Below are 56,629 nucleotides of genomic sequence, written 5' to 3' on the forward strand. Positions count from 1 at the left end.
GCCGCCGCCACCGCCGCCGCGCCCGCGCCGGCCGCCGCGGCCGCCTTTTTCGCGGTTCTCGGCATTGCCGGTTGCCTGTGGATCGAGACCGTCCGAGCCGGTATCGCTTGCGGCGTCGTTCATGGCCGAATTCCTTGTCCCCAGTGACCGGGGCGGGTCGCCCCAACCGTTTTGATGAATCCGCTCTTGGGCGCAGTATTTGGGCGCATGCACGCCAGCGGCTGTCGTTTTCGCGACTTGGAACGGCTCAAACGCGGCGCAACGTGCGTGTCGGCCTCAGACCATGGGAGAGTCGCATTCCGATGGGCGCGCCATCGCGACATAGGCCAGCGTCCGGCGGCTAAATGGTTCGAAAATACCCGCGCAAGGCGTTATACCTTGGGTTCCGGTCCGCGCAGGCGGTTTGGACCACTTGATTCGAGACGGCAGAGGACAAGGTCGATCGGGCGACACGGCATGCCGCAGCGGGCCCGCAAGCGACAGGGGGAGAGATGAGCGAACGCGAGTACATGGAATACGATGTCGTGATCGTCGGCGCCGGCCCGGCCGGCCTGGCCGCCGCGATCCGGCTGCGTCAGCTTGGCGAGGAGAGCGGGCGGGAGATCAGCGTCTGCGTCCTCGAAAAGGGCTCGGAAGTCGGCGCCCACATCCTCTCCGGCGCGGTGCTGGAAACCCGCGCGCTGGACGAACTGATCCCCGACTGGAGCGACAAGGGCGCGCCGCTGAACGCGCCGGTCAGCGAGGAGAAGTTCCTGTTCCTGACCGAGAGCGGCAGCCGCTCCATGCCGATCTGGATGCTGCCCAAGCAGATGCACAACCACGGCAACCACGTCGTCTCGCTGGGCAACGTCTGCCGCTGGATGGCCGAGCAGGCCGAGGCCGCGGGCGTGGAGATCTACCCCGGATTCGCCGCCGCCGAGGTGCTGCTGGACGAGCAGGACCGCGTCTACGGCGTCGCCACCAACGACATGGGCGTGGCCGCCGACGGCTCGCACAAGCCCAGCTACACGCCGGGTATCGAACTGCGCGCCAAGTACACCATGTTCGCCGAGGGCTGCCGCGGCTCGCTCAGCCAGCAGCTCATGCAGACCTTCGGCCTGCGCGAGAACAGCGACCCGCAGACCTACGGCATCGGCATCAAGGAACTGTGGGAGGTCGATCCCGCCAAGCACAAGCTGGGCACGGTGATCCACACCGCCGGCTGGCCGATGGACAGCAACACCTGGGGTGGCTCGTTCATCTATCACCTGGAGAACAACCAGGTGTACGTGGGCTACGTCATCGGCCTGGACTACGAGAACCCGCACCTCTCGCCCTTCGACGAGTTCCAGCGGTTCAAGACCCACCCCGCCATCCGCCCGATGCTGGAGGGCGGCAAGCGCGTCAGCTATGGCGCCCGCGCGCTGAACGAGGGTGGCCTGCAGTCTATCCCCAAGCTGGTCTTCCCGGGCGGCATGCTGATCGGCTGCTCGGCGGGCTTCCTGAACGTGCCGAAGATCAAGGGCAGCCACAACGCCATGAAGACCGGCATGCTGGCCGCCGAAAGCGTGGCCGAGGCCCTGGCCGGCGGCGACGAGGGGCAGGGCACGCTGGAAAGCTATCCCGAAAAGTTCCGGCAAAGCTGGGTCCATGAAGAACTGCACCGTGCCCGCAATTTCCGCCCGGCGGCGGCGCGCTGGGGCATGCGCTTCGGCACCCTCTACGCCGGCTTCGACCTGAAGGTGCTGGGTGGCAAGGCGCCGTGGACGCTGCACCACAAGCACGCGGACAACGAGACGCTGAAGCCCAAGGACCAGATGCCGAAGATCGAGTATCCGAAGCCCGACGGCGTCGTCAGCTTCGACAAGCTGTCCAGCGTGTTCCTCGCCAACGTCGCCCACGACGAGGACCAGCCCTGCCACCTGAAGCTGCGCGACGACAGCGTGCCGGTGGAATACAACCTGGCCAATTTCGACGCGCCGGAACAGCGCTATTGCCCGGCCAGCGTGTACGAGATCGTGCGCGACAACGACGGCTCCAACCCGCGTCTGCAGATCAACTTCACCAACTGCGTCCACTGCAAGACCTGCGACATCAAGGACCCGAAGCAGAACATCCAGTGGACCACCCCGGAAGGCGGCGGCGGGCCGAACTATCCGAATATGTGAGGGTTGGGGCGGTCTGGGGTGACCGCCATGAGATGGCTGTTTGTTTCGCTCGTCTGGATCTTTTGCGCGGTCGGGCTGATCGGCTGCGCAGAGACGCCGCCGTTGCCGCCGGCCGATGGTGGCGCGCGAACCCATGCCGTACGCGTGATCGACAGGGGGTGGCATACGGCAATCGTGGTGCCGCGACCCGAGTTGGCCGCGACCGGCCTGCTGCCAGAGGCCGGTGACTTCCCCGATGCGGCGTTCATCGAGTTCGGCTGGGGCGACCGGGTTTACTACCCCGCGAAGACCACGACACTTGGCATGACGCTTTCGGCCGCATTCACGGCGACCCCTGCGGTGATGCACGTGGCCGGTCATTCCCGTGCACCCGACGAGGCGCATCCTGGCTCGGAGGTAATCCGTGTGGCGCTCACGGACAGCGGGTTCCGAGGTCTCGTCCGCGCCATCGCCGGGGAATTCCAACGTCCGGGCGGCGGCCGCGCAGTATCCGTTTCGCGCGGCCTGTTCCCGGACAGCCTATTCTACGATGCGCATGGCACGTTCCACCTGTTCAATACCTGCAACACCTGGACCGCGCGCATGCTGCGTGCCGGTGGCGTGGACCTCTCACCCGTCGGCGTCGTCACCGCCAATGACCTGATGACGCGCCTTCGGGCAGCTACGGGTTGAGCGTTTCTCCAGCAGTCGCTGTCGATGCAGGCCGCGACTTCCGCTCCGTGGTCGAGGCCATGGGAACCTGGCGCCAGCGCTGGGGGAGTCCGAGCCGTCGCCGGAGAACCTGGACGCCTCCCCGTTGGTGTGGGGCATGCGGCGCAAGCCATCGCATGCAGGCGCCTGCAGATGGTCGGCCAGCGCGCCCTTGAGAACGCCATCCAATCCGCCCTGGGGCTGAGCCCCTTTGCCGGCGTGGTCAAGCGGGTGGGGTAAGGCGCGAGCACGAACGCACTCCGCTACGCCCGTCGAGGGATGAGACGTTGCCGCTAAACCTCGCCGTCCTCGAGTTGCGTGGCGTATTCGTGGATACTTTCGCGTGGCACGCCCATCCAGGCGAGCGTGCGGTTGTCGAGGGCCTTGAGCGCGCGCACCGTGCGGGCGATACGCCGGCGGCGCTGGGCATCCGCCCAGATGCGGGCGAGGCGCCGTGCCTGGCGGTTCCACGGAAGGGTCTGGATGGTGCTGGCGATTGTGGCTGCGGTCATGGCGGCCTCCTTTTACGCTTGAGCACTCTTTGATGGACGCACCCGCCATCGCGTGCACCATGTTGCCGTTAGCGAGGAATATCGTGGTAGAACGGGCGCGCAACCAGCGAATTCCGCGCAAGAACACTTGAGCTAGGTTCATCTGTCAGCTAGCCTGTCCTTATGTCCGAAACCGGTCATCCGCTGCCGCCGTTCGCGGCCCTGCGCGCGTTTCACGCCGCCGCCGGCGCGGGGCGGCTGAAGGACGCGGCGAAGACGCTTGGCATCACGGAATCCGCGGTCAGCCATCAGATCCGCAACCTGGAGAATTTCGTCGGCGTCGCGCTGTTCGAGCGCCAAGGCCGGCAGCTAGGCCTGACTCCGTCGGGCGAGCGGTACTTTGCGGCTCTCGATCCGGCGATCCTGCAGATTCGCGAGGCGACTGCGGCGTTGATGGGGCCGGCGGACCGGGTGCGGGTAACTTTGACCCTGCCGCCATCGCTCGCGATTCTGTGGATGATCCCGAACCTGGGGGCTTTCGAGGCGGCGTGCCCGGGCATCGACCTGCAGCTCGTCACCACGGCACGGCTCTGCGACATGCGGCGCGAGCAGATCGACCTGGCCATCCGTCACGGCCACGGGGCCTGGAGTGGGCTGGAGAGCCGCTTTCTCGCGGCCGAGCGGGCCTTTCCAGTCTGCCGGCCGGGTTACCTGGACGCGGCGCTGCTTGCGGATCCGGACGCGGCGCTTGCGAATTCCCGCCTTATCGTCAACAGCGTGCATCCCGACGAGTGGACCGAGTGGGCGAAGGCCCACGGCCTGAAGCCGCCATCAATGGCCGGCGGGCTTTCGCTGACGGCGCTGGAGCACGTGCTGGAAGCGGCTGAAAGCGGCCTGGGCCTTGCCATCGGCCGCCGCCCTGCGGTCGACGCGCGCCTGCAGGCGGGCAACCTGATCGCTCCATTCGGCACGGCGGAAACGACGGGCGCCGGCTACTACCTGTGCTGGCCCGCCGACGTTCAGCCGACCGCCGCCGCGCGCCGCGTCATGCGCTCGCTGGAATCCCTTGCCGAGGACAAGGAAGGCGGAATCTAGAGCCTTTGGGCGATTCACGGAATTGCCCAAAGGCTCTAACTCGTTCATCTGACGCATTTTCGGGCGACGAAGCGGCTCCCACTTCGTCTGAAAATGCTCTAAGCCTCGGAAGCCTCGGCGTCGAGGACGCGGGCGCGGGGGAAGCGGGCGATCACCCGCGTGCCGTTGCCGGGCTCGCTCTCGATCTTGAAGGCCCCGCCGTGCAGCTCCACGAAACCACGGACGAGCGCGAGGCCAAGGCCGCTGCCCTCGTGCCGGCGGCCGAAATCGTCGTCGGACTGGTGGAAGGGCTCGATCACGCGCTCGATCTCCTCGGCCGGAATGCCCGGCCCATCATCCGTGACAGTCAGCACAAGCTCGCCATTTTCTACCTGGCAACGCACGTCGACGTGCCCGCCGCTTGGCGTGAACTTGACGGCATTGCCGATCAGGTTGAGGCATATTTGCCGGAACAGCCGTAAGTCGCCGTACAGCAGGGGCCGCGATTCCGGCTCCGATAATGTGAGTTCCACGCCCTTCGGCCCGGCGGAGCCTTCGAGCATGGTGACGCACGTCCGTGCGGCATCGCAGGGATCGAAGCGCTCCTCGCAGAGTTCGTAGCGGCCGGCCTCGATCCGCGCGACGTCGAGGACGTCGTGGATGATGGTGAGCAGGTGCTGGCCGCTCGTCAGGATGTTGTCGGCATAGTTGCGGTAGACCTTGTTGCCGAGGGGCCCGAGGGATTCGTCGCGCATCAATTCCGAGAAGCCGATGATCGCGTTCAGCGGTGTGCGCAGTTCGTGGCTCATGTTGGCCAGGAAGCGGGACTTCGCGCTGTTCGCGGCCATGGCGGCCTCGCGCGCCTCCTGCTCGCTTTCGGCCTTGCGCTGACTGCGGCGGATTTCCAGTAGAGAGAATGCGATCAGAAGCAACGCGGCGCCCAGAAGGCCCGCCTCGTGCAGCAGGTCCCGCTGCTCCAGTGCGTGCAGGCGATCCATGAGCGCCGCCCGCTGCTCGCCGGCGACGACGCCCAGCGTGATGTCATGCAGCGGTCCCTGGTAGGCGCCGAGGCGTTCGGCAATCAATTCGCGTGCGCGCGTGTCGCCGGGGCTCAGCCCGCGCACTACCGGCTCCACTGCCCGCAGGTCCTCCTGAAAGCGCCGCACCGTCTCGATCGCATCGTCGATCTCCGGTGCAGCCGCGGATTCCCGTCCGTTCAGGAACACGGGCGCCCGGCTCCACAACAGGTCAAAGCGCAGCATGACCTCGTCGTGGTCCGTTCCCGGCGCTTCGAAGACGAAGCGGTCGACGGTCGACAGGAACTTGCTCAGCTCGAGTTCAAGTTGGCTGGCGATCCAGTGGTTGGTGCGGGACAGATGGCTGAAGGTCTCGCGTTCGCGGCTGGTCCGCTCATGCTGCAGCAGCACCAGTGCGATCAGGGTAAGGCCGAAGATCAGGGTGGCGGCCACTCGGAAGCGCCAGCTTCCGTAAACGCGGCGCCATGTGAAACCAAGGCTATTGAACATGGAGGCGGCTCAGCTGCCAGACGGATTTGTAGTTATTGCGGTCGGGATGGCGGTTATCCCCGTCGGGGTTCGGGTAGATAATCCAGAGCGGTCCCTTCTCGCGCACCGTCATCGCCTCACCGTTGCGGCGGATTGCCAGCAGGACCGGATACATTTCCAGATCGGTGGCGGGGATCTCCGCCGCATAGTCGTTGAGCGCAATTGCGCGGATCACGTCGCCCTTTGCGCCGACACGCTCCAGTACATCGGCCAGCAGCGGACCCTCGAAGACCTGCGGGCCCTGCGTCCAGTCCGTATAGGTCTTCAGCCGGTGCTGCGGCAAGGCGTTCAGCATCGTACGGTCGAACGCGGCCGCTTCTTCCTGATTGGTCACGTCGATCCGGCCTGTAACCCGAAGCAGCACGCGTTCCGACGGTTGTGGAAGCTCCCCTGCTGCCTTGGCGATTGATGAGAACACAGCCCCGATTCCCGCCGCCGCCACGGCCTTTATGAATGCTCGTCTGAAAAGCATAACCCCCGCTATCGGTTTCGACCCCCGCAGCCGCAGATGGCATTAACCTTCCGTTTACGAAAGCCGAGCTTCTAGCACATAAAGGTGTGCAATGTCGTGACCGGTATCACTGCAGACCGGATTCTTTTGTGGAATCGGTGGTCGTCCCCTGCACGGCGGCCGTGTCGGCACAGGACTCTCGCCAAGCTGGACGGCAACCCGCTTGTCCGCATTGCGGCCGGCTTTTCGCTGGGATATCCGTTGCGGGGCGCATGTTGGCATGCGGCTACGCCGAGATTATCGAAGGGGCGTTTCGTGCCGTCACATCCCGGTTCCGAAAATCCAGGCGCCGAAACCGCCGCGGTCGTGGACCTGACCGCGGCCATCATTGCGGTGAGCAACGAGGAACCGAGGATACTCACCGTCGGGGAGGCGGGGCGGAACGGCGGCGATGGGCTGGATTCCCTCCCTTCCGGACCGCTCGAACCAGGTGACCGCACGCTGGAGGCGGGACTGCGCCGCTGGGTCGAGCGACAGACCGGCCAAACCCTCGGTTATGTGGAGCAGCTTTACACCTTTGGCGACCGCAACCGGGCGCTGACCGGGCCCGCCGGCCCGCGTGTACTGTCCATCGGCTATCTGGCGCTCGTGCGCGAGGCGCGTCCGGCCCAGGCAGAGGCGGCGTGGAAGGGCTGGTATCGCTATCTGCCCTGGGAGGATTGGCGTGATGGCCGGCCGGAAGTGCTGGACCGCCTCCAGCCGGCGTTAGTGGAGTGGGCCGGCCGCGCGCCCACGAAGGACGATATCAGGCTGCGGGAGAACCGGCTCGGCCTCACCTTCGGCCTGCATGGCGGGTCCTGGAACGATGAGCGGGTGCTGGAGCGTTACGAGTTGCTCTATGAAGCCGGACTCGTGCCGGAAGCGCATCGCGATGGCGCGGCGGCGCCGCCGGAATGCGCGGGGGCGGCAGTCGATACGGCAAATCCGATGACGGCCGATCACCGCCGTATTCTGGCTACGGCGATCGGACGGCTGCGCGGCAAGATCAAGTATCGCCCCGTCGTGTTCGAGCTGATGCCGCCGGCCTTCACCCTGCTCCAGCTTCAGCGCACGGTCGAGGCGCTGGCCGGGGTGCGCCTGCACAAGCCGAACTTCCGCCGGCTGGTCAAGCGCCAGGGTTTGGTTGAGGAAACGGGCGAGACGGCGCTGGAAACCGGCGGCCGCCCCGCGAGTCTGGTGCGCTTCCGCCAGGAGGTGACGCTGGAACGCCCGGCACCTGGTGTCCGTCTCCCGATTGTCCGGCGGACGGGGTAGGGATTGCCAGAGGCGTGCCGAGCGGCGCTTGACACCCTTATTCTCACTAGTAGTATATGGGGTGGCCGGGTCATCCGGCATTTTTTGAACCCTTATATACTCGAAGCGAGTATAAGGAGCTTTTTCATGCCTGCGAACCCAACGCCCGAGGCCGCGTGCGGACCGGAACCGCTTGCCTTCACGCCGGACGTGGAGGCGCGGACCGCGCATATCTATGAGCGGGTGCGCCACGTCGTGCCGCCCTTCGAGTGGCCTGTCCTGGCTCCGGACATCGATGCGATCAACCGGCTGAAGCGGGAGCGCAACGCCGTCGTGCTGGCGCACAACTACCAGACGCCGGGAATCTACCACGGCATCGCCGACGTCGTCGGGGATTCGCTGGCGCTGGCGCGGCGGGCGAGCGAGAGCGATGCCGACGTTATCGTGATGTGCGGTGTCCACTTCATGGCCGAGACCGCCAAGCTGCTCAATCCCGGGAAGACGGTCCTGATCCCGGACGCGGACGCGGGCTGCTCGCTGGCGTCATCCATCACGGCGGCCGATGTCCGGCTGCTGCGCGAACGCTATCCCGGTGCGCCCGTGGTCTCCTACGTCAACACCTCGGCCGAGGTGAAAGCGGAATCCGACATCTGCTGCACCTCGGGCAACGCCGTTGAGATTGTCGAATCCCTGGGGTGCGACAGGGTGATCTTCCTGCCGGACGAGTACTTGGCGAAGTGGGTGGCCGGGCAGACCGACGTGGAGATCGTCTCGTGGGCGGGCCACTGCGAGGTGCACGAGCGCTTCGCGGGCCGGGATATCCACGAGCTGCGGGATTCCTATCCCGGCCTCGTCGTGCTCGCCCATCCCGAATGCCCGCCCGACGTTCTGGCCGAAGCCGATTTCACCGGCTCGACCGCGGCGATGGCCGGGTATGTCGACCGCGAGAAGCCCCGGCGGGTCGTCATGGTGACCGAGTGCTCGATGAGCGACAATGTCGCCGCCGCGCATCCTGACGTCGAGTTCGTTCGCCCCTGCAACCTCTGTCCGCACATGAAGCGGATCACTTTGCCGAAGATCCGCCGCTTGCTCGAGCGGATGGAGCCGAGGGTGGAGATTGACGCCGGGGTGGCCGAGCGGGCGCGTGGCGCGGTGGAACGGATGCTGGCGGTCAAGTGAGGTGGGTGCGCTTCGCTTGAACGGCAACGGTGACCGCGTCGCCGTTATCGGGGCCGGGGTCGCTGGTTTGGTCACGGCGCTCTCGCTGTCGCCGATGCCTGTCGTCCTGATCACTTGCAGCCGCCTGCCCTCGGACGCCGCAACGGCATGGGCGCAAGGTGGTATCGCGGCGGCCATGGGCGAGGATGACGCGCCCGAGTTGCACGCCGCCGACACGCTGGCGGCGGGGGCCGGGATCAGCGAGCCGCATGTCGCCCGGATGGTCACGCGGGACGCCGCCGATGGTATCGCGGCGCTGGCGGCCTGGGGCGTGAGCTTCGACCGCGATATCGGGGGCGCGCTGGCGCTGGGCCTGGAAGGCGCGCATTCCCGCCGGCGCATCCTGCATGCTGGCGGCGACGGGTCGGGCGCGGCGATCCTGAGCGCGCTGCTTGCTGCCGCGCGCGCCAGCGCTTCCATCGACATCGTCGAGGGATTCCAGGCTACGGACATCGTTCTGCGGGACGGCCGCGCCGTCGGCCTCGCGGGCTCCAAGGCAGGGCGCTCGACAGTCCTGCCCGCGCGCGCCGTCGTTCTGGCAACGGGCGGGGTCGGCGGCCTCTACGCCGCCACCACGAACCCAAGGGGCGCGGTGGGCAGCGGCCTTGCCCTGGCGGCCCGCGCGGGCGCCGTGCTGCGCGATATCGAGTTCGTGCAATTCCATCCGACGGCCATGGCGCTCGGCGGCGACCCGATGCCGCTTGCCACGGAAGCGCTGCGCGGCGAAGGCGCGCAACTGATCGATGCCGGAGGAAACCGGATCATGGCCGAGGTTCCAGGTGGCGACCTGGCGCCAAGGGACATCGTCAGCAGGGCGGTGTGGGCGCGGATGGCGGCCGGCGAGACCGTGTACCTGGACGGACGCACGGCCATCGGCGCCGCGTTTTCTCGTCGCTTTCCCACGGTGACGCGGTACTGCCACGCCGCTGGCCTTGATCCAGCGACACAGCCGATTCCGGTGCGTCCGGCGGCCCATTACCACATGGGCGGCATCCGCGTGGATACGCGCGGGCGTAGCTCGGTCCCCGGCCTCTGGGCCTGCGGCGAGGTCGCGGCCACGGGGCTGCATGGCGCCAACCGGCTGGCCAGCAATTCGCTGCTGGAAGCGGTCGTCTATGGCCGGCGGGTGGCGGCGGATATTTGCGGTCAGACACTGCCGGTACGCCAGGACATTTCTGCCCGAGCACGCCCGACGCCTTCCGCCGAAGGCAGGGTAGACAGCGGACGGCTGGCGCGGATCCGAGCGCTGATGGACAGATGCGTGGGCGTCGTCCGCGACCATGATGGCTTGAGCACGGCCCGTCAGCGGCTCGTCCGGATGGCGCGCAACCCGGCCTTGACGGCGTTCGATGCCAACACGGCCCTGGTCGCCCTGGTCATCGCGGAAGCGGCGCTGCGGCGCCAGGAAAGCTGGGGCGGGCACTATCGCCGCGATTATCCCGACGCATCGCCGGCATGGCGCCGCCACGGCGATATCACGCTGGCCGAAATCGCAACGTTGGACGAAGCTGCCGAACTTGCTGGAGAACGTGGATGACAACGATCGTCGATCCCTTGCCGACCCTGCTGGTCGAGCCCGTCGTTCGTGCCGCACTTCGGGAAGACCTGGGGCGGGCGGGCGATATCACCTCGACCGCCGTGATTGGACGGGGCGCGAAGTGCAAGGCCGTGGTCGCCGCACGCGTGGCCGGTACTTTGGCCGGCACCGACGCGGCGGCGCTGGCTTTCCGTCTGCTCGATCCCGAAATCGCCATTGCGGTGGATCGGCCGGACGGCGCGACGGTCGAGCCCGGCGATATCGTGATGCGGATCGACGGGCCGGCCCGCAGCGTCCTCGCCGCGGAGCGCGTGGCGCTGAACCTTCTGTGCCATCTCTCCGGCGTGGCGACCAGCACGGCGACCCTGGCGTGCGCGGCGCGGCCGCACCGGGCGCGCATTACCTGCACGCGCAAGACCACGCCGAACCTGCGCGCGCTGGAGAAGCACGCCGTGCGGGCCGGCGGCGGAGTCAGCCACCGCTTCGGCCTCGACGACGGCGTGCTGATCAAGGACAACCACATCGCCATCGCCGGCGGTATCACCCGCGCGGTGCGCGATGCCCGCCGCGCCAGCGGCCACATGGTCCGGATCGAAGTGGAGGTCGACGACCTCGCGGGGCTGGAGGAAGCGCTGGCGGCCGGTGTGGACGCCGTATTGCTGGATAACATGCCGCCGGCAACGCTGCGCGAGGCCGTCGCTAGGATCGACGGGCGGGCGATTGCCGAGGCATCGGGGCGTATCACTGCCGAAACCGTCGCGGATGTCGCCGCAACCGGCGTCGACCTGATCTCGGCGGGCTGGATCACGCACAGCGCACCCGCCCTCGACCTGGGCCTCGACATCGAAAGCGCGCCTGCCAACCCTGTATTTTAGCGCGATAACTTCCCGGTGGCGCAAAACTGCTAGCTGCCGTCGCTGTCTCGAAAGCCGCTCTGAAAGCCCCGGACTTAGACACGACGGAAGGCTTTGAGGGTCTGGCAAACATATCGCGGCGCCATCGGGAGGCGGAGATGAGAGAACATGCACGCGTGGTCGTGATCGGCGGCGGGGTCGTCGGCGTCAGCACGCTGTATCACCTGGCGAAGAAGGGCTGGACGGACTGCGTCCTGGTCGAGCGGACCGAGCTGACGGCCGGTTCCACGTGGCATGCCGCGGGCCTGCTGCCGCTGTTCAACATGAGCTATTCGGTGGGCCAGCTCCATCAGTACTCCGTCGAGCTCTACAAGAACCTGGAGGAGGAGACCGGCCAGAACGTCTCCTTCCACGTCAACGGCAACCTGCGGCTTGCCGCCACGCGCGACCGGATGGACGAGTACCGCAACTACGCCTGTACGGCGGACACCATCGGCGTCCATTACGAGTTCCTGACGCCGTCGGAGGTGAAATCGCTGTGGCCGCTGGCCTACACCGACGACCTCGAAGGCGCGATCTTCCACCCCACGGACGGCCATATCGCGCCGGCGGACCTGACGATGGCGCTGGCCCGGGGTGCGCGCACGCGCGGGGCGGAGATCTACCAGCATACCCCCGTCACCGGCATCTCGCAGAAGCCCAACGGCGAGTGGGTGGTCCACACCGCCAAGGGCGACATCACCTGCGAGCACATTGTCCAGGCAACGGGCAACTACGCCCGCGAGACGGCGGCGATGGTGGGTCTCGACATCCCTTCGATCCCGGTCGAGCACCAGTACATCGTGACCGACACCGTACCCGAGCTGAAAGAGTACCGCGAGGCCGGCAACAAGGAGCTGCCGGTGCTGCGCGACAGCGACACCAGCTATTACCTGCGCGAGGAGCGCATGGGCTGGCTGCTCGGCCCCTACGAGAAGGGCGCGCCGGCGCGCTTTGCGGACGGTGTGCCAGAGAGCTTCGAGAAGGATCTGTTCCCGGGCGATCTGGACCGCCTGATGCCGCACATCGAGGCTTGCATCCACCGGGTGCCCAGCTTCGAGAGCGCCGGCATCAAGGACATCGTCAACGGTCCGATCGCCTATACGCCCGACGGCAGCCCGATGGTCGGCCCGGCGTTCAGCCTGCGCAACTACTGGCTGTCGGAAGGCCATTCCTTCGGCATTACCGCCGCCGGCGGCGCCGGCTGGCAGCTTGCCGAGTGGATCGTCGAGGGTGAGCCCTCGGTGGACATGAACGGCGTCGACCCGCGCCGCTTCGGCGCCTACGCCAACAAGAACTACGCCATCCGCAAGAACGAGGAGGCGTACGAGCACGTCTTCGTCATCCACTATCCCACCGAGGAGCGTCCCGCCGCCCGTCCGCAGAAGCGCAGCCCGATCTGGCCGCACCTGGACAAGGCGAATGCGGTCTGGGGCCAGCGCCACGGCTGGGAGCGCGCCAACTTCTTCGCGCCCAGCGTCGAGGCCCGCAAGGACCACTGGAGCTTCCGCCGCGCCGACTGGTTCGCCCAGGTGGGCGAGGAAGTCCGCGCCATGCGCGAGCGCGTGGGCATCATGGATCTGTCGCCCTTCTCCAAGTACGAGGTCGAGGGGCCCGGCGCGCAGGATTTCCTGGACGGCCTGATCGCCAACGTGCTGCCGAAGAAGGTGGGCCGCATCAACCTGACCCACGCGCTGATGCCCTCGGGCTCGGTGAACTGCGAGTTCACCATCACCCGTCTGGCCGAGGACCGCTTCTGGGTCATCGCCCCGCAGGCCGCGGACCGGCACCACTACGACTTCCTGCTGAAGAACCTGCCGGACGACCGCTCGGTGTCGCTGACGCACCTCACAGGGCGCTACGGCTGCCTGATGCTCGCCGGGCCCCATGCCCGCAAGGTGCTGGAGAAGCTGGCCGACGGCGACGTCTCCAAAGAGAACTTCAAGTGGCTCAGCATGAAGGAGATGGCCATCGGGCTTGCCAGCGACGTGCGCGCCATGCGCGTGAACTTCGTCGGCTCGCTTGGCTGGGAGCTGCACGTGCCGATGGAATACATGGCCACGCTCTACGAGCAGCTCTGGGACGCCGGCAAGGAGTTCGACATCGCCAACGTCGGCATGCGGGCCATGGACTCGATGCGCCTTGAGAAGTCGTACCGCATGTGGGCCACCGACCTGAACCAGGAGAACACCATCCTGGAGGCCAGCATGGATCGCTTCGTGCGGCTGAATAAGGGCAACTTCGTCGGTCGCGACGCGCTGGTAAGGCAGCAGCAGGAGGGCGTTCCCAACCGCTTCGTGACGCTGGAGATCGACGCCGAGGACGCCGATGCCTTCGGCAATGAGCCGGTGATGATCGACGGCGAGGTGGTGGGGCGCGCCACCGCCGGCGGCTTCGGCCACTACGTCCAGAAATCGCTGATGATGGGCTACGTGCGCACCGATGTCGCCAACGAGGGGCAAGAGGTGAAGGTCCGCCTGCTGGACCAGGAGCGTCCGGCCCGCATCATCCCGGAAAGCCCGTACGATCCGGAGAACGAAGCTTTGCGCGCATAAGTCGCGGACCTTCCGCCATCGGCGGTGTCGGGGCAGGCGAAACCGCCGGCCGGGCGCCGCCGATTCCGGTGGGTGCGTTGACACCCGCCGAGCCGGCTGCTAATCAGCGGCCCGCTTCTTCGACCGGCCCGAAGTGCCGCCGTTCAACCGAATGTTCGTGGGACAGCGATGAAGGTTCTGGTTCCCGTCAAGCGCGTGCTTGACCCCTACGTGAAGGTCCGCGTCAAGCAGGACAAGTCCGGCGTGGATCTGTCCAATGCCAAGATGGCCATGAATCCCTTCTGCGAGATTGCCGTCGAGCAGGCGGTCCGTTTGAAGGAGCAGGGTGTCGCCAGCGAGGTGGTCGTCGTTTCCGCCGGTCCGCAGCAGTCGCAGGAGACGCTGCGCACGGGTCTGGCGATGGGCGCGGATCGCGGAGTCCTGATCCCCACCGACGTGGCGCTGGAGCCGCTGGCGATTGCCAAGCTGCTGAAGGCCGTCGTGGACAAGGAGGATCCGGGCCTCGTACTGATGGGCAAGCAGGCCGTCGACGGCGACAACAACCAGACCGGTCAGATGTTGGCCGCGCTGCTGGGCTGGGCGCAGGGCACCTTTATCTCGAAGGTGGAACTGCAGGACGGCGCCGCGCAGGTAACACGTGAAATCGACGGCGGCCTCGAGACGCTGCAGGTGAAGCTGCCGGCGGTCCTGACCGTCGACCTGCGCCTGTGCGAGCCGCGCTACGCCTCGCTGCCGAATATCATGAAGGCGAAGAAGAAGCCGATCGACACCCACTCGCCGGAAGATCTCGGCGTGGACGTCACCCCGCGCCTGCAGGTCAGCCGCGTGGAGGAACCGCCGGCGCGCCAGGCCGGGATCAAGGTCGAAAGCGTGCAGGAACTCGTCAAGAAACTGCACGAAGAGGCCAAGGTTATTTAAACCGGCTTTGCCGATTCGGCTCTCGGGCGCGGTCGCGCTCGGTTGAACTGCCGGCCCGAGAAATCGCGCCCCGGTGCAGTATCGCAATTGCGGTTCCGTCCGGGGCGTTTTGCATGCCAGACCTCTGTGCGGGCTACATTCGTTTGCCATTGCCGTGACGCCTCCAGGATCCTGCGTATTTTGCGCCCCGTGGCCGTTTCCTCTATAAGGGCGAAGGGGGATTTCGACGCGAGGTAGGGAGACGTTGATGGGCGTCTTGACCCAGTGGCGGCGCCCGAGGGCAGGCTGCTTCGATATTCGTATTGGCGAATTGCCATGGTGCGGGCGCCTGACAGCTACGGCGGTTTCCTTCTCGCGTCCGGTGGGAACGTCCCGATGCCTCTGAGCGCGGTGTCGGTACGCTTTGCCGCCGTTCTTGCCCTGGCGCTCACGGTTTGGTCACTCCTCCCGCCTCCCGCGATGGCGCGCGACCCGCTGTGGTACGAATTGCCGTGGGATGCGCGCATGGGACTGAGCTGGTTCAAGGAACGCGCGGAACGCGGCGATGTCGAGGCCATGTACCGCATGGGCCTGCTCTACGAAACAAGCGTGAGCGGCACGCGCAGCCTGGAAAAAGCGTTCACGTGGTACCGCCGCGCGGCCGAGGCAGGGCACGCCCGCGCGCAATTCAAGCTGGGCACTTTCCATCAGACGGGTGCTATCGGAAAGGTGGACATGCTCGCCGCCGCCCGCTGGTACGCCGCCGCCGCCGAGCAGGGCGTGGCGAGGGCGGTGCATAACCTGGGCGTGCTGACCGAGCGCGGACTGGGCCGCCAAAAGGATCCGGCGCGCGCCGCGGCGCTGTATCGCCAGGCGGCACGTGCCGGCGTGGACGAGGCGTGGATGAGCCTGGGTCTGCTTTATGCCGCCGGCACGGGCGTGAAGCAGGACCTTGTGGAGGCCTACGCGCTCATCTCCCGCGCGGCTTCCGCCGGGGTGCCGGGGGCGGCAGGGTCGATCGAGCGGCTTGCGAAGCGGATGACCGAGCCACAGCAGGCCAGGGCGAGGACACGGGCAAAGGCGCTGGCCGCCGTGGAATAGCGGTTCCATTCGGAATCGTTCCCGATTTTCCACAGATTGAAATAGCAATCCCCAGGTTTATCCACAAATTCGAGATTTATCCCCAGGATCGATCAGATTTCCGGTCCCTCGAATGGATGCCGCCCGTCGCGGTCCTCGATCTCGATCACCCAGAGGTCCGGGTCGCGCTTGACGGCGCGGGCGATGTAGGCATCCGCTTCGGCTTCGCCGACATACTTGCCCTGCATAGCCGGAAGCCAGCCCAGCCGGCCGTCGATATCGCGGGCCTGCGTCAGGATGCGGCAGCCGTGCTCCAGCATGTTCAGCTTCAGTACCACCATGCCGCCGCCGGCGTCGCCACGGTGGGCCACCGTGGCGAAGATGCCCTCGGCGAAGCAGCGGCGCAGATGGGCACGCACCCAGAGGTCTGTTGGCAGTCGGTCGTCGCTCATGCGGCGCAACCTAACCGCTTTCGCCGCCCGGCGCGAGACGCGGGATGCATCGCTTCGCCTTGACGGCGCGCGCCGATGACGGGCAGATAGCCGGCACCGGGCCGTCCAGAGTGGCCGGGGAGCGAGGCAGTAAGGCGAGGGCGCGTATATGGCACACGGTACGATGCGGACATTCGGCTATCCCAACACCCTGGTTCGCGAGTACGATCACTGGACCGCCCAGCTTCGCCCCAAGCAGGCGACGCTGGGCGCCCTGGCGATGATCTGCAAGAGCGAGGTCACGGCCTTTTCCGATATCGGCGCCGAGGCTTTCGCTGAGATGCCGCGCGTGATCGGGGACATCGAGACGGTGCTCTCGCAACTGTTTGGCTACGAAAAGATCAACTATCTGATGCTGATGATGGTGGACCCCGAGGTGCATTTCCACGTGCTGCCGCGCTATGCCGCGACACAGACGTTCCAGGGAGTCTCCTTCGCCGATCCGGGTTGGCCCGGCCCGCCCGACTTGACGCACGCGGCGGAGGCCGGCGAGGTGGTGCAGGCGCGGCTGCTGGAGCGGCTTCGCGCTACCTGGCCAGGCTAGGCAAAGCGCCGGAGAGACACCCGAAGCGATGCGCACGCTGTCCCGCTATATCCTCCGCCGCGTCTTCTGGCCGTTCGCGTTTGGACTGCTGGTGGTTCTTCTGGCGCTCTCGCTGGAGCGGCTGCTGCGCATCGTGCAGACGATCACCGACCAGGGTGCGCCGATCAGCGATGCGCTGCGGATCCTGAGCTATCTGGTCCCGCACTACCTGGGGCTGGCCGTGCCCGCCGCGCTGTTCCTGGCGGTGCTCCTGGCAATGCGGCAGCTTTACACAAGCTCGGAGCTGGCGGCGATTCTGAGCGCGGGAATCCCCGTGCGCCGGCTGTTGAGGCCGATTCTGGGCTTCTCCCTGGTGTTGGCCGTGTTCATGCTGGTCAACGTCGGTTATCTGCAACCCCATTCCCGCTATGCCTATCGCGCGACGATGCACGAGATTACCGAGGCGACCCTGGCCTTCCGCCTGCAGCCCGGTGTCTTCCACCGCATCAATGACCGCCTTATCGTCCGCGCCGACGAGGTGTCGCGCGGCGGTCGGATCATGGAACGCTTCTTTACCGAGATCGAATCCCGCGGCGGTGCGCGCACGATCATCACCGCGCGCGAGGCGCGGGTGGTCAGCGAGCCGGCCGATGGTGCGCTGGTAATCCGCATGCACGACGGGACGGTGGTCCGCGAGGGGCTTGGCGAAACGGCGCAGTCCGTGCGCTTCGACGAGTACGCCTGGCAGCCGCCCGTGGACGGCTCAGCGCCCTACGGCCCACGCGGGCACGGCGAGCGGGAGTTCACGCTGGACGAACTGGCGCGGGGCGGGGCAGCCGAATTGCCCAACGACACGACCCCCGCCGAGGTGCGGGCGGAGATGCACGCGCGGCTGGTTGGGGTTGCGTCCCTGCCGGTGCTGGCCGTGCTGGCGGTGCCGCTGGCACTGTTCGGCGGCGGGCGCACCGGCCGCGCCTATGGGTTGATCCTGGGCATCGCGCTTCTGGTGCTTTACGAGAAGGTCGTCGGCTTCGCGGAGGCCTTCGCCTCGGACGGCGCGGTGCCGGTATGGCTTGCATTGTGGTCGCCGTTCGTATGCCTGCTGGCGCTGGCCTGGTTCCTTTTGCGCCATGCATCCGAAGGCGGCGGGCGGAGCCTGCGGGCGTGGCTGCGGCCCCGGCCGGCGGAGCGCCGGCCGGCCACTGGCGTTGCGGCGGAGTAAGATGCGGCGCGCGGTCCTCTCCCGATACGTCCTGCGCCTCTTTCTGGGGCGCGCCTTGCTGACGGTGGCGGGACTTTCGGCGATTCTGGTCGTCTTCGACGTGCTGGCGAACGCGGATCGCGTGGTCGGCGGCGGCCCGGGCGTGATGCTGCCGCTACTCACCTATGCGCTGCTGCGCCTGCCGTCGGTCGCCTCGCTCATCATCCCCCTCGGCGTGCTGCTGGCGGCGATGACGACCTTCGCCCAACTCGTCACCAGTTCCGAGGCGGTGGCGATGCGCGCCGCCGGTATCTCGGTCTATCGTCTGACCGGGGCGGCGATGCTGGGCGCGGCGCTGATTGCCGTGGCGCATTTCTGGCTGGCTAACGTCGTGGTGCCGGAGGCGGCGGGGCGCCTCCGCCTTTGGGAGGAGCGCGGCTTCCGTGGTCTGCCGCCGCTTTCCACGCCCCGGCGCGCGCCGACGTGGTTCGCGGTCGGCCACGCCCTCGTGCATGTCGGCCATTCCAGCCTGGACGGCCACTCGCTCTACGACGTCACGGTCGTGCGGCGCGACACGGATGGGCGGATGACCGACTTCTTCTCCGCCGCCTTCGGCAGCTATGAAGACGGCCTGTGGCTCTTCCGGCAGGTTGCCCGGCCCGGCTTGAACGGCCAGTCTCCTCAGGACTTGAGCGAGATGCGCGTGGCCCTGCCGGTAACGCCTCGGCGCTTCTCGGCGTTGTCGGGAAAGCCCGGCGAATTCAGCTTCGGCGAGCTATGGCGGCTGTCGAACAGCCCGGATGTGGCGGACAGGCCGGCGTATTTCTACAATTTCTGGCTGCAACGCAAGATCGCCCAGCCCCTCGGCTCGCTGGTGATGGTCCTGCTCGCCGCACCGCTGGCGTTGCAGCTTGCGCGGCGCAACCGCATGCTGCTGGCCGGTTTCGCGGCGGTGTTCGCCGGCTTCCTGTTCTTCGTTGCCGAGCGGCTGCTGCTGGCGCTGGGGGAGACAGGGTTACTGCCCGCCGCCGTGGCGGCCTGGATTCCGGCGGCGGTGTTCAGCATCCTGGCGGCCTGGGTACTGCTGAATCTGGAAGGATAGGGCCGGTTATCGGCGCATTGTGGGCGCGCAGGCTTGATTGCCGCCGCCGCGATCCCTAGACATACGGGCAAACCCGGCGCAAGCGGTGCGCGGGCGCGGAGAGGATGCGATGGCCGACCTCGGTATCTGGAAACGGGAGTACCGCCTCGACAAGATGTCGCTGGGCGAGCTATGGGTCGCCTTCTTCCTTTATCCGGCGATCCAGGTCTATCTGCTGCTGGCGGCGGGCAGTGCCTATGTCTCCTGGCGCGTAGCCGAAAGCGTGGCGCCAATCGCCGTTTCCGTGCTGCTGGTGCTGCTGATCTATCCGCTGGTCTGGTACCTGCTGCACCGCTACGTGCTGCACGGCCGCTTCCTGTATCGCTCGCCGCTGACAGCCAAGGTGTGGAAGCGGATCCATTTCGATCATCACCGCGACCCCCACGACCTGAAGGTGCTGTTCGGCGCGCTTTATACCACGCTGCCGACGATCTTCCTGGTGGTCACGCCCATCGGCTGGCTGATCGGCGGGCTGGCCGGCGCGTCCTCGGCGCTTTGCGCGGGGTTGCTCGTGACCTGCTTCTACGAGTTCTGCCACTGCGTTCAGCACCTGCGCTACACGCCGAAATGGCCCTTCCTTCAGCGGATCAAGAAGCTGCATTTGCAACACCATTTCCACGACGAGAACCGCAATTACGGCATCACCAGCTTCCTCCCCGACAAGGCGTTCGGCACCTTCGACGAGGAGGTGAAGGGCAGGGCGCGCAGCGAAACGGTCTTCAACCTCGGCTACACGCGCCAGGAGGTGCGCCGATATCCCTGGGTCGCGCGTCTCACGCCAGATCTTGACGAGGAAAAGGCCGCTCGGGAGGGTGTGGACAGGCGGCATCCGAGGGCGACCTGAGTGCCTGCGCTTGAGGTTCGGCCCGTCGAAGGCCGGCGGTCGTTCACAGATTTCCTGAATGTCCCAAGACGGGTTTACGCCGGCGATCCGAACTGGGTGCCGCAACTGGACTTCGAGCGGCGCACGCACCTGTCCTCCAAAAACCCTTACTTCCGCCACGCGCGGGCGCGTTACTTCGTCGCCTATCGCGGCGGCGTGGCCGTCGGCCGGATCAGCGCGCAGATCGACGAACTGGCGCAGAACGGGGAGGCCGGGACTATCGGCCACTTCGGCCTGCTGGAAGGCACGGACGACGAGGTGCTTGCAACGCTGCTCGAAGCGGCGGAGACGTGGCTGCACCAGCAGGGCGTCCACCGCGTCGAGGGTCCGTACAGCCTGTCGATCAACGACGAGGTGGGGCTGTTCGTGGACGGCTGGGGCGGTCCGCCCCGCCTGCTGATGAACTACGCGCCGGCTGCTTATGCCGAGGCGCTGGAGGCGGCCGGCTACGAAAAGGCAAAGGACCTGCTGGCCTACCGTGTCGATGTCGAGGCGCGGCTGCCGCGCGCGGCCGAGTACCTGGCCCAGCAGGCCGCGCGCAGTGGACGGGTGACCGAACGGGCCATGAACCCGCGGCACTTCCGCGCCGAGCTCGATACCGTGCTGGATATTTTCAACGATGCCTGGTCGGACAACTGGGGCTTCGTCCCGATGACGGCGGACGAGGTCGCCTACATGGCGGCGAACCTGAAGCCGCTGATCCGACCGGAACTGGTGCGTGTCGCCGATGTCGACGGCGAGCCGGCGGCGATGCTTGTGGCCGTGCCCGACCTGAACGAGGCATTGCGGGACCTCGACGGCCGCTTGCTGCCGCTGGGCTGGGCGCGTCTTCTGTGGCGGTTGAAAGTCCGCGGCCCGCGTGGCGGCCGGGTGCTGTTGATGGGGGTGCGTAAGAAGTATCGGGGCGGTTTCATGGCCGGGGCGCTGACCGCGCTGTTGGTCTTGGAATCGCACCGGGCAGCCCGGCAGCAAGGCCTCGATGAGATGGAGATGTCCTGGATTCTGGAGGACAACATGCCGATCCGCCGCCTGATCGAGATGATGGGTGGAGAGGTCTATCGCCGCTACCGCATCTATGGAAAGGCGCTGGCGTGAGCGCGCCGCGCCCGGCCGTGCTGGTGCTGGCGGGCAGCCGTGCCGGGCCGGACCCCGTGGCCGAGGCGGGCGGGCGAAGCTGCAAGGCGTTTGTCCAGATTGGCGGGCGGCCGATGCTGGAGCGTGTTATCGCCGCGCTGGAGGCCAGCGGTTGCGTCGGAGACATCTCGGTTGCCCTGGACGCGGCCGCGCCAACCGATGTCGAGGCGCCGGCGTTGGCCAAACGCATGGCCGCCGGCGAGATCAGCCGCGCCGACCCTGCCCGGACACCGAGCCGGAGCGTCCTGCAAGCCTTCGATGCACTGCCGGCCGGCACGCCGCTGATCGTCACGACCGCGGACCACCCCCTGCTGACGGCGCAGATGGTTGCCGAGTTCGTCCGCAAAGCAGTCGACAGCGGCGCCGAGGCCGCTGCCGCGCTGGCGCCCACGGAGCTGATCGACGCCACATACCCGGACGCGCGTCGCACCCGCCTGAAGTTCCGCGACGGCGGTTATTCCGGCTGCAACCTCTTCTGCTTCCGGGGGGCGGGGGCGCGCAACGTTCTGACCTTCTGGGGCAGGATGGAGGCGCGGCGCAAGCGGCCGTGGCGCCTTGCCATGGCGCTGGGCCCGTTGACGCTTGTGGCCTATGCGCTGGGGCTGCTGACGCTGAAGGGCGCGTTGCGGCGGCTCGGCCGAAAGGCCGGGGCGGACTTGCACGCCGTGATCCTGCCTCAGGCCGAGGCGGCCATCGACGTCGACAAGCTGGAGGATCTGCGTTTAGTGGAGCGGATACTAGGGGCTGGCGACGCTGGCCAACTCGCCGGCTGAACCGGCGCTCCACCGTGCCACGGCCTCACGCGCCCGGCGGAGGTCCACGGGAAAATCGACCTCGCACCACTCGTCCTGGCGTACCTCCGCCGTGGTGATCTCGGTTTCCTTCGCCAGTGCGTCGATCACCGAGAGATACCAGACGCGCATCCCCGATTCCGCCCGCATCGCCGCCGTCACGGCATCGCGGAAGCGTGCGACCCCGCTGTCGCGGAACAGCATCATGCCGATGGATTCCGCGTCGACCGTCTCCGCGTCGAGCGACTTGCCGACGTCCATAAGCCGCTCGCCGTCCAGGCGCACCTTCATGTCGTCGACGTCATAAGCGTCCTTGCGCGACACCATGACGCGGATCGGCGCTGCCGGCGCATCGACCAGCCCCTTGACGACGGGCGCATCGAACAGCGTGTCGCCATTCATCAGCAGAACGTCCGAGGTCATTTCCCCAAGTGCGGCGAAGACGCTGCTGAGGTTGTCGGCGACACCATAAAGCGGATTGAAAAGGCTGCGCGCGGTGATGCCCGGCCTCGGGCGCTGCAGTTCGTGCTCCACCTTGTCGGCCTGGAAGCCGGTGACGACCACGGCCTCCTCCACGCCCGCCGCGGCAAGCTGGGAAAGCTGCCAGTCCAGGACGTGCATATCGACGCCGACAGGCAGGAGGCACTTCGGCACCTCCTCGGTCAGCGGCAGGAGGCGCTTGCCCTGCCCGGCGCTTAGGATGACGGCTTTCACGCTGCCCCCGAACGGTGGTACATGCGACTCTTGTCCCGAACGCCCCGTCCTGCGACGACGCGGCGCTCAACCAAGCTCTTACCTAAGCGGACGTACGAGCGCTGTCAAATCACCGTCATCTCAACGGGCGCTCACCGATGCGTGGCCTGTCGCTCGTGCATTCGCCGCGATGATGCTTTATCTGTGTGTCGGCACGGAAAACATGCAACTTACGCGACGTATTATTCGCATGACAGGGCGCAACGCCTGCGCTGCAGCCTGACAGGAGAACTTCGATGACGCGCAAGCGCAGCCGAACGCTGATGCACTGGGGGGTCTACGACGTCGAGACGGAGGACGGCCGCCTCGCCGGTGTGACGCCGTGGGCGGAGGACAAGGATCCGTCGCCCATCGGCCGTTCGCTGGTCGAGGCCGATCACCCTCTGCGCGTCACACAGCCGATGGTGCGCAAGGGTTGGCTTGAAGAGGGCCCGGCTTCGCGCGAGCGGCGCGGCGGCGAGCCCTTCGTTCCGGTCGACTGGGACGAAGCGCTGGACCTCGTGGCCGGCGAGCTGGAGCGGGTGCGCGGGGAACACGGCAACCAGGCGATCTTCGCCGGCTCCTACGGCTGGGCCAGTGCCGGGCGCTTCCATCACGCGCAAAGCCAAGTGCATCGATTCATGAATGCCATCGGCGGATACACCGCGTCCGTCAACACCTATTCCCATGCGGCAACCGAAGTGATCGTGCCGCATGTCTTCGGTTTTCCCTACGAGCAAGTGAAGCGCGCCTCCACCTCTCTGCCCGTCGTCGCCGAGCATACGGAGTTGTTCATCGCCTTCGGCGGCTTGGCCCTCAAGAACGCGCAGATTCAATCCGGCGGGCAGGGGCGCCACGTCGTGCGCGAATGGCTGAACGCGGCCCGGGGCAACGGCTGCCGATTCGTCAGCATCTCGCCGATCGCCGACGACACCGACCCGGCGCTGGAGGCCGAATGGTGGGCGCCCAGGCCGAACAGCGATACGGCGCTGATGCTGGCGCTGTCGCATACCCTGATCGCCGAGGGGCTGCACGACCCCGGGTTTTTAAAGCGCTGCACGGCCGGATACGAGCAATACCGCGCCTACCTGATGGGCGAGAGCGACGGTCAGGCGAAGGATGCCGACTGGGCAGCCGCGATCTGTAGTCTGAACGCCGACGACATCCGGGCACTGGCCCGCGAGATGGCGGCGAAGCGGACCATGGTGAACCTGAGCTGGTCCATGCAGCGCGCCGAGTACGGCGAGCAGACGATCTGGGCCGGCATCGCGTTGGCGGCGGTGCTGGGGCAGATCGGGCTGCCGGGTGGCGGCGTCACGCTGGGCTACAGCTCGGCCGGCGGCGTGGGGAATGGCGTCAGGCGCGTCAAGCTGCCGGCCCTGCCGCGTCTGGCCAACCCGGTCGACAGCTTCATCCCCGTGGCCCGCATCACCGATATGCTGGAGAAGCCGGGCGAGCAATTCGATTATGACGGCCAGCGGCGGACCTATCCCGACATCCGCTTGGTGTACTGGGCCGGCGGCAATCCGTTTCATCATCATCAGGACCTGAACCGCCTCGTCGCGGCCTGGAAGCGGCCGGAGACAGTCGTGGTCAACGACCCCTTCTGGTCGGGGGCCGCGCGGCACGCCGATATCGTGTTTCCGGCGACGACGCCGCTGGAACGCAACGACTTCGGCGGTTCGTCAGAGGATAGCTTTCTGATCGCCATGAAGCAGGCGATTCCGCCGATGGCCCAGGCCAGGAACGACTACGACATCTTCGCCGGGCTGGCCGAACGGCTGGGGGTGGGCGATTCCTTCACCGAGGGGCGGACGGCGGACGAATGGCTCCGCCACCTCTATGACGGCTGGCGGCGCAAGTTCAACGAGATGCCGGACTTCGACACCTTCTGGGAGCAGGGGCACATCGAGTTCATGGACGACACACCCGGCCAGTCGTACAAGGTGTTCCTCGATGCGTTCCGCACCGATCCGGACGCAAACGCGCTGCCCACGCCCACCGGCCGGATCGAGATTTCATCGCAGCGGATCGCCGGCTTCGGATACGAGGACTGCCCGCCGCACCCGTCGTGGCACGCGCCCCGCGAGTGGCTGGGCAGCCAACTGGCCGAGATCTATCCGCTGCACCTGATGTCGAACCAGCCGGCAACGCGTCTGCACAGCCAGTACGACCATGGATCGGTCAGCCTGGAGTCGAAGGTGGCGGGACGCGAGGCCGTGACGCTGCACCCAGAGGACGCGGCGGCGCGCGGCATCGGCGAGGGCGACGTGGTGCGCATCTACAACGATCGCGGCGCATGCCTGGCCGGTGCGCGCCTCAGCGACCGGGTGCGCCGGGGGGTTGTCGTGCTGCCGACCGGGGCGCAGTTCGATCCCGAGGAGCCGGGGCGTCCGGGTGCGCTGGAGAAGCACGGCAATCCCAACGTACTGACCCGCGATGCCGGGACCTCTTCGCTGGCGCAGGGCCCGAGCGCGCACAGTTGTCTTGTCGAGGTGGAGCGCTACGACGGCACGCCGCCGCCGGTCACGGCACTCCAGCCCCCGCCGATAGCGCGGCGGTGACGGCGGCGCCGTCGTTACCGGGGACGTCGTGCCTGTGCCCGGCAATGAAGCGGCCCGATGCGCGGTCGAAGTGGCGGTGCTCGACCCTCAGGCGCCGGGTGCCGCCGGCAATGTCCAGCCTGAACAGGTGGTAGTGGCCCGCCGTGCGGCCGTGCAACCCGGCCGAGGAGGCGGAGCCCACGCCCAGCACCGGGATTTCCGCGCCGCCCGGTCCCGGCAGCGTGGCGCCCAGTGGCCGGTGGGCGTGACCGTGCAGCACCAACTCCGCCCCCGCCGTCTTCAGAACCTGACGCACCGCCCCGGCGTCGCTCAGCCGGTGGCGGCTCCGCACGGCGCCCGTCTGCGGGGGATGATGGATCAGGACCACGCGGTACAGGCCCTCCTGGCCAAGTTTGGTCAGGACAGTCCGCAGGCGCGTTCGCTGTGCCGGGCCAAGCCGGCCCGTCGCCATGAACGGGGCGGTGGGCACCGCGCTGGACGCGCCCACGAAGGCCACAGCGCCGCGCCGGCGGACGAACGGGAAACCGGCCGCACCGTCGTCGCTCGCCATCCAGGAATCCCAGAGGTCCAGTCCGTGCCTTGGTGCCACCTTGACGTAAGCGTCGTGGTTGCCGGGCACCACGCTCAGCTTGTCCGGATCGCCCAGCGTCGCCAGCCATTCGGCGGCCGCGGCGAATTCGCGCGGCAGGGCGATGTTGGTGAGATCGCCGGTCACGCAGATGTGGTCCGGTGCGGCCGCTTTCAGGTCATCGCGCAAGGCGACCAGCACCTCGGCGCGATGTTGGGCCTTGCGTTTGCTGTGCCAGGACAAGTACCCAAGCAAGCGCTTACTCGCCAGCGCCCAAGGCGTCGCCGCGGGCAGGGGCGCAATATGAAGATCGGAAATGTGTGCGAAGGTGAACATGCCGGATGCCGGATTGGAGATGGACGCCGGACATTCGATGACCCCCGGCGGCGATGTCAAGCCGCCGGCCGTATATATCCTCCCGGCGCCCGATGCCCCGCGCGTCTGGGGCTTGAGCCCGGCTGAACGGCTGCGCCGTGCGCTGGCCAAACTGCCCGTGGATCGGGTGCTCTCCCAGGGCGATCCCTGGCCTGAGACAGGCACAGTCGTTCTGCTGCGTGGCGACGTGGTCTACGATGACTCGGTCCTGGACGGTGTGATCGCGCGGCCCGGAATCGCGATGGCGCGCACGGCGGCAAGCGGCGAGGAACCGCTGGGCGCGCATGTCGACGCCGCCTCGGCCCCGGCGGCGGCCGATTGGCTCGGCGGCAAGGGTGAAGTTCCGCAGGGTGTCTCCAGGGTTTCCCCCGAGACCGTCGGCCAGGCCTTTCGCGGGCGTCTGCGCAAGCGGGAGACGCCGTACTGCCTGCCTGTGGCGGGCGACGTACGGATGGTCGAGCGGCGTATGTACATGGGCGCGTACAAGGGCGTGACCGACGCGATAACCAAGTACGTCTGGCCGGTCCCGGCCATGTGGGCGACGCGGTTGTGCGTCAGGCTGGGCTTGCGGCCGAATGCCGTGACCTCGGTGGGCGCGGTGCTCATGCTGCTGGCGCTGTGGCTGTTCTGGCGCGGGGACTATGGTTGGGGCCTGCTGGCGGCGTGGATCATGACCTTCCTCGATACCGTGGACGGCAAGCTGGCGCGGGTCACGATGACGTCTTCGCCGTTGGGAAACGTCTTCGACCACGGCATCGACCTTGTCCACCCACCGTTCTGGTATCTGGCCTGGGGCATCGGCCTGTCGCAGGTCGGCCTCGGCTTGCCGGCCGGTTCGCTGACCCCGCTGATGGTCGTGATCTTCGGTGGCTATATCCTGGGGCGGCTGTGCGAAGGATACTTCAGCCGGCGTTTCGGCCTTGAGGTGCATATCTGGCGGCGGTTCGATTCCGTGTTCCGCCTGATCACAGCGCGGCGCAACCCGAACATGGTCATGCTGACGCTGGCATGGCTGCTTGGCCGGCCCGATCTGGGCCTGATTGCCGTGGCGGCCTGGACCGTATTGTCCGACGGCGTTCACCTCGTGCAGATCCTACAGGCCGAAATAGCGAAAGCGCGGGGCGTGCGAATTGCCTCGTGGCTGCGGTCGGCCACGTGACGCGTCTGGCGGTTCTCAGCAATCGCCGCAGCGGTGGTAGCCACGACCACCTGGAGCAGGTGGGCGCGGTCGCGGATGCCCACGGTCTATTGCATGTCGCAACCGGCGAGCTGGACGAACTGGAAGGCGCGCTAAAGTCTTTCGCCGCCCGGGGTGTCGAGATCCTGGCGATAAACGGCGGGGATGGGACGCTCGACGCGGCGCTGACCGCTATGCGCAATCGCCATATCTTCGAGCGGGAGCCGGCCATCGCCCTGCTGCGCGGCGGCACCACGAACATGGTGCACGACGATGTCGGCCTGTCCGGAAAGCCGGCCAATGCGCTTTCAAGGTTGATTTCCGCCTGCCAGGAGGCCGTGCCCGACCGGCTCATCCGAAGCCGACGGGCCATTGCGGTGCGTCGCGGCGATGCTGGCGAGGCGACCTACGGATTCTTTTTCGGTACGGCGGCGGTTCCCCGCGCCATCCGGATGACCCGGCAGCGCCTGCATACGCGCGGGCTGGCTGGGCCTGTGGGCGATAGCCTGTCGCTGATCTGGACGATGCTGCGGCTGGCGACGGGGCATATCGCGAACGATCCCGTACTGCATCCGGAGCCCTTGTCGTGGTCTCTTGACGGCGGCGCCTGGCACGAGGCCGAGACCGTGCTGATGGTGGCGACGACGCTGGACCGGCTGCTTCTCGGCCTGCGACCCGTGTCGCCGGACGGTGGGTTCGGCGTGGCGGGGCTGACATGGCCCTACCGCCGCCTGTGGCTGCGGCTGCCCGCCTTCGTGCGCGGGCGCGGCGCGGATCGCGGCGGCGGCCTGTGGCGGGCGCGCGGCGAGCGGCTGGCGGTGTGCTGCGGGGCGGGCTATACGCTGGACGGCGAGTTGTTCGAGGCACCGAAGGGCACGCCGATCATGCTGGATGCGGCGCCCCCGGTGCGCTTCGTACTGGCTTGAGGACGGCTGGAACCGGCACATGGCAGGCGAACGGGAAGCCCTGACCGAGTTGATCACAGCCGAGGTGGCGCGGCCCGTCGACGGCGATGCGGCCGCGCTGGTCGAGGTGATACGCGCGCGGGGCGGCGGGATTGCGGCCGTGCTGCTGTACGGCTCCGGCCTCTGGCAAGGTGCCTCGACCGACCGGGTCTGGGATTTTTACGTGCTGGTGGACGATTACCAGGATTTCGACGCACGGCGGCTGCCGGCGTGGCTTGCGCGCGTCTTGCCGCCGAACGTCTATTACATCGAGGCGCGCCGGGGCGAGCGGGTGCTGCGCTCCAAATGCGCCGTGATGCGCCTCGACCAGTTTGCGCGTGCCGCAGCCGGGCACGCCGCCACGCCCCAGATCTGGGCGCGTTTCGCACAGCCGTGCCGGCTGGTGCATGCCCGCGACGAGAGAGCGCGGGAGACCGTGGTCGCGGCTCTGGCCGACGCCGTCGTCACGTTCCACCGGCGGAGTCTTCCGCTTGTCGGTGAGGGAGAGGCGGGCTTCCGCGAGGTCTGGCGGGCGGGGCTGGCGGAAACCTATGCCCAGGAACTGCGCAGCGAGCGCGCCGGCCGGCCGGACGCGGTTATCGATGCTGCGCCGGACGCGTTCGCGGCACGGACGCGGCTTGCCGTGCCGCTGACCGGTTTCCCGGCCCAAGTCGAAGCTGACGACCGGATAAGGATGGCAATGCCGGCGCCGCAAAAGCATCTGGCGCGCGCCATGCGGCCGTGGCGGCGGCTGCGCGGCAAGGTTGTCGTGTTGCTGCGGTTGATGAAGGCGGCCTTCACCTTCGAGGGCGGCGTTGACTACGTCCTGTGGAAGATCGAGCGGCACAGCGGGGTCCGCGTCGAGCCGAACGATTTCCAGCGGCGGCATCCGCTGATCGGCGGATGGCCACTGTTGTGGGAGCTGTATCGCCGGGGCGGCTTCCGCTGAGCGGAGTCTATTCGGCCGCGCGGACCTTGGCCCCCTGATCCGCCAGCACGGCGCGTGCCGCCTCGAAGCCGTCCAGGACAGTCTGAAGTTGTTCGCGCGTATGCGCCGCGCAGACCGAGCAGCGCAGCAGGCACGTCCCCTGCGGGGTCGCGGGCGGCAGGGCCAGGTTCACGTAGACGCCGTGCTGCATCAGCGTGTGCCACACGACAAGCCCGACCTCGGCATCCGGCATCTTGACGCCGATCACTGGCGTCTTGTCCGGGCCGACGGTATAGCCAAGGTCCTTGAGGCCGTCATAAACGATGTCGGTGTTGCGCCACAGGCGCTCGCGCAGGCTGGCGTCGGTGCGGATACGTTCCAGCGTGGCGCTTGCCGAGGCCACGATCGACGGCGGCAGCGAGGCCGTGAAGAGGTACGCCCGCGCTGCCAGCCGCACGGCCTCCAGCTCCGGGTGGTTGGATACGCAGAAACCGCCGATGGTGCCGACGCTTTTCGAGAAAGTGCCGATCAGGAAATCGATCTGGTCCTCGACACCGACCTCCGCCGCCAGGCCGCGCCCGCCTTCGCCAAGCACGCCCAGCGAGTGCGCCTCGTCCAGCAGGATGTAGGCGTCGTGCGCTTTCGCCGCGGCCACCAGATCGGCCAGCGGTGCGCGGTCGCCCAGCATCGAATAGATGCCTTCCAGCACGACGAGCTTGTTCGAGCCCGCGGGCAGCCGCCGCAGGCGCCGCTCCAGGTCCGCAGCGTCGTTGTGCTTGAAGCGCAGGACCGTGGCGTCGCCAAGCTTGCAGCCGTCATAGATGCTGGCGTGGCTGTCGGAGTCGATGAGGATGGTGTCGTCCTTGCCGGCAATGGCCGACAGGAAGCCGACGTTGGCCTGATAGCCGGTGGTGAACAGGATGGCGTGCCGGCGCCCGAAGAACCCGGCAAGCTGGCGTTCCAGATCCTGGTGGCTGGCATAGCTGCCGTTGGCGACGCGCGAACCCGTCGTGCCGGTGCCGGAGGTGCGCAAGGCGGCGCAGGCAGCCTCGATGGCATCCGGATCGAACGTCAGGCCAAGGTAGTTGTTGGAGCCCAACAGAACGCAGCGCCGTCCGCCCACCTCGGCCTCGGTCGGCGAAAGAATGCGCTCGACCCGCACGCCCAGGGGGTCACCGCCTGCCGCCTCGACCATCTGTGCATGGGCTTGGCGGATGTACTGGAACTTGTCGAACAGGTCCGCCATGGGCGCGCCTAGCTCTTCACGGCCATCTGCTGAACCAGCCGGGCGAGCTGGCCGACGGTGCGGATCTCGCCCAGCTCATTCAGCGGAACGGAGATGTCGTAGTGCTCCTCCAGCGCGAAGAGCAAGTCCATGACAGCCACGGAGTCGACATTGAGGTCGGTGGTGATATCGGTGCTTTCGCTCAATTCGATATCGCTCGCGCTGACCTTGTTCAGCTCCTCGCAAACCGTATCGAGGATATCCTGGTATGTCGGAACCGTGCGCAGTTCCTCGGCCTCTGCCATGGGTCGCCCCCTCGTCCTGCTGCCCGGGGGGTTACAGCCAGCCCCGGGCTCGATACCACGTCACCGTCTCGCGCAAGCCTTCGCCCAGCGGAATCTGCGGCCGCCATCCGGTCAGCCGCCGAAAGCGGTCGTCGCGGCAGACCCAATCGCTGTGGCGTAACTCCCGAACCTTATCGGGCGTGAGGAACGGGACGCCCCCGCCGATCCTGCCCCACAGCCGTGAAACGTGCCCCACAAAGCGCAATAACGCTGGAGAAGGAGATATGTAGCGTGGCTCCACTGTCAACTCGCGCGCGGCCGCGTCGATTAAGGCGCGCCACGTGTAGCCGCGATTCTCGCTGTCCGCAAGCTCATAGACGCTTCCACTCGCGCCGGAAGCGGCCAGCCACGACAACACCGCCTCCACCAGATCGTCCACGTGGATCAGCGAAACCCTCGCCGCCTCGCCGGCCGGCAGCAGGCCGATGCCACGCTTCAGAAGCTGGAAGAAAATCAGCACCTGCCGGTCGCCCGGCCCGTAGATTGCCGGCGGGCGCAGCGCATCCCAGGCAAGGTCCGGCTGCTCCGCTACGGCGGCTTCCGCCGCCCGTTTGCTCGCGGCATAGGCAGAGATATCCGGCTGGCGCGCGGCCAGGCTGGAGATCAGCAGGAAGCGGCTGACACCGGCCGCCGCCGCCGCTTCGGCCAGCCGGCGCGTGCCCTCGGTATTGACTCGATGAAAGTCGGCTTCGCGGCGCGCCGCCACCAGGCCGCCGACATGAACGACGGCGTCCGCACCATTCGTAAGGCGGTGTAGCGCCCTCGCATCGTCCAGGCCGCCATCGACGATCTCGACGTCATCGGCGAAGGCAACCGAGCCGCGGTGGCGCAGCACGCGCACATCCCGGCCCGCGTCCAGAAGGCGGCCGACAAGGCGTGCGCCCACGAAACCCGATGCACCGGTGACGGCGACTAGCATGGCGGCCTCAGTACGATGCCTTGACGTCCTGCTCCCGGCTTTCCGCCCCGTTCGCGACGACACCCCGCCCGGCGTCCTCTTCCTCGAACGCGCCGGCAAGATAGGCCTGCTTGGCCTTCGCCCGGCTGAGCTTGCCGGATGTCGTGAAGGGCAGGCTGCGCGGCGGTATGAGGATAACGCGGCAGTCGATGCCGGCGTTGCGAAAGATGGCGGAATGCACCTCGCTGCGCAGGCGTTCACGGGTTTCCGCGCCCTGGCTACGACACTGCACCAGGATGACCGGAACCTCCTTGCCGTCGGGACCCTCGACCGAAAAGGCAGCGGTATCCCGGCTGCGCAGCTCGTCGACCTTCTGTTCGGCGTGCCATTCCAGGTCTTGCGGCCAGATGTTGCGGCCGTTGACGATGACCAGATCCTTGCGCCGGCCCGTAATAACGAGCGTGCCCCTGGTCAGATAGCCCATGTCGCCCGTGTCCAGCCACTCGCCATCCGCCATCGCGCTCTTGGTTGCCTCGGGCGCGCGGTAGTAGCCGGACATCAGGCTGGGCCCCTTGATGCAGATGCGGCCGACATGGCGTTCCGGCAGCGCATTGCCGTCGTCGTCGCGCACCTCGACCTCGTGGCCCGGCAAGGGTTGGCCGCAGGTGGCGAAGGCGCGGATCTCCCGCGCGTGGCGATGATGGCCGTTCGCGCCGCCATTGCCGTTTGAATGGCCGTTTCCGCTCGAATGGCCATTGCCGGTGTGTCCGTTGCCGTTGCGCACGCCGTTGGCCGGCTCGGCCACGCCCGTCGCGACAAGGGTTTCCTTGTCGACGCGGTCCACGGTCACACCGAGCCCGAGAGGGGCAAAGCTGAAGGCAAGCGTCGATTCGGCAAGGCCGTAACTGGGTACCAGCGCGCCCGGCTTGAAGCCGTACGGCGCGAAGGTGGTGGCGAAGTCGGCCAGGGTCTCGGCGCGCACCATTTCGCCGCCGATGCCGGCGACGCGCCAGCAGGACAGGTCCAGATCGACTTCCTTGGCACTGGCCGCGCGCCGCGCACAAAGCTCGTAGCCGAACGTCGGGCTGAACGACAGGGAGCAGCGGTTGTCGGAAATGATCTGCAGCCACTGTAAAGGCCGCCGGGCGAAACCGTCGGTCTGGATATAGTCGATTGTCACCTGGGCGGTGATTGGAATGATCATGAAGCCGATCAGGCCCATGTCGTGGTAGAAGGGCAGCCAGGATGCCGCGCGGTCGCCAGGGCGAATCTCAAGCCCGTGACGGGCGACGCTTGCCGCGTTGGCCATCAGCGCCTTCTGATCGATCAGAATGCCCAGCGGATGGCGCGTGCTGCCTGAGGAATACTGCACGTGACTCTCTTCGTCGGGCCCCAACGGCTGCAAGGCCTGCGCCGCCGGCGGCATCCCGGCCAACTCCGGCGTGCTGGCGATCAGCGTCATCTCCAGCCCGTCCGCCGCGCGTCGCAACTGGTTCAAGAGAGCCTCCGGTCCCAGGGCGACGCGGGCGCCGGAGGTTTTCATTACGCGCGAAAGCTGTTCCTCGTATCCTTGACGGCCGCCAAGGCTGGTCGGGACCGGCAGGGGAACCGCGAGCAGGCCGGCATACTGACACGCAAAGAAGCTAATGACGAAATCGGGGTGCATGTCGGCGACGATGGCCACGCGGTCGCCTCGCGAGAGCCCCAGGCCCAGGAGCCGGCGCGCCAGTTCGCGTGCGCGCTCGCGCAGCTTCGCGTATGGAACGACATGTTCCAGCCGGCCCCGCGAAGTGTAGAAGTTAATGCCGGTCTCGCCCTTGGTGGCATAGTCCAATGCCTCGGTGAGACTATTGAACTCGGCCGCGCGGAACGGCAGGTCCGTGTTCATTGAAGGTGTCGGCTCATCGGAACCGGAGCGACGCGCCCCATCGCTTCCAGTCCGGACCTCCCGTGTCGCGCCTATCATGGATTGCCGTCGATTGCTCCGCCTATTGGTCTCTAGCGGGAACGGCGCCGTTGCGGCGAACCGCTCCTTCACCGGATCGAGACAGCATCGCCACCCTCACTACGGAGTCCTCACGCGCGCCCGCGTTAGCCGCCCATTCGAGTAACAGAGTTTCGCAAAACCTTAAAGCCCCTGACGTCAGGGTGACTTGTTTGCTTGATGTCATATCGGTCCGAGCCGACCCGCGATAATGCCCTGCCTCTATTTAATGGACGAGGGCCGCGATTGCTACCTCCAGCAATCGTGATGATGACGTGGGCGAGACTCGCCGCGGACATGCGCGGGGGGATGGCGCCGTTGACGGGGAAGAACGGGCCGAAAGAGCCGTTATCCGGCCTCTGTTTCGCACAGGATCGCTTGCGCCTTCCCGGCGACGGCGACCTCCGTTTTCTGGCCGATCGGGCGGCTATCGATCGTGCTGACGGATCGCGCGCCGAGGCTTGAGGTCAGGAAAACCTCATTCGCCGCCAACAGGTCGTCCTGTTGCAGCCGGCGCTCCTCGACCGCCAGCGGCTCCATCAGCGCACGCCGGGCGATGCCCGGCAGGCAACCCTCGCCGACCGGGGGCGTCACCACGGCACCGCCGATCACGGCGAAGACGTTGGCCGTCGCGGCCTCGGCGACACGGCCTTGGGTGTTGAGCAGGAGAGCCTCGTCGGCGCCGGCCGCTTCGGCCTCGATCCGGGCCAGCACATTATCCAAATAACTTATGGACTTGATGCCGGACAGTGGCGACTGCTCGTTCCGTCGCACTCTTTGACTGACAAGCAGGCGAATGGGATGCATCGGCGGCAGACCCTCGCTTGCCGTCGCAAGGACGTTCGGGCGCGTCTCGGCAGGAAGCCGCAGGCCTCGCGCGCCCGGACCGCGGGTCACGGTCAGGCGGACAACACCGGCATCCAGCGCATTCCCCTGGACCGCCGCTGTCACCGCCGCTTCCAGGTCCTCGTGGCCGGGCCGGGCCGGAAACGCGAGGACGCTAAGCGCATGCGCCAACCGCTCCAGGTGCCAGTCCAGACGCATCGCCTGGCCGCCGCGCACGGCGATGGTCTCGAAGGCGCCGTCGCCCAGCGTCAGGCCCCGGTCGTCCGGTGTGATGGCGGCCGTGCCCTCTTCGTGCAAACTGCCGTTAAGGTAGTAGCGCATCGCTTGCTTCGGTTTCCGGCACCCCGACGAATGCCGCCGCCTTCACCTCGGTTTCGCGCCATTCGTCTTCCGGGTCGGAGTCGGCGACGATGCCGCCGCCCACGCCATAGCGCACATGCGCGCGGTCAACCGCCATGGTGCGGATCAGGATGCTGGAGTCCATGCTGCCGTCGAAGCCCAGCCAGCATAGGGACCCGCAATAGGGGCCGCGGCGCCGACCCTCCAGCTCGTGGATGATCTCCATCGCCCGGATCTTCGGCGCGCCGGTGATGGAGCCGCCGGGGAAGGCGGCGCCCACGAGGTCGACGCTGCCACGGCCTTCGCCAAGGCGTCCGGTCACGACGGAGACGAGGTGGTGCACCGCGCCGAAACTCTCCAGTCCGCAAAGCTGCGGCACGGCGATGGAGCCGATGCGGCAGACCCGGCCAAGGTCGTTGCGCAGCAGATCGACGATCATCAGGTTCTCGGCCCGGTCCTTGCCGGACTGCGTCAGCTCGGCCGCCAGGCGGGCATCGGAAACGGCATCGCGCCCGCGCGCACGCGTTCCCTTGATGGGGCGGGTTTCCACCGTGCCCTCGGCGCCGACCTGCACGAAGCGTTCAGGCGAGAACGAACAAACCGCCATGTCGTCGTCCAGGGCGAAGAAGGCCGAGAATGGCGCCTGCGTGCGCCGGCGCATGTCGCTGTAAAGCTCGAAGGCGTCCAGTCCGCGCGGGCGGGGGGCCACAAGCTCGCGCGACAGGTTGACCTGGAACGCGTCGCCGGCATGGATGTAGTCGATCGTCCGCTGCACCTTGGAGAGATAGGCCGTGCGTGGCGTGTCGCTCCGCCAGTCGAGCTGAAGGGCGGATGTGCCGGCCGACCTCGGCGTACCGCTTCCGAGCTGTACGCGGACGGCTTCCAGCCGCTCTCGGGCGCGGGCGCTCCGCCGGGCGGGATCACTTTCGGGATAACCCGTCGAAACGATCCAGGCGCGGTCGGCCACGTGATCGATGGCAACCACGACGTCGTAGATGCCAAGGGCCACGAGAGGGTGCGGGGCACCCTCCATGTGCGGCGTGGGAAGGCACTCCAGCCAGCCGCCGAACTCGTAGCTCAGCAGCCCGGCGGCGCCGCCCTGGAACGGCGGCAGGTCGGGGCGCCGCAACTGCGGCCAGCCAGCCAGTCGGCGTGACAGCCACTCCAGCGGCGCCGGCGGCATCCCGTCGCCCGGTTCGCGCACCGCCTCGGCCGGAACGGCCAGCCGCTCCACCGGGTCCAGGCACAGATAGGAGTAGCGGCCGCGCGGATCGTCCGGCGCCGCGCTGTCGAACAGCAGCGTCCAGGGGCTGAGACTGCCCGTGGCGCCGCCGGCCAGCGCAATGGCGTCGCGGCAGGCAATCTCCTCGGCCAGCGGAACGTTGGGTTGCATGCCCTCCTCGCGAATTTCGCCGCTTCGGGGCGGCGGGTTGCCGGACATTCGCCCTCCCGACCGGCTTTGTCCAGCGGTGGCGCGCTCTCGCCTTTGCCCTGGGCAACATCGTGCCATCGAACGCCACATTATGGTTTGTCGTTCATGTCGGGGACAGCACATGGGCGGCGTCGAAAACCTTCCGCAGCGACGTGAAGACGCATTGAGCCCAGGCGATAAAGCTTGCCATGCCGGCGGCGAACGCCCATGTTCCTGGCCAGCGATTAGCTTTGGGCGGACCTGGGCTCCGGGATCGGGGGCCTTTGGACTTTCGCCCTGAAGCCCGTTGGGTGGCTCGTATCGGCGCCGCAAATGGCGTATCGCGGTAGACGCTTCCTTCCGTGACGGGTCCGTTGGACCCGGTGCCTGACAGCACTGAACGATACCGTTCGGCCGGCTCAAGTCCGGCCGCAAGTCTTTCCGCCCGGCAATCGATTCGATCCGCGTAAGCGACCGTCGGCGGTTGCCGCCTCCGGCCTCTTGCGAACTGACTGGGGCGCATGAGCCGTGGATGCGGCGAATGCCACGCAATCACGCTGAATGGAAAGGAACCGCATGGCCAAGGAAGATCTGATCGAAATGGACGGCGTGGTCGACGAGGTGCTCGCCGACGCGCACTATCGCGTGACTCTGGACAACGGCCACGGCGTCACCGCCTATGCGGCCGGCAAGATGAAGAAGTTCCGCATTCGTATCGTCGCGGGCGACCGTGTCACCGTCGAGATGACGCCATACGACCTCACCAAGGGTCGGATCAACTATCGCCACAAGGACGAACGCAGTGGCCCCGGCGGCGGCCATCGGCGCCGGCCTCCCACGCGCCGCCGGTAACGACGCGCGCATCGGGGGTGGCCAGGCACTAATCCTCGCCGCGCGAATCCCCGTCGCCGGGGGGATCGCCGCCGGACGGAGGCTCGCCGTCGTAGCCATTGCTTTCCGGGGTCTTGCCGCCCAGCGCTTCGGCAATCGCCTCGACACCCTCGGCAGCGGCGCGGTTTTCCGCCTGGATACGCTCGTGAATCTCGCGCCGGAGCACGCTTGCGTCCGACGGGAAGGTGAAGCCGAGCTTGATCGACTTGCCGCGGATATCGACGACGGTCACTTCGATATCGTCGTTGATAACGACCGACTCGCCGATTTTGCGGGTCAGGTAAAGCATCGCCGGTCTATCCCCCCTCGAAGCCCGCTCCCGGCCAGCGGGCGGCAGCTTGAAAGCCGCCGGACTTCATCGGTGTGTCGCTGTAATGTATCCGCCTTTACCAGTTCTTAACAAGGCGCGCCGCACCTTCGTTATCGAAGACTTGGCTTCGTCGGATCCGACCAGACGACCGCGGGGCGTGATGGCATTCGCAAAGATTTCGGTATTCGAGGCGCTTTCCCGGCGCATGGGATGGCTGTCGCAGCGCCAGACGGTGCTGGCCGACAACATCGCCAACGCCGATACGCCCGGCTATGCGCCTCAGGATTTGAAGGAGGCCTCGTTCCAGGGCGCGCTGCGCCGTGCACTGAAACCGATGGCGCCGACGGTGACGCACGAGCGGCACGTCGACGCCTCGATCCCGCCCCGGCGCGAGCCGGAGGCGGAGGAGTCGAAGGGGCGATACGAGACGGCGCCCTCCGGCAATGCGGTCGTGCTGGAAGAGCAGATGGTCAAGGTTGCGGACACGCAGATGCGCTATCAGACGATGACCAATCTGTACCGCAAGCACCTGCAGATGTTTAAGACCGCGGTGGGCCGCGGCAGCTAGGGGTATTGAGCGGAGCACGGCGCGATGGACCTGTCGAAGACGCTGCATATTGCCGCCGCCGGCATGAAGTCGCAGGGCACGCGCCTGCGTGTCCTTGCCGAGAACATGGCCAACGCCGATTCGATTGCCCAGACCCCGGACGAGGACCCTTACAGGCGCAAGACGGTCACCTTCGAGAACGTCATGAACGACGAACTTGGCGTGAACCAGGTGCGCATCAAGGACGTGGCGCAGGACCGCTCGCCGTTCGGCCGGGAATACCGCCCGGGTCACCCGGCGGCGGACCAGGACGGCTACGTCCGTACCCCAAACGTGAACAGCCTGATCGAGATGGCCGACATGCGCGAAGCACAGCGCAGCTACGAGGCCAATCTCAAAGTCATCGAAGCCTCGCGCTCCATGCTGCAGGGAACCATCTCCATCCTGCAGTAGGCGGCGCGCAAGTATCCGCCGGCCGAAGGTGAACGGCCGGCGTGTCGGGATAGGCCAGGACGGTCGCGGCGGCGGAAGCCGCCGTTTGCAACGGGAGAGACTGTCGAATGACGGTGTCGTATTCCGAGGCTCTAGCCGCGTACAACCGCGTCGCCCAGCAGGCGCGGCCGGCCGATTCCCAGTCTTCCGGCGAGAGTGAGGCGACCGGCGGGCAGGACTTCGCCAAAGTGCTGCGAGAGTCCGCCGGGGATGCCATCGGCACGCTTCGCACGGCCGAGACGCAGTCGCTGGCGGCGGCGGCGGGCAAGGCCGACATCAATGACGTCGTAATGGCCATGTCGCAGGCGGAGATGACGTTGCAGACCGTCGTCACGCTGCGCGACCGCGCGGTACAGGCCTACCAGGACATCCTGCGCATGCCGATCTAGGCGTGATGAACGCCGGCAAGGCACGGCGGGCGCGGCAGGCGAAGGCCGGAAATCAACCATGAACGAGACGGAAATCATCGAGGTCGGCCGCGACGCCGTCTTCGTGATGCTGAAGGTCGGGGGCCCGATCATGCTGGCGGGGCTGCTGGTGGGCCTGATCATCGCGTTGATACAGGCGCTGACGCAGATGCAGGAAATGACGCTGTCGTTCGTGCCCAAGATCTTCGCGATCATGGTCGCGATCGCGGTGATGGCGCCGTACATGGTGAACACGCTGACCGCCTTTGCCGAGGAGCTGGCTGACAAGATCATCGGCCTGGGATAGGCGGCCATGCTGCAGGAGGTCTTGCCCGCCAGCCTGTTCGCCGTGCTTCTGGTGTTCGTGCGGGTTGGCGCGGCAATGATGCAGATGCCGGGAATCGGCGACCCTTACGTCTCCCCCCGGGCCCGGTTGCTGTTCGCCTTGCTGCTGGCGCTGGCGGTGACGCCCGTGCTGTCGCCGGTGCTTCCGGGCCAGCCCGAGTCCGTGGCCGTGCTGTTCGTGCTGCTGGCCGGCGAGCTGTTCATCGGCTTTTTCCTGGGCGCCCTCGCCAAGGTGATGATGTCGGCGCTGGTCGTGGCCGGCATGGTGATGGCCTATATGTCGGCGCTGGCGAATGCGCTTGTGAACGATCCGGCCGCGCAGCAGCAGGGCTCCATCGCCGGGTCGTTTCTCAACGTCACCGCGCTTGTGCTGATCTTCGCGTTGAACTTGCATCACCTGCTGATCGGGGCGGTGGTCGACAGCTATGCGATCTTTCCGCCGGGCGACCTGCCGCCCGTGGGCGACTTCTCGCAACTCATGACGGATACCGTGGCGCGGGCCTTCCTGGTGGGCATCCAGCTTGGCGCGCCGTTCATGGTAGTGGGCTTGGTCCTCTACCTCGGCATGGGGCTGCTTGGTCGCCTGATGCCGCAGGTGCAGATTTTCTTCGTCGGCATGCCGCTGCAGATCGCGCTCGGTATATCGCTGCTGATGGTTTCGCTGCCGGTCGCGATGGCGTGGTTCATGGGCGCCTTCGAGGACACCTTCATCCCCTTCACGTCGGGGTGAGAACGGGAGGCGGGCATGGCCGAGGAACAGGACGACAGCCAAAAAACAGAAGAACCGACAGAACGAAAACTACAGCAGGCCCGCGAGAAAGGTCAGATCGCGAAGTCGCAGGAGGTCAACCACTGGTTCATCATCCTGGCTTTCGGTCTGATGCTCGCGATCTTCGCGCCCTACACCGCCCAGGGCATTGCCGACGCGCTGTACCCGTTCATCGCCAAGGCGCATAGCCTGCCGGCGACGGGCGGCGGCCTGGGCGACCTGCTGATCGAGACTTTTCTTGGCATCGCCGCCGCCCTTGCGCTGCCGATCCTGGTCACCATCCTTGCCGCGCTGGCGGCGGGCTTCCTGCAGACCGGCTTCCTTGTGACGGCCGAACAGCTCAAGCCGAAGCTGGAGAAAATCTCGCTAATCAAGGGCGCCAAGCGCCTGTTCTCCTTGCGCTCCATCATGGAGTTCGCCAAGGGAATCCTGAAGCTCACCATCGTCGCCACGGTGATCTTCCTGCTGGTCTGGCCCGAGCGTGACCGAATTCCCCGGATGACCGAACTTGGCGTCGTCGAGTTGCTGGAGACGTTGCGCTGGCTGGGTCTGAAGGTGATCGTGGCGGTGCTCTCGGTGATGACGGTGGTCGCCACCCTCGACTTCGCCTTCCAGAAATACCAGCACCACAAGCAGATGCGGATGTCGCGCCAGGAGGTGAAGGACGAGTACAAGCAGACCGAGGGCGACCCGCAGGTGAAGCAGCGGCTGCGCCAGCTTCGCATGGAAAAGTCGCGCAAGCGGATGATGTCGGCGGTGCCCGAGGCCGATGTGGTGGTCGCCAATCCGACGCACTACGCTCTCGCCCTGACATACAGGCATGGCGAGATGGCGGCGCCGAAGGTGGTGGCGAAGGGCACCGACCTCGTGGCCCAACGGATTCGCGAAATCGCCGAGGAGAACGACGTCCCCGTCGTCGAGAACCCGCCGCTGGCCCGCGCGCTCCACGCGTCGGTGGAGATCGACCAGGAGATCCCGCCCGAGCACTTCAAGGCGGTCGCGGAGATCATCGGCTATGTCATGCGCCTGAAGGGCAAGATGCCCGGCGGCGCGGCTCGGCCCTGAACGTCGGCAGGCATGGCGGGAGACAGGCCTGTCCACGAAGTGGTAAAAGCGACCGTTATGAGGTGGTGCCGTTCCACATTCGATTTTGTTGCGGCGGCCGCGCGGGCGGCGGCGGTGGCGAGCGTGCCAGCGGCGTCACCGGCTCATGCCGCGACACAGGCGACCTCGTCGATCGTCGTTCCGTGGGTTCTGGTCGTGACGCTTGCGGTGGTGGTCAGCATCCTCGCGGTGGGACTGATGCGCAGCCGGCGGGCGCTCGGTCTGTTCCAGGACTCCTTCGATTCGATCCCGCATCCGCGCCAAGTGGTCGACGCCGACGGCACGCCGCTTCGAACCAATCGCGCCTTTCGGGACCACCTGACGGACGACGGCAGCGCGATGCCGGACGTCGTCGAGCGCCGGGCGAACGGCCGCGAAGCCGGGGAAGAAGTCCGCAGGCTTGCCGAGCGGGCCGCAGCCGGTGGTAGCGGACATGCAGAGGTCCCGCTGACCCGGGGCGGGGGTGCCCGGGGCGGGGGTGAGCGTATCTGGCTGGACGTTCGCGCCCAGCCCATGCGGGAGCGGGCCGGCGTCGTCCTCTGGTCCGCCGAGGACATCACCGCACGCCGCCAGATACAGGATGTGCTGGAGGACGAGCAGGCGCGATTCATCGACTTGCTGGAGCACGCGCCGATCGGCTTCTACTCGGTCGACCAGGACGGGTGCTTCCTGTTTGCCAACAGCACGCTGGCGGGTTGGCTCGGTGTTGCGACGGAGCGGCTGACGTCGGGTAAGCTGCGCCTGCACGACATCGTCGAAGCGGCGGGCGAGGCCGGGGCGCCGGCGTTCTGCCCGTTTCCCGACTGGCGCGCGCGGGAAGGGCAGACGGCGCATGGCGAGGTCGAGATGCACGGCCCATCCGGCCATGGATTCGAGGCGCACGTGACCCAGGAGGTCGTTCCCGGCGAGGGCGGCGCTATCTCCACCCGCTCGGTCGTGCGCAACCTTACCCAGGAGCGCGCCATCGCCGAGGCGTTGGAACGTTCGGAGCGCCGCTTCCGGCGGTTCTTCGAGAAAGCCCCGGTCGGCATCGCGCTGGTCGACGGGGAAGGCTGCGTCAGCGAGTGCAACGCCGCCTTCGCCCGCACGTTGCAGCAGGCGCCGCACGCGCTGGTCGGCCAACGCCTGACGGACCTGGTCCGCGAGCAGGACCGCGACAACGTCGCCGCCACCCTGAGCGGCGAGGTGGAGAGTCCGGCGGAAGTCCGGGTCACGGATGGCGGCATCGTGTGCGCGCTCTTCGCCACTGCCCTGGACGAATCCGACGGTCAGAAGGGCGGCGTGGTCCACCTGATCGACACGACCGAGCAGAAGAATTTGGAGGAGCAGTTCGCCCAGTCGCAGAAGATGCAGGCGGTGGGCCAGCTTGCCGGCGGTATCGCGCACGATTTCAACAACCTGCTGACGGCGATGATCGGTTTCTGCGACCTGCTTCTGCTGCGCCATCGCCCCGGCGATCAGTCGTTCGCCGACCTGATGCAGGTGAAGCAGAATGCCAACCGCGCCGCCAACCTGGTGCGCCAGCTTCTTGCGTTCTCGCGGCAGCAGACGCTGCGCCCGACGGTGCTTTCGGTGACTGATGTCCTGGCCGAACTGATGCATTTGCTGCGCCGGTTGATCGGCGAGAACATCGAGCTGGAGATCAGCCACGGCCGGGACCTTCACCCGGTCAAAGTGGATCAGGGGCAGTTGGAGCAGGTCATCATCAACCTCGCCGTCAATGCCCGCGACGCGATGATTGAGACAGGCGGCCGGCTGGCGATCCAGACGCGCAACTCCGTCCTGGAGAAGCCGATCAAGCGCGAGGGCGAGACGGTTCCCCCCGGCGACTACGTGCTGATCGAAATCGCCGACAGCGGTTGCGGCATTCCCAGGGAAAACCTCGACCGCATCTTCGAGCCGTTCTTCTCGACGAAGGAACTCGGTGCGGGCACGGGGCTGGGGTTGTCGACGGTCTATGGCATCGTCAAGCAGACCGGGGGCTTCATCCTGGTCGACAGCGCGGTCGGGGAGGGAACCACTTTCCAGATTTTCCTGCCCCGCCATCGTGAAAGCCATTCAGAGGCCGCCGCGAGAGACGTGGAGTCGCAGCAGGCGCGCGATCTCACGGGCATGGGGACGCTGCTGCTCGTCGAGGACGAGGACGCGGTGCGTTCGTTCTCCGCGCGGGCCCTGCGCAAGAAAGGCTACACCGTGCTGGAGGCCGGTTCGGGGGAGCAGGCCCTGGAGATGCTGAAGGACGAATCGGATCCGGTGGACCTTTTGATTACCGATGTCGTGATGCCGCAGGTGGACGGCCCGACACTGGTGAAACGCGTTCGCGAGAGTCGCCCGAGCCTGAAGGTGATCTTTATCTCGGGCTATACGGAGGGATCGTTCCGCAAGCATCTGGACGACGACAGCGGCGTACATTTCCTGGCGAAGCCGTTCAGTCTCAAGCAGCTTGCCGGAACAGTGAAGGAAGTCCTGCACGAGCCCGGCGCATAGGGCTCGGGTCCACACGGCCGGGGTCAAGGAACGATGCCGAGTCGCGGCGGGCTGTTCCGGTTTTGATCTTTTGGCCTTGGCGTACCGGAACATTTCAGGTACAAAAAGGGTGGTCGCGTCGGTGAACAGACGCGTTGCAGTGGCCGTACCGGCTGTGTGATAAGAGGGGCCGCTTTTCGATGTCGCAGCAGAATGTACTCAGTTTGGCAGATCGTAAGACCGGAGACAGGCAGAAAGCGCTGGACGCCGCGCTAGGCCAGATCGAAAGGGCCTTCGGCAAGGGCTCGATCATGCGCCTTGGCGCGGACCAGCAGAACGTCGACGTCGAGACGGTGTCCACCGGCTCGCTCGGCCTCGACATCGCGCTGGGGATCGGCGGGCTACCACGCGGCCGCGTGGTAGAAATCTATGGGCCCGAGTCGTCCGGCAAGACCACGCTTGCCTTGCATGTCGTGGCGGAGGCGCAGCGCGCCGCGGGCACCTGTGCCTTCATCGACGCGGAGCACGCGCTCGATCCCAGCTATGCGAAGAAGCTCGGCTGCAACGTCGAGGAGTTGCTGATCTCGCAGCCCGACGCCGGCGAGCAGGCGCTGGAGATCGCCGACACGCTGGTGCGCTCGGGCGCCATCGACGTGCTGGTGATCGACTCCGTGGCGGCCCTTGTGCCGCGGGCGGAACTGGAAGGCGAGATGGGCGATTCCCAGCCGGGCCTGCAGGCACGGTTGATGAGCCAGGCCCTTCGCAAGCTGACCAGTTCGATATCGCGCTCGCACTGCATGGTGATCTTCATCAACCAGATCCGGATGAAGATCGGCGTGATGTTCGGCAGCCCGGAAACCACGACCGGTGGCAACGCGCTGAAGTTCTACAGCTCGGTGCGACTCGACATCCGCCGGATCGGATCGATCAAGGACCGGGACACCGTGGTCGGCAACCAGACCAAGGTGAAAGTGGTCAAGAACAAGATGGCGCCGCCGTTCCGAACGGTGGAATTCGACATCATGTACGGCGAGGGCGTGTCCAAGACCGGCGAGTTGCTGGATCTGGGCGTGTCCGCGGGGATTGTCGAAAAGGCGGGCGCCTGGTTCTCCTACAACGGCCAGCGGATCGGGCAGGGGCGCGAGAACGCCAAGAGGTTCCTCAAGGAAAATACGCAGATCGCCTCGGAGATCGAGGGCAAGATCCGCGAGAATGCCGGCCTTGTCGCCTCCAATATGCTGGAGGGCCCCGACACGCCGGACCAGGACGACAACGAGAAGTAGTACGCTCTGCAAAGGGCCATGGCCGGGTGGTCGGCGGACGGCATTGCCGCGCCGGCGACTGTCCGGTCGCCGCCTCATGGGTGGACAGCGTGGCGGCGCGTGGCTACATACGCCGCGCGGGTCCGTTGTGTTTGGGCCGCGCGCAGGCGTAGGGATCGGCCATGCTCAGCACGAACGATATTCGCAGCCAGTTTCTTGAATATTTCCGCAGGCACGATCACGAGGTGGTGCCGTCCTCCCCGCTGGTGCCGCGCAACGATCCGACGTTGCTGTTCACCAACGCCGGGATGGTCCAGTTCAAGAACGTCTTCACGGGTCAGGAGCATCGTCCCTACAGCCGCGCGGCGACCTCCCAGAAGTGCGTGCGCGCCGGCGGTAAGCACAACGATCTGGAGAATGTCGGCTACACGGCCCGCCACCACACCTTCTTCGAGATGCTCGGCAACTTCTCGTTCGGGGATTACTTCAAGGAGCGTGCGATCGAGCTGGCCTGGCTCTTGGTGACGCAGGAGTTCGGACTGCCAAAGGAGCGGTTGCTCGCGACCGTGTATGCCGAGGACGACGACGCCTACAATCTGTGGAAAAAAGTGGCCGGTCTGCCGGACGACCGGATCATCCGGATCGGCACGTCGGACAATTTCTGGGCGATGGGCGATACCGGGCCGTGCGGCCCCTGTTCCGAGATCTTCTACGATCACGGCCCGGACGTGCCGGGCGGCCCGCCGGGCAGCCCGGACGAGGACGGCGACCGTTTCATCGAGATCTGGAACCTCGTGTTCATGCAGTACGACCAGCCCGAGCCGGGAAAGAAGGTCGATCTGCCGCGGCCTTCCATTGATACCGGCATGGGGCTGGAGCGTATCGCCGCGGTCCTGCAGGGCAAACACGACAATTACGACATCGATCTCTTCCGGCGCTTGATGGAGGCCTCGGGCGAGTTGTCGGGCGTGGATCCGGACGGCGACCATCGCGCCTCGCACAAGGTTATCGCCGACCACCTGCGCGCGACGGCCTTCCTGATGGCCGACGGCGTGCTGCCCTCGAACGAGGGGCGCGGTTACGTCCTGCGCCGGATCATGCGCCGGGCGATGCGGCATGTGCACAAGCTGGGCGTGCGCGAGCCGATGATGTGGCGCCTTGTGCCCGAGCTGGTCAACGAGATGAGCGGCCACTTCTCGGAACTGCGACGGGCCGAGGCGTTGATCACCGAGACCCTGAAGATGGAGGAGGGCCGCTTCCAGGAGACGCTGGACCGCGGGCTGAAGCTGCTTGGGGACGAGACGGACCGGCTGGGCAAGGGCGGTACCCTGCCCGGCGAGGTGGCGTTCAAGCTGTACGACACCTACGGCTTCCCGCTCGATCTCACGCGCGACATCCTGCGCGGCCAGGACCTCGGCCTCGATGAGCAGGGGTTCGAAGCGGCAATGGAGCGGCAGCGTGCGGCCGCGCGTAAGGCCTGGGCCGGCTCGGGCGAGGCGGCGTACGAAAAGATCTGGCTGGACCTGCGCGACCGGCTCGGCGCCACGGAGTTCCTGGGATATGAGAACGATGTCGCCGACGGGCACGTGCTGGCCATCGTCAAGGATGGACAGGAGGTTCAGGAGGTCGCTGCCGGCGAGCAGGTTCACGTGGTGCTGAACCAGACGCCATTTTATGGCGAATCCGGCGGCCAGGTCGGCGATACCGGCACGATGACGGGGGCGGACGCCACGCTTTCGGTGACGGACACGCAGAAGAAGGTCGGCGACCTGCACGTCCACGCCGCCAAGGTGGAAAGCGGCACCCTGAGGGTTGGCGAAAGCCTGCATCTACAGATCGATGCGGAGCGGCGCTCGCGGCTGCGGGCGCACCACTCGGCTACCCATCTGCTGCACGAGGCGCTGCGCCGGCGGCTGGGCGAGCATGTGACGCAGAAAGGCTCGCTGGTGGCCCCTGACCGCCTGCGTTTCGATATCAGTCAGCCGAAGCCGCTCAGCGAGACGGACCTTCGGGACGTCGAGACGGCGGTGAACGCGCGGATCCGGGGCAATACCGAGGTCACGACGCGCTTCATGACCAAGGACGAGGCCATCGAGGCCGGCGCCCTGGCCCTGTTCGGCGAGAAGTACGGCGAGGAGGTGCGGGTCGTTTCCATGGGTGGAGTGGAGGAGGGCGCGAACAAGCCCTACTCCGTCGAGCTTTGCGGCGGTACGCACGTGCGGCGCACAGGCGACATCGGCTTCTTCAAGATCGTGCGCGAGGAGGGACTGGCCGCCGGCGTGCGCCGGATCGAGGCTGTCGCGCATCGCGCGGCCGAGGATTTCGTGCGCGAAGAGGAGACGACCCTCAAGGGCGCGGCGGCCGCGTTGCGGACGACACCGGGCGAACTTCAGACGCGGCTCAACCAGCTTCTGGACGAGCGCAAGCGCCTGGAGAAGGACCTTGCTGAAACGCGCAAGAAGCTCGCCACGGGGGCCGGCAGCGGCGCCGAGACGGAAACGCGCGATGTTGGCGGCGTCAATTTCGCCTGCCGGGTCCTTGCGGACGTGCCGCCGAAGGATCTGAAGCCGATGGCCGACGAGATGAAGAAGCGGATCGGCTCGGGCGTCGTGGCGATTACGACTTCCTGGGACGGCAAGGCATCCATCGTTGTGGGCGTCACGGACGACCTGACCGAGCGGGTGAGCGCGGTAGATCTCGTGCGTATCGGCGCGCAGGCGCTGGGCGGCAAGGGCGGCGGCGGCCGTGCCGACATGGCACAGGCGGGCGGTTCGGATCCAGAGGCCGGCAATGCGGCGGTGGCGGCCATCGAGTCGGCCCTGTCGGAGAGTGCCGCCGCCTGACGTCCATTCGGCGGATCGAGGGTGCAAGTGCTGGCCTCGGGCTGCGAGCTCTAGCGCGCCACGTGATTATGGGCGGCACCAACCACATCGTTCAGGTAACCGAACGAATCACTTTTGCGCGCCCTCATTGACAGTTCGTGAGCGGCGTGACTTCCTTCCCAAACGGCGTGAGTTTCGCGCCGGATGAAAACGATGGTTCCGTACGAGAGAGCCAGGGGAGGAATTCCGTGAAACGTACGTTGCTTGCGGCCGCTACCGCGCTGGCCGTCGGCGCCGCTTTCGGGGCGAGCGCCGAAGCGAAGACACTCGTCTATTGTTCCGAGGGGAGTCCGGAGGGCTTCAATCCGCAGCTCTACACGGCGGGGACAACCTTCGACGCGTCGTCTCGCCAGGTCTACAACCGGCTTGTGCAGTTCGAGCGCGGCACCACGAACATCGTGCCCGGCCTTGCCGAATCCTGGGATATCTCCGAGGACGGCACCGTCTATACCTTCCATCTGCGCGAGGGCGTTGCCTGGCACACGACGGACAACTTCACGCCCAGCCGCGAGTTCAACGCGGACGACGTGCTGTTCTCCTTCCGCCGGCAGCTCGACCCCGAGCACCCGTATCATGACGTGTCGGGCGGCGGTTACGAGTACTTTAATGCGATGTCGATGGGCGGCCTGATCGACCGGATCGAGAAGGTCGACGACTATACGGTGCGCTTCCACCTGAACAAGCCCGAGGCGCCCTTTATCGCCAACATGGCCATGGATTTCGCCTCCATTATGTCCAAGGAGTACGCGGACAAGATGATGGAGGCCGGGACGCCGGAGAAGGTGGACCTGGAGCCCGTCGGCACCGGCCCGTTCCAGCTTGTGCAGTATCGCAAGGACGCCGTCATCCGCTATAAGGCCCACCCGGACTACTGGGAAGGCAAGGCGGCGATCGATACGCTGGTCTTCGCCATCACGCCGGACAACTCGGTGCGCTGGCAAAAGCTGAAGGCCGGCGAGTGCCACGTCATGCCCTATCCGAATCCGGCCGACCTGGACGCCATGCGCGCCGACGACAACATCGACCTGAAGAGCCAGGAAGGCCTGAATGTCGGTTATCTGGCGTTCAACACGGAGAAGGATCCGTTCAAGAACGTCAAGGTCCGTCAGGCGCTCAACTACGCCGTCAACAAGCAGGCGATCATCGATGCCGTCTTCCAGGGTGCGGGGCGCATCGCCAAGAATCCGATCCCGCCGACCATCTGGTCCTATAACGAGGAGATCGAGGATTATCCCTACGACCCCGAGAAGGCGAAGCAGCTTCTTGAGGAAGCCGGCTATGGCGACGGCTTCGAGACTGACGTCTGGGCCATGCCGGTGCAGCGGCCGTACAACCCGAATGCGCGGCGGATGGCCGAGCTGATTCAGTCGGACTGGCAGAAGGTCGGTGTCGACGCCGAGATCGTCTCCTATGAATGGGGCGAATACCTGGCCCGCTCGAAGCGCGGGGAACACGAGACCGTGCTGCTGGGGTGGACCGGCGACAATGGCGACCCCGACAACTTCCTCTACGTCCTACTCGGGTGTGACGCCGCAAGCGGAGCGAACCGTGCACGATGGTGTTACGAGCCTTTCAACGACCTTCTGCTGAAGGCGAAGCGTACGGCTGACAAGCAGAAGCGCGCCGAGCTTTATCAGGAAGCTCAAGTGATCTTCAAGGAGCAGGCGCCCTGGATCACAATCGCGCATTCAATCGTCTTCGAGCCGGTGCGCAAGGTCGTCAAGAATTACAAGATCGATCCATTTGGCGGCCACATCTTCTACGGCGTGGATATCGAGCAATAATCCGTTCCGATCATCATTTTCGACTGAAAACGGGAGGTTCCTTAATGGGGCCTCCCTAATTTTTGTGGATCACTTATACATAAATTCGCATTGACAATCTCGTCCCAGATGGCGTCATTTCGACCTAAATAGTATTGTAGTTTCGCGTTTTGCTTGAGTTTGAAGCGCGAATATCAACCACGCTAAGTGGTGTGGTCCATTGATGAAGGGAGGCTGGATGTTTCTGCAGCATCCAATGGACGGTGGGCGAGAGTCTGACGACCAGCAGGCTTTCGCATCCTATGCCCAGGAGTTGCGCCAACTGGCGGACGAATTGAACACCACGCAGCCGGAACGTGCCGCCGCCTGCCGGCTCGGGGCCGATGTTCTGGAAAGCCTGGCGGAGCCGTTCGTGTCCTGGCCGGGGGCATAGGCTCGCGTGCGGCGGCTGCCGCCGCTGCCTCATACGTGAATGTTACGCTGACGGGAGCGACGCGTGCGGCTGCGCGCGTCGCTTGCAATTTCGGCTCAATTCTGCAAATGGAGCGCCCACGCGGTTTTTTGATCGCCTGCGGGCTTGATCGTCACAACATTATCCGGGTAGGGCTGTTCGCATGTTCCGGTTCGCGATCACACGCATCGCGGTTTTGCTGCCGACGTTCATCGGGGTCACGGTGATCGCGTTCTCGCTGATCCGACTGATCCCCGGCGACCCGGTCGAGCTGCTGGCTGGAGAGCGTGGTATATCCGCGGAGCGTCACGCCAAGCTGATGCAAGAGATGGGCTTGGATCGGCCCCTTCACGAGCAGTACCTGACGTTCATTCTCGACGTTTTCCAGGGCGACCTCGGAAAATCAATCCGCACCAAGACGCCGGTGAGCGAGGAGTTCTTCGCCCTGTTCCCGGCAACGGTGGAACTGTCCCTTTGCGCCCTGTTGTTTGCCGTGGCCATTGGGCTGCCGGCTGGCGTGCTGGCGGGGGTGCGGCGCGGCAAGGTGTTCGACCACTCGGTCATGACGGTCTCGCTCGCCGGGTATTCGATGCCGATCTTCTGGTGGGGGCTGCTGCTCATCATCCTGTTCTCGGGAACCCTGGGCTGGACTCCCGTTTCCGGGCGCATCTCGGTGATGCATTTCATCGAGCCGATCACCGGCTTCATGCTGATCGACACCCTGCTGCAGGGGAACTATGCCGCCTTCAACTCGGCCGTGCGCCACCTGATCCTGCCGGCGGTGGTGCTTGGGACGATCCCGCTTGCGGTGATCGCGCGCCAGACCCGGTCGGCGATGATCGAGGTGCTGGGCGAGGACTACGTGCGGACGGCGCGGGCGAAAGGACTGCCGCCGTGGCGCATCGTCGGACTGCACGCCCTGCGCAACGCGCTGATTCCGGTGGTGACGGTCATTGGCCTGCAAGTCGGGCTGCTGTTCTCGGGCGCCATCCTGACGGAGACGATTTTTGCCTGGCCGGGCATCGGCAAGTGGCTCGTCGATTCGATCCATCGGCGTGACTATCCCAGCGTTCAGGGCGGTCTTTTGCTGGTCGCCAGCACGGTGATGATCGTCAACCTGATCGTCGACCTGCTGTACGGCCTTATCAACCCACGCATCCGCCACGCACGGTAGCGCCATGACAGTCGACGCGAACGCCGTACAGGAAACGGACCCCGAAGCGCAGGGCCTCGCCGCGCGGCCCATGCATCCGCTGGTGGAGTTCTGGGTTTATTTCCGCGAGAGCCGTGGCGCGGTGGCGGGCATGGCGGTGATCGCAGTGGTCGTCATCGTCGCGATCTTCGCCGACGTACTGGCGCCGCACGATCCGACGGAGCAGTTCCGCGACAGCCTGCTGACCCCGCCGGTGTGGGCCGAGGATGGAAGCTGGGCCTTCCCGCTCGGCACCGACGCCGTCGGGCGCGACATGCTTTCCCGGATCATGCACGGCGCCCGCTTTTCCATGGTGATCGGGCTGGTCGTGGTCACGCTGTCGCTCTCCATCGGTATCGGCTTGGGACTAGTTGCCGGCTTCTTCCGGGGCGTGGTCGAGACGCTGATCATGCGCCTGATGGACATCATGCTGGCGCTGCCCAGCTTGCTGCTGGCCATCGTCATCGTCGCGATCCTGGGGCCCAGCCTGTTTAACGCGATGGTCGCTATCGCGCTCGTCTATCTGCCGCACTTCGCGCGGCTGACGCGGGCGGCGGCGATTGGCGAACTGTCGCGCGACTATGTGACGGCCAGCCGCGTGGCCGGTGCCGGATTGCCGCGGCTGATGTTCTCCACGGTGCTGCCGAACTGCCTGCCACCGCTGATCGTGCAGGCGACGCTGGCATTCTCCTCGGCCATCCTGGACGCGGCAGCATTGGGATTCCTTGGCCTCGGCGCGCAGCCGCCGCTGCCGGAGTGGGGCACCATGCTGGCCGAGGCACGGGAGTTCGTGCTGCGAGCCTGGTGGGTGGTCACCTTCCCGGGGCTGGCCATCCTGGTCACGGTGCTGGCCTTCAACCTGATGGGCGACGGCCTGCGCGACGCCCTCGACCCCAAGCTGAAGCGGAGCTGAGCCATGGCACTGCTCGATATCCGCAACCTCAGGGTCGAGTTCCGTACCGCGCAGGGGTTGTTCCCGGCCGTGGACGGCATCGACCTGACGGTGGACGAGGGCGAGCTGCTCGGCGTCGTCGGCGAGTCGGGATCCGGCAAATCGGTGACGATGCTGGCGCTGATGGGGCTGTTGCCGTGGACGGCCAACGTCACGGCCGACCGTATGGAGTTCGCCGGCCGCGACATGCTCTCCATCCCGCCGCGCGAGCGGCGGCGGCTGACCGGCGCCGAGATGGCGATGATCTTCCAGGAGCCCATGTCCAGCCTGAACCCGTGTTTCACGGTGGGCTTCCAGCTTACCGAGGCGATCAAGGTGCACCAGGGCGGCACGCGCCGCCAGCGCCGCGATCAGGCGGCCGAACTGCTGCAACAGGTCGGCATCCCCAGCGCGGCCAGCCGGCTATCCGCGTTTCCGCATCAGCTTTCCGGCGGCATGAACCAGCGCGTCATGATCGCGATGGCGATTGCCTGCAACCCGAAGCTGCTGATCGCGGACGAGCCGACGACGGCGCTCGACGTCACCATCCAGGCGCAGATCCTCGACCTTCTGGTGCAGTTGCAGCGTGAACGCGGGATGGCGCTGATCCTGATCACCCATGACATGGCCGTGGTCGCGGAAACCGCCCGGCGGGTGAACGTCATGTACGCCGGCCAGCAGGTGGAGACACGGCCGGTGGACAGCCTGTTCGACAACCCGCGCCATCCCTACACGGCCGCCCTCCTCGACGCGCTGCCGGAACGTGCCAGCGGCAAGACCCGGCTGCCGACAATTCCCGGTGTGGTGCCGGGTATCGCCGACCGGCCCGGAGGCTGCCTGTTCCACCCGCGTTGCCGTTTCGCGCAGCAGCGGTGCAAAACCAACAGGCCCGAGCTCGAAAGCGACAGGGACGGGCGCGTGCGATGCTTCTTCCCGCTCGATCGCGGCGAGCCGACGGACTGGCCGGAAGACGCGGAAAGTCGGGGGAGCGCGGCATGAGCGGCGAGACGGTCCTGACGGCGGAAAACCTGGTCCGGACCTATACGACAGGTGGCGGCATGTTCCGCGCGGCCGCCGATGTGAAGGCGCTCGCCGGGGTCAGCTTCTCGCTTCGTGCCGGGCGGACGCTTGCCGTCGTCGGCGAGAGCGGTTGCGGCAAGTCCACCCTGGCGCGGCTGGTGACGATGATTGAGAAGCCCACCGATGGCGTCCTGCGGGTCGACGGCCGCGATGTCGTCGGCGCCGACTACCAGGAGCGCAAGCGGTTGCGTCAGGAAGTTCAGATCGTTTTCCAGGACCCTTACGGCTCGCTGAACCCGCGCAAGAAGGTGGGGGCGATCCTGGAAGAGCCGCTGCGCATCAACACGCGCATGTCGGCGGCGGACCGGAAGGAACGCGCCGAATCCATGATGGCGCACGTCGGTCTGCGCCGGGAACACTACAGCCGCTATCCGCACATGTTCTCCGGCGGTCAGCGTCAGCGCATCGCCATCGCCCGCGCCCTGATGCTGCAACCGCGCATTCTAGTGGCGGACGAGCCGGTGTCGGCGCTGGACGTGTCCATCCAGGCGCAGGTGCTGAACCTGCTGATGGACCTGCAGGACGAGTTCGATCTGGCCTACCTGTTCATTTCGCACGACCTGTCGGTGGTCAGGCACATCGCCGAGGACATCATGGTGATGTACCTGGGCCGCGCGGTAGAGCACGGGCCGCGCGAAGCGATCTTCGACGCGCCGCGCCACCCTTACACGCAGGCGCTTCTGGCTTCGACCCCGGCGGTCGAGCCGGCGCACCGGCGGGAGCGCATCGCCCTTACCGGCGAGTTGCCGTCGCCCATCAACCCGCCATCTGGCTGCGCCTTCCACCCCCGCTGCCCCTTCGCGACGGACCGCTGCCGCACGGAGCGCCCGGAACTGCGACCCGTGCATGGGCGCGAGGTTGCCTGCCATCACGCGGAAGCCATTGCCGATGGCGTGGCGACCCGCAAGGGTGCAACCGCCGCCGCCGACGCTTCCGCGGCTCAGTAAGGCAGGGCCAGAGGACGCTCGTCCCTGTTTGGTCGACTACAACTACATAAAATTGCGCCTTTAACACGGGCTTCACTGCATCGCCGCGATCCTGCCCGGGCAAACGGGAATTGCGGGAGGAATCGTGATGGCTCAAGTGCTGGGCTCGGTGACGTCCGTTGCCGGCGCGCGCGTGACGGCAAAGCTTGATTCTGAAGCCATGCGCGCCGTCGAGGGCGCACAGGTGCACACGCTTGTCCGGATCAACGGAAGACAGGCGGATGTCTTTGCCACCATCCGCGAACTCCATGTCGCGGGCGGGTCGGACATTGAACAGCAGGTCGCCGAGCTGGAGCTGATGGGCGAACGACCGCATGGCAAGGATGGCGGCCCGTCCGGCGCCTTCCAGCGGGGCGTCAGCCACTTTCCCCGCCTGGGCGACAAGGTGTACCTGGCCGTGGCCGACGACCTGCGGGAGGTTTATGTCCCCGATGGCGACAAGCTGGTGCCCGTTGGGACCATCGACAGCGACGGGCTGTTACCGGCGGCGGTGCTGAGCGACGACCTGCTGGGCAAACATTTCGCCATCCTGGGGACTACCGGCTCGGGCAAGTCCTGCGCGGTTGCCGTGCTGCTGCGCGGGCTGCTGGAGGGGCATCCGAACGGCCACGTCATCCTTCTGGACCCGCACAACGAGTATAAGGCGGCCTTCGGCGACCAGGCCGTGCTGGTCAGCCCGGAAACCATGTCGCTGCCTTACTGGCTATTGAACTTCGAGGAGATGGTTTCGCTGTTCTGCAGCCCAGAGCCCGCCTCGCGCGAGCTTGAGGCCGACATTCTGAAGCGCGCCGTGATGGCGGCGAAGGACGCCTACCTGGGCGAGCAGCCCTCGCAGTATCCGATCACGGTCGATACGCCGGTGCCTTTCCGCCTCAGCACCATGTTGCAGTACATCGACAGGGCGATGGGGCAGATCAACAAGCCCAGCGACACGCTACCCTACATGCGGCTGAAGTCGCGGATCGAGACGCTGCGCGCCGACCGGCGCTTCGAGTTCATGTTCGGCGGCGTCGCCGTGCAGGACACGATGGCCAACATCCTCTCGCAACTGCTGCGCATTCCCGTGGCCGGGCAGCCCATCACCATCGTGGACCTGTCCGCCGTGCCGGTCGAGGTCGTGGACTCCGTCGTCTCGCTGCTTTGCCGGCTGGTGTTCGACTTCTCGATCTGGACCACGGAGGAGCAGCAATGCCCGGTCCTGCTGGTCTGCGAGGAGGCGCACCGCTACATCCCCTCCGACGATGCCGAGGGCTTCGGCCCCACGCGCAAAGCGCTGTCGCGGATCGCCAAGGAGGGGCGGAAGTACGGCGTGGCGCTCGGTCTCGTCACCCAGCGGCCATCGGAATTGTCGGAGACCATTCTCTCTCAGTGCGGCACGCTGTTTGCCCTGCGGATGAGCAACGACCGCGACCAGGAGTTCGTGCGCCGGTCCCTGCCGGATGGGGCGCGGGCGCTGTTCAACGCGCTGCCCGCCCTGGGGACGCGCGAGGCGATCGTGGTGGGCGAGGGTGCCGCCGTGCCGATGCGTATCCGCTTCGCCCGGTTGCCTTACGGCCAGCAGCCGCGCGCCGGCACCACCAGCTTCGCCGCCGCCTGGCAGCGTGACGACCCGGGGCCCGAGATCCTCACCGACGTAATCGACCGCTGGCGTCGGCAACTTCGCGAAAAGCATGACGACGAGCCCCCGCGCCTGGCCGCGCGGTAGGAGAGGTTCGGCGAGGGACCGGCGTAATCGGCCCGGTCCCTCGCCCGGAACGTTCAGGTGCCGGCGTCCGCCGCCACCTGCGCGCGGATAAGCTTGTCCGGGTCGTCGACGAGGCCACTTTGCCGGCCCGCGGGCGCCTTCTTAAGGGCGTCGACGGCGGCCATGCCGTCCTCGACCTCGCCCCAGACCGTATACTGGCCGGTCAGGAAATCCGCGTCGGCGAGGCAGATGAAGAACTGGCAGTCCGCGCTGTCGGGATCCTGCGTTCGGGCCATGCCGCAGGTGCCGCGCTGGAACGGCGTCCTGGTGAACTCGGCCGAGAGCTTGCGGCCGGACCCGCCGGTGCCGGTCCCGGTGGGGTCGCCGCCCTGGGCCATGAAACCGTCGATCACGCGGTGGAACGGCGTGCCGTCATAAAACCCCTCGCGCGCCAGCTCCTTGATCCGCGCCACGTGCGCGGGGGCCAGATCGGGGCGCAGCCGGATGCTGATCCGGCCCGCGGGAACGTCGAGGTATAGCAGGTTCTCGGGGTCGGTCACTGTCATTATCCGGCTGCCTTTTCCTGTGCGAGCGCGCTCTGCAGATTCTGGTCGAGGGCATCGAAAAACTGAGTCGTCGTCAGCCACTTCTGGTTCTCGCCGATCAGTAGGGCCAGA

Annotated in this window: 52 protein-coding genes (1 of these 52 cut by a window edge); 37 read left to right on the forward strand and 15 right to left on the reverse strand. The window is 66.6% G+C overall.

The window, feature by feature from the left end:
- Positions 1 to 491: 491 nt before the first annotated feature.
- On the forward strand, positions 492 to 2,147 hold the full coding sequence (locus DRB17_RS15850) for an electron transfer flavoprotein-ubiquinone oxidoreductase (RefSeq protein ID WP_114583205.1): 1,656 nt from the start codon (positions 492 to 494) through the stop codon (positions 2,145 to 2,147).
- Positions 2,148 to 2,174: 27 nt separating this feature from the next.
- Entirely contained in the window at positions 2,175 to 2,819 is a 645-nt protein-coding gene (locus DRB17_RS15855; RefSeq protein WP_114583206.1) for a DUF2459 domain-containing protein, read from the forward strand.
- Positions 2,820 to 3,130: 311 nt separating this feature from the next.
- On the opposite strand, the gene DRB17_RS15860 is transcribed toward DRB17_RS15855, so the two are convergent.
- Complete coding sequence (locus DRB17_RS15860; protein ID WP_114583207.1) at positions 3,131 to 3,349, reverse strand: DUF1127 domain-containing protein; 219 nt, start codon at positions 3,347 to 3,349, stop codon at positions 3,131 to 3,133.
- 162 nt (positions 3,350 to 3,511) lie between these two features.
- Between DRB17_RS15860 and DRB17_RS15865 the strand changes: the two genes are divergently transcribed.
- Complete coding sequence (locus tag DRB17_RS15865; protein WP_114583208.1) at positions 3,512 to 4,423, forward strand: LysR substrate-binding domain-containing protein; 912 nt, start codon at positions 3,512 to 3,514, stop codon at positions 4,421 to 4,423.
- 98 nt (positions 4,424 to 4,521) lie between these two features.
- Here the strand turns inward: DRB17_RS15865 and DRB17_RS15870 are convergent, their stop codons facing one another.
- Entirely contained in the window at positions 4,522 to 5,928 is a 1,407-nt protein-coding gene (locus tag DRB17_RS15870; RefSeq protein WP_114583209.1) for a sensor histidine kinase, read from the reverse strand.
- The gene (locus DRB17_RS15875; RefSeq protein ID WP_114583210.1) at positions 5,918 to 6,439 is read right to left on the reverse strand and encodes a putative pterin-binding protein; all 522 of its coding nucleotides are present in this window, start codon (positions 6,437 to 6,439) and stop codon (positions 5,918 to 5,920) included. The genes DRB17_RS15870 and DRB17_RS15875 overlap by 11 nt, the downstream gene beginning before the upstream one ends.
- 294 nt (positions 6,440 to 6,733) lie before the next feature.
- Here DRB17_RS15875 and DRB17_RS15880 point away from each other — a divergent pair, with 294 nt between their 5' ends.
- The 7 genes from DRB17_RS15880 to DRB17_RS15910 all read left to right on the forward strand — a co-directional run bounded on the left by DRB17_RS15880 (position 6,734) and on the right by DRB17_RS15910 (position 15,912).
- A complete protein-coding gene (locus DRB17_RS15880) occupies positions 6,734 to 7,732 on the forward strand; it encodes an NUDIX hydrolase (protein ID WP_114583211.1) in 999 nt (332 codons plus the stop codon).
- Positions 7,733 to 7,858: 126 nt separating this feature from the next.
- The gene (nadA, locus tag DRB17_RS15885) at positions 7,859 to 8,890 is read left to right on the forward strand and encodes a quinolinate synthase NadA (RefSeq protein ID WP_114583212.1); all 1,032 of its coding nucleotides are present in this window, start codon (positions 7,859 to 7,861) and stop codon (positions 8,888 to 8,890) included.
- A 16-nt stretch (positions 8,891 to 8,906) separates the two neighbouring features.
- Positions 8,907 to 10,466, forward strand: a complete 1,560-nt coding sequence (locus DRB17_RS15890; RefSeq protein ID WP_114583264.1) for an L-aspartate oxidase — start codon at positions 8,907 to 8,909, stop codon at positions 10,464 to 10,466.
- Positions 10,463 to 11,341, forward strand: coding sequence for a carboxylating nicotinate-nucleotide diphosphorylase (gene nadC / locus DRB17_RS15895; RefSeq protein ID WP_114583213.1), 879 nt, complete (start codon positions 10,463 to 10,465; stop codon positions 11,339 to 11,341). Before DRB17_RS15890 ends, nadC begins: the two co-directional genes overlap by 4 nt.
- A 137-nt stretch (positions 11,342 to 11,478) precedes the next feature.
- Positions 11,479 to 13,914 carry a GcvT family protein gene (locus tag DRB17_RS15900; protein WP_114583214.1) on the forward strand — a complete coding sequence of 812 codons (2,436 nt, stop codon included), beginning with the start codon at positions 11,479 to 11,481 and terminating at the stop codon, positions 13,912 to 13,914.
- 168 nt (positions 13,915 to 14,082) lie between these two features.
- On the forward strand, positions 14,083 to 14,832 hold the full coding sequence (locus DRB17_RS15905) for an electron transfer flavoprotein subunit beta/FixA family protein (RefSeq protein WP_114583215.1): 750 nt from the start codon (positions 14,083 to 14,085) through the stop codon (positions 14,830 to 14,832).
- Positions 14,833 to 15,207: 375 nt separating this feature from the next.
- Positions 15,208 to 15,912 carry a tetratricopeptide repeat protein gene (locus DRB17_RS15910; RefSeq protein WP_161958854.1) on the forward strand — a complete coding sequence of 235 codons (705 nt, stop codon included), beginning with the start codon at positions 15,208 to 15,210 and terminating at the stop codon, positions 15,910 to 15,912.
- 92 nt (positions 15,913 to 16,004) lie between these two features.
- Here the strand turns inward: DRB17_RS15910 and DRB17_RS15915 are convergent, their stop codons facing one another.
- Positions 16,005 to 16,343 carry a DUF1491 family protein gene (locus DRB17_RS15915; protein ID WP_114583217.1) on the reverse strand — a complete coding sequence of 113 codons (339 nt, stop codon included), beginning with the start codon at positions 16,341 to 16,343 and terminating at the stop codon, positions 16,005 to 16,007.
- A gap of 148 nt (positions 16,344 to 16,491) precedes the next feature.
- Between DRB17_RS15915 and DRB17_RS15920 the strand changes: the two genes are divergently transcribed.
- The 6 genes from DRB17_RS15920 (at position 16,492) to DRB17_RS15945 (ending at position 22,037) form a co-directional block, all read left to right on the forward strand.
- Positions 16,492 to 16,926, forward strand: coding sequence for an HIT family protein (locus DRB17_RS15920; RefSeq protein ID WP_114583218.1), 435 nt, complete (start codon positions 16,492 to 16,494; stop codon positions 16,924 to 16,926).
- A gap of 28 nt (positions 16,927 to 16,954) precedes the next feature.
- Positions 16,955 to 18,127, forward strand: a complete 1,173-nt coding sequence (lptF, locus tag DRB17_RS15925) for an LPS export ABC transporter permease LptF (RefSeq protein WP_114583219.1) — start codon at positions 16,955 to 16,957, stop codon at positions 18,125 to 18,127.
- 1 nt (position 18,128) lies between these two features.
- Positions 18,129 to 19,208 (forward strand): LPS export ABC transporter permease LptG, encoded by a 1,080-nt coding sequence (gene lptG / locus DRB17_RS15930; protein ID WP_161958855.1) that lies wholly within the window; start codon positions 18,129 to 18,131, stop codon positions 19,206 to 19,208.
- 109 nt (positions 19,209 to 19,317) lie between these two features.
- Entirely contained in the window at positions 19,318 to 20,091 is a 774-nt protein-coding gene (locus DRB17_RS15935) for a sterol desaturase family protein (protein ID WP_114583221.1), read from the forward strand.
- Positions 20,092 to 21,225 (forward strand): GNAT family N-acetyltransferase, encoded by a 1,134-nt coding sequence (locus DRB17_RS15940; RefSeq protein WP_114583222.1) that lies wholly within the window; start codon positions 20,092 to 20,094, stop codon positions 21,223 to 21,225.
- Positions 21,222 to 22,037 (forward strand): nucleotidyltransferase family protein, encoded by an 816-nt coding sequence (locus DRB17_RS15945; RefSeq protein WP_161958856.1) that lies wholly within the window; start codon positions 21,222 to 21,224, stop codon positions 22,035 to 22,037. The genes DRB17_RS15940 and DRB17_RS15945 overlap by 4 nt, the downstream gene beginning before the upstream one ends.
- Here the strand turns inward: DRB17_RS15945 and DRB17_RS15950 are convergent.
- Positions 22,002 to 22,769, reverse strand: coding sequence for a phosphocholine cytidylyltransferase family protein (locus DRB17_RS15950; protein WP_114583224.1), 768 nt, complete (start codon positions 22,767 to 22,769; stop codon positions 22,002 to 22,004). The two genes, DRB17_RS15945 and DRB17_RS15950, sit on opposite strands and share 36 nt — an antisense overlap.
- Before the next feature lie 275 nt (positions 22,770 to 23,044).
- Between DRB17_RS15950 and DRB17_RS15955 the strand changes: the two genes are divergently transcribed.
- Positions 23,045 to 25,351, forward strand: a complete 2,307-nt coding sequence (locus tag DRB17_RS15955) for a molybdopterin-dependent oxidoreductase (RefSeq protein ID WP_114583225.1) — start codon at positions 23,045 to 23,047, stop codon at positions 25,349 to 25,351.
- Here DRB17_RS15955 and DRB17_RS15960 read toward each other — a convergent pair.
- A complete protein-coding gene (locus DRB17_RS15960) occupies positions 25,314 to 26,255 on the reverse strand; it encodes a metallophosphoesterase family protein (protein ID WP_114583226.1) in 942 nt (313 codons plus the stop codon). The two genes, DRB17_RS15955 and DRB17_RS15960, sit on opposite strands and share 38 nt — an antisense overlap.
- Between DRB17_RS15960 and DRB17_RS15965 the strand changes: the two genes are divergently transcribed.
- Genes DRB17_RS15965 through DRB17_RS15975 form a run of 3 tightly spaced genes read left to right on the forward strand, consistent with a single transcriptional unit; the run spans position 26,236 to position 29,364 of the window.
- Positions 26,236 to 27,453 (forward strand): CDP-alcohol phosphatidyltransferase family protein, encoded by a 1,218-nt coding sequence (locus tag DRB17_RS15965; RefSeq protein WP_241503868.1) that lies wholly within the window; start codon positions 26,236 to 26,238, stop codon positions 27,451 to 27,453. The genes DRB17_RS15960 and DRB17_RS15965 overlap by 20 nt on opposite strands.
- The gene (locus DRB17_RS15970) at positions 27,432 to 28,397 is read left to right on the forward strand and encodes a diacylglycerol/lipid kinase family protein (protein ID WP_161958857.1); all 966 of its coding nucleotides are present in this window, start codon (positions 27,432 to 27,434) and stop codon (positions 28,395 to 28,397) included. Before DRB17_RS15965 ends, DRB17_RS15970 begins: the two co-directional genes overlap by 22 nt.
- A gap of 19 nt (positions 28,398 to 28,416) precedes the next feature.
- Positions 28,417 to 29,364: a hypothetical protein gene (locus tag DRB17_RS15975; protein WP_114583228.1), complete on the forward strand. Its 948-nt coding sequence runs from the start codon at positions 28,417 to 28,419 to the stop codon at positions 29,362 to 29,364.
- A 7-nt stretch (positions 29,365 to 29,371) separates the two neighbouring features.
- On the opposite strand, the gene spt is transcribed toward DRB17_RS15975, so the two are convergent.
- From spt to pabB, 6 genes are all read right to left on the reverse strand, one after another.
- Entirely contained in the window at positions 29,372 to 30,589 is a 1,218-nt protein-coding gene (gene spt / locus DRB17_RS15980) for a serine palmitoyltransferase (protein ID WP_114583229.1), read from the reverse strand.
- A gap of 8 nt (positions 30,590 to 30,597) precedes the next feature.
- Positions 30,598 to 30,873, reverse strand: a complete 276-nt coding sequence (locus DRB17_RS15985; protein ID WP_114583230.1) for an acyl carrier protein — start codon at positions 30,871 to 30,873, stop codon at positions 30,598 to 30,600.
- A gap of 31 nt (positions 30,874 to 30,904) precedes the next feature.
- A complete protein-coding gene (locus DRB17_RS15990; RefSeq protein WP_114583231.1) occupies positions 30,905 to 31,831 on the reverse strand; it encodes an NAD-dependent epimerase/dehydratase family protein in 927 nt (308 codons plus the stop codon).
- A gap of 7 nt (positions 31,832 to 31,838) precedes the next feature.
- The gene (locus DRB17_RS15995) at positions 31,839 to 33,698 is read right to left on the reverse strand and encodes an AMP-binding protein (protein ID WP_241503869.1); all 1,860 of its coding nucleotides are present in this window, start codon (positions 33,696 to 33,698) and stop codon (positions 31,839 to 31,841) included.
- 444 nt (positions 33,699 to 34,142) lie between these two features.
- Entirely contained in the window at positions 34,143 to 34,961 is an 819-nt protein-coding gene (locus DRB17_RS16000; protein WP_114583233.1) for an aminotransferase class IV, read from the reverse strand.
- Complete coding sequence (gene pabB, locus DRB17_RS16005) at positions 34,945 to 36,372, reverse strand: aminodeoxychorismate synthase component I (protein WP_161958858.1); 1,428 nt, start codon at positions 36,370 to 36,372, stop codon at positions 34,945 to 34,947. Before pabB ends, DRB17_RS16000 begins: the two co-directional genes overlap by 17 nt.
- 594 nt (positions 36,373 to 36,966) lie before the next feature.
- Between pabB and infA the strand changes: the two genes are divergently transcribed.
- Positions 36,967 to 37,242 (forward strand): translation initiation factor IF-1, encoded by a 276-nt coding sequence (gene infA / locus DRB17_RS16010; protein WP_114583235.1) that lies wholly within the window; start codon positions 36,967 to 36,969, stop codon positions 37,240 to 37,242.
- A 28-nt stretch (positions 37,243 to 37,270) separates the two neighbouring features.
- Here the strand turns inward: infA and csrA are convergent, their stop codons facing one another.
- Complete coding sequence (gene csrA, locus DRB17_RS16015; RefSeq protein ID WP_114583236.1) at positions 37,271 to 37,570, reverse strand: carbon storage regulator CsrA; 300 nt, start codon at positions 37,568 to 37,570, stop codon at positions 37,271 to 37,273.
- A gap of 181 nt (positions 37,571 to 37,751) precedes the next feature.
- Here csrA and flgB point away from each other — a divergent pair, with 181 nt between their 5' ends.
- From flgB to DRB17_RS16095, 16 genes are all read left to right on the forward strand, one after another.
- On the forward strand, positions 37,752 to 38,159 hold the full coding sequence (gene flgB, locus DRB17_RS16020; protein ID WP_161958859.1) for a flagellar basal body rod protein FlgB: 408 nt from the start codon (positions 37,752 to 37,754) through the stop codon (positions 38,157 to 38,159).
- Positions 38,160 to 38,183: 24 nt separating this feature from the next.
- Positions 38,184 to 38,591, forward strand: a complete 408-nt coding sequence (flgC, locus tag DRB17_RS16025) for a flagellar basal body rod protein FlgC (RefSeq protein WP_114583238.1) — start codon at positions 38,184 to 38,186, stop codon at positions 38,589 to 38,591.
- A 107-nt stretch (positions 38,592 to 38,698) separates the two neighbouring features.
- Entirely contained in the window at positions 38,699 to 39,019 is a 321-nt protein-coding gene (fliE, locus tag DRB17_RS16030) for a flagellar hook-basal body complex protein FliE (RefSeq protein WP_114583239.1), read from the forward strand.
- 58 nt (positions 39,020 to 39,077) lie between these two features.
- Positions 39,078 to 39,344, forward strand: a complete 267-nt coding sequence (fliQ, locus tag DRB17_RS16035) for a flagellar biosynthesis protein FliQ (RefSeq protein ID WP_114583240.1) — start codon at positions 39,078 to 39,080, stop codon at positions 39,342 to 39,344.
- A 6-nt stretch (positions 39,345 to 39,350) separates the two neighbouring features.
- Entirely contained in the window at positions 39,351 to 40,112 is a 762-nt protein-coding gene (fliR, locus tag DRB17_RS16040; protein WP_114583241.1) for a flagellar biosynthetic protein FliR, read from the forward strand.
- A 15-nt stretch (positions 40,113 to 40,127) separates the two neighbouring features.
- Entirely contained in the window at positions 40,128 to 41,216 is a 1,089-nt protein-coding gene (gene flhB / locus DRB17_RS16045; protein ID WP_114583242.1) for a flagellar biosynthesis protein FlhB, read from the forward strand.
- 114 nt (positions 41,217 to 41,330) lie between these two features.
- Positions 41,331 to 43,742, forward strand: a complete 2,412-nt coding sequence (locus DRB17_RS16050) for a PAS domain S-box protein (protein WP_161958860.1) — start codon at positions 41,331 to 41,333, stop codon at positions 43,740 to 43,742.
- Between the two features lie 179 nt (positions 43,743 to 43,921).
- The gene (gene recA, locus DRB17_RS16055; RefSeq protein ID WP_114583244.1) at positions 43,922 to 45,004 is read left to right on the forward strand and encodes a recombinase RecA; all 1,083 of its coding nucleotides are present in this window, start codon (positions 43,922 to 43,924) and stop codon (positions 45,002 to 45,004) included.
- A gap of 161 nt (positions 45,005 to 45,165) precedes the next feature.
- Positions 45,166 to 47,826, forward strand: a complete 2,661-nt coding sequence (gene alaS, locus DRB17_RS16060; protein WP_114583245.1) for an alanine--tRNA ligase — start codon at positions 45,166 to 45,168, stop codon at positions 47,824 to 47,826.
- Positions 47,827 to 48,053: 227 nt separating this feature from the next.
- Positions 48,054 to 49,649 (forward strand): ABC transporter substrate-binding protein, encoded by a 1,596-nt coding sequence (locus DRB17_RS16065; protein WP_114583246.1) that lies wholly within the window; start codon positions 48,054 to 48,056, stop codon positions 49,647 to 49,649.
- A 217-nt stretch (positions 49,650 to 49,866) separates the two neighbouring features.
- Positions 49,867 to 50,061 carry a hypothetical protein gene (locus tag DRB17_RS16070; protein WP_114583247.1) on the forward strand — a complete coding sequence of 65 codons (195 nt, stop codon included), beginning with the start codon at positions 49,867 to 49,869 and terminating at the stop codon, positions 50,059 to 50,061.
- A 181-nt stretch (positions 50,062 to 50,242) separates the two neighbouring features.
- The gene (locus tag DRB17_RS16075; protein ID WP_114583248.1) at positions 50,243 to 51,253 is read left to right on the forward strand and encodes an ABC transporter permease subunit; all 1,011 of its coding nucleotides are present in this window, start codon (positions 50,243 to 50,245) and stop codon (positions 51,251 to 51,253) included.
- Positions 51,254 to 51,257: 4 nt separating this feature from the next.
- Complete coding sequence (locus tag DRB17_RS16080) at positions 51,258 to 52,184, forward strand: ABC transporter permease subunit (protein WP_114583249.1); 927 nt, start codon at positions 51,258 to 51,260, stop codon at positions 52,182 to 52,184.
- Between the two features lie 3 nt (positions 52,185 to 52,187).
- Positions 52,188 to 53,201: an ABC transporter ATP-binding protein gene (locus DRB17_RS16085; protein ID WP_114583250.1), complete on the forward strand. Its 1,014-nt coding sequence runs from the start codon at positions 52,188 to 52,190 to the stop codon at positions 53,199 to 53,201.
- Positions 53,198 to 54,229 (forward strand): peptide ABC transporter ATP-binding protein, encoded by a 1,032-nt coding sequence (locus tag DRB17_RS16090; protein ID WP_114583251.1) that lies wholly within the window; start codon positions 53,198 to 53,200, stop codon positions 54,227 to 54,229. The genes DRB17_RS16085 and DRB17_RS16090 overlap by 4 nt, the downstream gene beginning before the upstream one ends.
- A 127-nt stretch (positions 54,230 to 54,356) precedes the next feature.
- Entirely contained in the window at positions 54,357 to 55,973 is a 1,617-nt protein-coding gene (locus DRB17_RS16095; protein WP_114583252.1) for an ATP-binding protein, read from the forward strand.
- A gap of 53 nt (positions 55,974 to 56,026) precedes the next feature.
- On the opposite strand, the gene DRB17_RS16100 is transcribed toward DRB17_RS16095, so the two are convergent.
- Entirely contained in the window at positions 56,027 to 56,518 is a 492-nt protein-coding gene (locus tag DRB17_RS16100) for a peptidylprolyl isomerase (protein WP_114583253.1), read from the reverse strand.
- Positions 56,518 to 56,629 carry the 3' portion of an NADP-dependent isocitrate dehydrogenase gene (locus DRB17_RS16105; protein WP_114583254.1) on the reverse strand. The gene runs 1,121 nt beyond the window's last position, so only the last 112 of its 1,233 coding nucleotides appear in the window; its start codon lies beyond the right edge, outside the window — the gene reads right to left on this strand; the stop codon is at positions 56,518 to 56,520. Before DRB17_RS16105 ends, DRB17_RS16100 begins: the two co-directional genes overlap by 1 nt.

The sequence above is a fragment of the Ferruginivarius sediminum genome (genome assembly GCF_003344765.1).
GTDB classification, from domain to species: Bacteria; Pseudomonadota; Alphaproteobacteria; order Kiloniellales; family Rhodovibrionaceae; genus Ferruginivarius; species Ferruginivarius sediminum.

What these genes read in the sequence shown, in the direction of transcription:
- DRB17_RS16100 (WP_114583253.1), bottom strand. Translation starts at nt 56,518, where the DNA reads ATGACAGTGACCGACCCCGAGAACCTGCTATACCTCGACGTTCCCGCG.
- fliR (WP_114583241.1), top strand. Translation starts at nt 39,351, where the DNA reads ATGCTGCAGGAGGTCTTGCCCGCCAGCCTGTTCGCCGTGCTTCTGGTG.
- DRB17_RS15875 (WP_114583210.1), bottom strand. Translation starts at nt 6,439, where the DNA reads ATGCTTTTCAGACGAGCATTCATAAAGGCCGTGGCGGCGGCGGGAATC.
- DRB17_RS15935 (WP_114583221.1), top strand. Translation starts at nt 19,318, where the DNA reads ATGGCCGACCTCGGTATCTGGAAACGGGAGTACCGCCTCGACAAGATG.
- DRB17_RS15995 (WP_241503869.1), bottom strand. Translation starts at nt 33,698, where the DNA reads ATGAACACGGACCTGCCGTTCCGCGCGGCCGAGTTCAATAGTCTCACC.
- DRB17_RS15975 (WP_114583228.1), top strand. Translation starts at nt 28,417, where the DNA reads ATGGCAGGCGAACGGGAAGCCCTGACCGAGTTGATCACAGCCGAGGTG.
- DRB17_RS15915 (WP_114583217.1), bottom strand. Translation starts at nt 16,343, where the DNA reads ATGAGCGACGACCGACTGCCAACAGACCTCTGGGTGCGTGCCCATCTG.
- fliQ (WP_114583240.1), top strand. Translation starts at nt 39,078, where the DNA reads ATGAACGAGACGGAAATCATCGAGGTCGGCCGCGACGCCGTCTTCGTG.
- DRB17_RS15955 (WP_114583225.1), top strand. Translation starts at nt 23,045, where the DNA reads ATGACGCGCAAGCGCAGCCGAACGCTGATGCACTGGGGGGTCTACGAC.
- csrA (WP_114583236.1), bottom strand. Translation starts at nt 37,570, where the DNA reads ATGCTTTACCTGACCCGCAAAATCGGCGAGTCGGTCGTTATCAACGAC.
- DRB17_RS15910 (WP_161958854.1), top strand. Translation starts at nt 15,208, where the DNA reads ATGCCTCTGAGCGCGGTGTCGGTACGCTTTGCCGCCGTTCTTGCCCTG.
- DRB17_RS15990 (WP_114583231.1), bottom strand. Translation starts at nt 31,831, where the DNA reads ATGCTAGTCGCCGTCACCGGTGCATCGGGTTTCGTGGGCGCACGCCTT.
- DRB17_RS16090 (WP_114583251.1), top strand. Translation starts at nt 53,198, where the DNA reads ATGAGCGGCGAGACGGTCCTGACGGCGGAAAACCTGGTCCGGACCTAT.
- flgC (WP_114583238.1), top strand. Translation starts at nt 38,184, where the DNA reads ATGGACCTGTCGAAGACGCTGCATATTGCCGCCGCCGGCATGAAGTCG.
- DRB17_RS15985 (WP_114583230.1), bottom strand. Translation starts at nt 30,873, where the DNA reads ATGGCAGAGGCCGAGGAACTGCGCACGGTTCCGACATACCAGGATATC.
- recA (WP_114583244.1), top strand. Translation starts at nt 43,922, where the DNA reads ATGTCGCAGCAGAATGTACTCAGTTTGGCAGATCGTAAGACCGGAGAC.
- DRB17_RS16000 (WP_114583233.1), bottom strand. Translation starts at nt 34,961, where the DNA reads ATGCGCTACTACCTTAACGGCAGTTTGCACGAAGAGGGCACGGCCGCC.
- infA (WP_114583235.1), top strand. Translation starts at nt 36,967, where the DNA reads ATGGCCAAGGAAGATCTGATCGAAATGGACGGCGTGGTCGACGAGGTG.
- DRB17_RS16095 (WP_114583252.1), top strand. Translation starts at nt 54,357, where the DNA reads ATGGCTCAAGTGCTGGGCTCGGTGACGTCCGTTGCCGGCGCGCGCGTG.
- nadA (WP_114583212.1), top strand. Translation starts at nt 7,859, where the DNA reads ATGCCTGCGAACCCAACGCCCGAGGCCGCGTGCGGACCGGAACCGCTT.
- fliE (WP_114583239.1), top strand. Translation starts at nt 38,699, where the DNA reads ATGACGGTGTCGTATTCCGAGGCTCTAGCCGCGTACAACCGCGTCGCC.
- DRB17_RS15860 (WP_114583207.1), bottom strand. Translation starts at nt 3,349, where the DNA reads ATGACCGCAGCCACAATCGCCAGCACCATCCAGACCCTTCCGTGGAAC.
- nadC (WP_114583213.1), top strand. Translation starts at nt 10,463, where the DNA reads ATGACAACGATCGTCGATCCCTTGCCGACCCTGCTGGTCGAGCCCGTC.
- DRB17_RS15965 (WP_241503868.1), top strand. Translation starts at nt 26,236, where the DNA reads ATGTGTGCGAAGGTGAACATGCCGGATGCCGGATTGGAGATGGACGCC.
- pabB (WP_161958858.1), bottom strand. Translation starts at nt 36,372, where the DNA reads ATGCAACCCAACGTTCCGCTGGCCGAGGAGATTGCCTGCCGCGACGCC.
- DRB17_RS15855 (WP_114583206.1), top strand. Translation starts at nt 2,175, where the DNA reads ATGAGATGGCTGTTTGTTTCGCTCGTCTGGATCTTTTGCGCGGTCGGG.
- DRB17_RS16080 (WP_114583249.1), top strand. Translation starts at nt 51,258, where the DNA reads ATGACAGTCGACGCGAACGCCGTACAGGAAACGGACCCCGAAGCGCAG.
- DRB17_RS15900 (WP_114583214.1), top strand. Translation starts at nt 11,479, where the DNA reads ATGAGAGAACATGCACGCGTGGTCGTGATCGGCGGCGGGGTCGTCGGC.
- spt (WP_114583229.1), bottom strand. Translation starts at nt 30,589, where the DNA reads ATGGCGGACCTGTTCGACAAGTTCCAGTACATCCGCCAAGCCCATGCA.
- lptG (WP_161958855.1), top strand. Translation starts at nt 18,129, where the DNA reads ATGCGGCGCGCGGTCCTCTCCCGATACGTCCTGCGCCTCTTTCTGGGG.
- DRB17_RS15850 (WP_114583205.1), top strand. Translation starts at nt 492, where the DNA reads ATGAGCGAACGCGAGTACATGGAATACGATGTCGTGATCGTCGGCGCC.
- DRB17_RS16070 (WP_114583247.1), top strand. Translation starts at nt 49,867, where the DNA reads ATGTTTCTGCAGCATCCAATGGACGGTGGGCGAGAGTCTGACGACCAG.
- DRB17_RS15960 (WP_114583226.1), bottom strand. Translation starts at nt 26,255, where the DNA reads ATGTTCACCTTCGCACACATTTCCGATCTTCATATTGCGCCCCTGCCC.
- DRB17_RS15870 (WP_114583209.1), bottom strand. Translation starts at nt 5,928, where the DNA reads ATGTTCAATAGCCTTGGTTTCACATGGCGCCGCGTTTACGGAAGCTGG.
- DRB17_RS16085 (WP_114583250.1), top strand. Translation starts at nt 52,188, where the DNA reads ATGGCACTGCTCGATATCCGCAACCTCAGGGTCGAGTTCCGTACCGCG.
- DRB17_RS16075 (WP_114583248.1), top strand. Translation starts at nt 50,243, where the DNA reads ATGTTCCGGTTCGCGATCACACGCATCGCGGTTTTGCTGCCGACGTTC.
- DRB17_RS15905 (WP_114583215.1), top strand. Translation starts at nt 14,083, where the DNA reads ATGAAGGTTCTGGTTCCCGTCAAGCGCGTGCTTGACCCCTACGTGAAG.
- DRB17_RS15920 (WP_114583218.1), top strand. Translation starts at nt 16,492, where the DNA reads ATGGCACACGGTACGATGCGGACATTCGGCTATCCCAACACCCTGGTT.
- alaS (WP_114583245.1), top strand. Translation starts at nt 45,166, where the DNA reads ATGCTCAGCACGAACGATATTCGCAGCCAGTTTCTTGAATATTTCCGC.
- flgB (WP_161958859.1), top strand. Translation starts at nt 37,752, where the DNA reads ATGGCATTCGCAAAGATTTCGGTATTCGAGGCGCTTTCCCGGCGCATG.
- lptF (WP_114583219.1), top strand. Translation starts at nt 16,955, where the DNA reads ATGCGCACGCTGTCCCGCTATATCCTCCGCCGCGTCTTCTGGCCGTTC.
- DRB17_RS15865 (WP_114583208.1), top strand. Translation starts at nt 3,512, where the DNA reads ATGTCCGAAACCGGTCATCCGCTGCCGCCGTTCGCGGCCCTGCGCGCG.
- flhB (WP_114583242.1), top strand. Translation starts at nt 40,128, where the DNA reads ATGGCCGAGGAACAGGACGACAGCCAAAAAACAGAAGAACCGACAGAA.